Annotated in this window: 42 protein-coding genes and 1 other RNA gene; 14 read left to right on the top strand and 29 right to left on the bottom strand. The window is 67.4% G+C overall.

What is annotated here, in order from left to right:
* Nucleotides 1-338 precede the first annotated feature (338 nt).
* From dnaJ to hrcA, 4 genes are all read right to left on the bottom strand, one after another.
* The gene (gene dnaJ, locus RT456_RS06660; protein WP_313344161.1) at nt 339-1472 is read right to left on the bottom strand and encodes a molecular chaperone DnaJ; all 1134 of its coding nucleotides are present in this window, start codon (nt 1470-1472) and stop codon (nt 339-341) included.
* 119 nt (nt 1473-1591) lie between these two features.
* The gene (gene dnaK, locus RT456_RS06655) at nt 1592-3526 is read right to left on the bottom strand and encodes a molecular chaperone DnaK (RefSeq protein ID WP_313344159.1); all 1935 of its coding nucleotides are present in this window, start codon (nt 3524-3526) and stop codon (nt 1592-1594) included.
* Between the two features lie 128 nt (nt 3527-3654).
* A complete protein-coding gene (gene grpE, locus RT456_RS06650; RefSeq protein ID WP_313344157.1) occupies nt 3655-4170 on the bottom strand; it encodes a nucleotide exchange factor GrpE in 516 nt (171 codons plus the stop codon).
* A gap of 82 nt (nt 4171-4252) precedes the next feature.
* Nucleotides 4253-5320, bottom strand: a complete 1068-nt coding sequence (hrcA, locus tag RT456_RS06645) for a heat-inducible transcriptional repressor HrcA (protein ID WP_313344154.1) — start codon at nt 5318-5320, stop codon at nt 4253-4255.
* A 153-nt stretch (nt 5321-5473) separates the two neighbouring features.
* On the opposite strand from hrcA, the gene recN reads away from it, so the two are divergent.
* Nucleotides 5474-7138 carry a DNA repair protein RecN gene (recN, locus tag RT456_RS06640; RefSeq protein ID WP_313344151.1) on the top strand — a complete coding sequence of 555 codons (1665 nt, stop codon included), beginning with the start codon at nt 5474-5476 and terminating at the stop codon, nt 7136-7138.
* A 99-nt stretch (nt 7139-7237) separates the two neighbouring features.
* Here the strand turns inward: recN and RT456_RS06635 are convergent, their stop codons facing one another.
* Nucleotides 7238-8155, bottom strand: coding sequence for a LysR family transcriptional regulator (locus RT456_RS06635; RefSeq protein ID WP_313344148.1), 918 nt, complete (start codon nt 8153-8155; stop codon nt 7238-7240).
* A gap of 96 nt (nt 8156-8251) precedes the next feature.
* On the opposite strand from RT456_RS06635, the gene RT456_RS06630 reads away from it, so the two are divergent.
* Nucleotides 8252-9475, top strand: a complete 1224-nt coding sequence (locus tag RT456_RS06630) for an SGNH/GDSL hydrolase family protein (RefSeq protein WP_313344145.1) — start codon at nt 8252-8254, stop codon at nt 9473-9475.
* Between the two features lie 118 nt (nt 9476-9593).
* Here RT456_RS06630 and fur read toward each other — a convergent pair whose 3' ends face one another.
* Complete coding sequence (fur, locus tag RT456_RS06625; protein ID WP_313344142.1) at nt 9594-10010, bottom strand: ferric iron uptake transcriptional regulator; 417 nt, start codon at nt 10008-10010, stop codon at nt 9594-9596.
* 103 nt (nt 10011-10113) lie between these two features.
* Between fur and bamE the strand changes: the two genes are divergently transcribed.
* A complete protein-coding gene (bamE, locus tag RT456_RS06620) occupies nt 10114-10509 on the top strand; it encodes an outer membrane protein assembly factor BamE (protein ID WP_313344139.1) in 396 nt (131 codons plus the stop codon).
* A 66-nt stretch (nt 10510-10575) separates the two neighbouring features.
* Here bamE and RT456_RS06615 read toward each other — a convergent pair whose 3' ends face one another.
* Nucleotides 10576-10845, bottom strand: a complete 270-nt coding sequence (locus tag RT456_RS06615; protein WP_313344137.1) for an RnfH family protein — start codon at nt 10843-10845, stop codon at nt 10576-10578.
* A 3-nt stretch (nt 10846-10848) separates the two neighbouring features.
* Nucleotides 10849-11277: a type II toxin-antitoxin system RatA family toxin gene (locus tag RT456_RS06610; RefSeq protein ID WP_313344135.1), complete on the bottom strand. Its 429-nt coding sequence runs from the start codon at nt 11275-11277 to the stop codon at nt 10849-10851.
* 56 nt (nt 11278-11333) lie between these two features.
* On the opposite strand from RT456_RS06610, the gene smpB reads away from it, so the two are divergent.
* Nucleotides 11334-11837, top strand: coding sequence for an SsrA-binding protein SmpB (gene smpB, locus RT456_RS06605; RefSeq protein WP_313344133.1), 504 nt, complete (start codon nt 11334-11336; stop codon nt 11835-11837).
* Nucleotides 11838-11902: 65 nt separating this feature from the next.
* On the opposite strand, the gene RT456_RS06600 is transcribed toward smpB, so the two are convergent.
* Nucleotides 11903-13120: a hypothetical protein gene (locus RT456_RS06600; protein WP_313344131.1), complete on the bottom strand. Its 1218-nt coding sequence runs from the start codon at nt 13118-13120 to the stop codon at nt 11903-11905.
* Nucleotides 13121-13337: 217 nt separating this feature from the next.
* Between RT456_RS06600 and RT456_RS06595 the strand changes: the two genes are divergently transcribed.
* The 4 genes from RT456_RS06595 (at nt 13338) to RT456_RS06580 (ending at nt 15289) form a co-directional block, all read left to right on the top strand.
* Nucleotides 13338-13694, top strand: a complete 357-nt coding sequence (locus tag RT456_RS06595; protein ID WP_313344129.1) for a hypothetical protein — start codon at nt 13338-13340, stop codon at nt 13692-13694.
* A 113-nt stretch (nt 13695-13807) separates the two neighbouring features.
* Nucleotides 13808-14208: a transfer-messenger RNA gene (gene ssrA / locus RT456_RS06590) on the top strand.
* 176 nt (nt 14209-14384) lie between these two features.
* Nucleotides 14385-14729, top strand: coding sequence for a multidrug efflux SMR transporter (locus RT456_RS06585; protein WP_313344127.1), 345 nt, complete (start codon nt 14385-14387; stop codon nt 14727-14729).
* Nucleotides 14726-15289 carry a TetR/AcrR family transcriptional regulator gene (locus tag RT456_RS06580; protein ID WP_313344124.1) on the top strand — a complete coding sequence of 188 codons (564 nt, stop codon included), beginning with the start codon at nt 14726-14728 and terminating at the stop codon, nt 15287-15289. The genes RT456_RS06585 and RT456_RS06580 overlap by 4 nt, the downstream gene beginning before the upstream one ends.
* Before the next feature lie 50 nt (nt 15290-15339).
* Here the strand turns inward: RT456_RS06580 and RT456_RS06575 are convergent, their stop codons facing one another.
* Nucleotides 15340-15651, bottom strand: a complete 312-nt coding sequence (locus tag RT456_RS06575; protein ID WP_313344122.1) for a hypothetical protein — start codon at nt 15649-15651, stop codon at nt 15340-15342.
* Between the two features lie 495 nt (nt 15652-16146).
* On the opposite strand from RT456_RS06575, the gene RT456_RS06570 reads away from it, so the two are divergent.
* The 3 genes from RT456_RS06570 to RT456_RS06560 all read left to right on the top strand — a co-directional run bounded on the left by RT456_RS06570 (nt 16147) and on the right by RT456_RS06560 (nt 24979).
* Nucleotides 16147-23223, top strand: a complete 7077-nt coding sequence (locus RT456_RS06570; protein WP_313344119.1) for a deaminase domain-containing protein — start codon at nt 16147-16149, stop codon at nt 23221-23223.
* Nucleotides 23224-23350: 127 nt separating this feature from the next.
* The gene (locus RT456_RS06565) at nt 23351-24019 is read left to right on the top strand and encodes a hypothetical protein (protein ID WP_313344117.1); all 669 of its coding nucleotides are present in this window, start codon (nt 23351-23353) and stop codon (nt 24017-24019) included.
* A gap of 93 nt (nt 24020-24112) precedes the next feature.
* Nucleotides 24113-24979: an endonuclease/exonuclease/phosphatase family protein gene (locus RT456_RS06560; RefSeq protein WP_313344115.1), complete on the top strand. Its 867-nt coding sequence runs from the start codon at nt 24113-24115 to the stop codon at nt 24977-24979.
* Nucleotides 24980-25018: 39 nt separating this feature from the next.
* Here the strand turns inward: RT456_RS06560 and RT456_RS06555 are convergent, their stop codons facing one another.
* The 7 genes from RT456_RS06555 to RT456_RS06525 all read right to left on the bottom strand — a co-directional run bounded on the left by RT456_RS06555 (nt 25019) and on the right by RT456_RS06525 (nt 33347).
* Nucleotides 25019-25384 carry a hypothetical protein gene (locus RT456_RS06555; protein ID WP_313344112.1) on the bottom strand — a complete coding sequence of 122 codons (366 nt, stop codon included), beginning with the start codon at nt 25382-25384 and terminating at the stop codon, nt 25019-25021.
* Between the two features lie 151 nt (nt 25385-25535).
* Nucleotides 25536-26966, bottom strand: coding sequence for an efflux transporter outer membrane subunit (locus RT456_RS06550; RefSeq protein ID WP_313344109.1), 1431 nt, complete (start codon nt 26964-26966; stop codon nt 25536-25538).
* Entirely contained in the window at nt 26960-27697 is a 738-nt protein-coding gene (locus RT456_RS06545; RefSeq protein ID WP_313344107.1) for an SDR family oxidoreductase, read from the bottom strand. The genes RT456_RS06550 and RT456_RS06545 overlap by 7 nt, the downstream gene beginning before the upstream one ends.
* A 25-nt stretch (nt 27698-27722) precedes the next feature.
* A complete protein-coding gene (locus RT456_RS06540; RefSeq protein WP_313344104.1) occupies nt 27723-30893 on the bottom strand; it encodes a multidrug efflux RND transporter permease subunit in 3171 nt (1056 codons plus the stop codon).
* Nucleotides 30894-31046: 153 nt separating this feature from the next.
* On the bottom strand, nt 31047-32252 hold the full coding sequence (locus RT456_RS06535; protein WP_313344101.1) for an efflux RND transporter periplasmic adaptor subunit: 1206 nt from the start codon (nt 32250-32252) through the stop codon (nt 31047-31049).
* A gap of 97 nt (nt 32253-32349) precedes the next feature.
* Nucleotides 32350-33123: an SDR family NAD(P)-dependent oxidoreductase gene (locus tag RT456_RS06530; protein WP_313344099.1), complete on the bottom strand. Its 774-nt coding sequence runs from the start codon at nt 33121-33123 to the stop codon at nt 32350-32352.
* Complete coding sequence (locus RT456_RS06525; RefSeq protein ID WP_313344096.1) at nt 33120-33347, bottom strand: hypothetical protein; 228 nt, start codon at nt 33345-33347, stop codon at nt 33120-33122. Before RT456_RS06525 ends, RT456_RS06530 begins: the two co-directional genes overlap by 4 nt.
* A gap of 141 nt (nt 33348-33488) precedes the next feature.
* Between RT456_RS06525 and RT456_RS06520 the strand changes: the two genes are divergently transcribed.
* The gene (locus RT456_RS06520) at nt 33489-34511 is read left to right on the top strand and encodes a LysR family transcriptional regulator (RefSeq protein ID WP_313344093.1); all 1023 of its coding nucleotides are present in this window, start codon (nt 33489-33491) and stop codon (nt 34509-34511) included.
* Between the two features lie 179 nt (nt 34512-34690).
* On the opposite strand, the gene RT456_RS06515 is transcribed toward RT456_RS06520, so the two are convergent.
* Nucleotides 34691-35386: an OmpA family protein gene (locus tag RT456_RS06515; RefSeq protein ID WP_313344091.1), complete on the bottom strand. Its 696-nt coding sequence runs from the start codon at nt 35384-35386 to the stop codon at nt 34691-34693.
* Nucleotides 35387-35503: 117 nt separating this feature from the next.
* Nucleotides 35504-36913: a deoxyribodipyrimidine photo-lyase gene (locus tag RT456_RS06510; protein ID WP_313344089.1), complete on the bottom strand. Its 1410-nt coding sequence runs from the start codon at nt 36911-36913 to the stop codon at nt 35504-35506.
* A 207-nt stretch (nt 36914-37120) separates the two neighbouring features.
* Between RT456_RS06510 and RT456_RS06505 the strand changes: the two genes are divergently transcribed.
* On the top strand, nt 37121-38197 hold the full coding sequence (locus tag RT456_RS06505) for a catalase family protein (RefSeq protein WP_313344087.1): 1077 nt from the start codon (nt 37121-37123) through the stop codon (nt 38195-38197).
* A 322-nt stretch (nt 38198-38519) separates the two neighbouring features.
* Here RT456_RS06505 and RT456_RS06500 read toward each other — a convergent pair whose 3' ends face one another.
* Genes RT456_RS06500 through RT456_RS06485 form a run of 4 tightly spaced genes read right to left on the bottom strand, consistent with a single transcriptional unit; the run spans nt 38520 to nt 44183 of the window.
* Entirely contained in the window at nt 38520-39149 is a 630-nt protein-coding gene (locus RT456_RS06500; protein ID WP_313344085.1) for an inorganic diphosphatase, read from the bottom strand.
* Between the two features lie 20 nt (nt 39150-39169).
* Complete coding sequence (locus tag RT456_RS06495) at nt 39170-40540, bottom strand: metallophosphoesterase family protein (protein WP_313344189.1); 1371 nt, start codon at nt 40538-40540, stop codon at nt 39170-39172.
* Between the two features lie 5 nt (nt 40541-40545).
* Nucleotides 40546-41634 (bottom strand): phytase, encoded by a 1089-nt coding sequence (locus RT456_RS06490; RefSeq protein ID WP_313344082.1) that lies wholly within the window; start codon nt 41632-41634, stop codon nt 40546-40548.
* A complete protein-coding gene (locus RT456_RS06485) occupies nt 41634-44183 on the bottom strand; it encodes a TonB-dependent receptor (protein WP_313344079.1) in 2550 nt (849 codons plus the stop codon). Before RT456_RS06485 ends, RT456_RS06490 begins: the two co-directional genes overlap by 1 nt.
* Nucleotides 44184-44340: 157 nt before the next feature.
* Here RT456_RS06485 and upp point away from each other — a divergent pair, with 157 nt between their 5' ends.
* Nucleotides 44341-44976, top strand: coding sequence for a uracil phosphoribosyltransferase (gene upp / locus RT456_RS06480; RefSeq protein WP_313344076.1), 636 nt, complete (start codon nt 44341-44343; stop codon nt 44974-44976).
* A gap of 137 nt (nt 44977-45113) precedes the next feature.
* Here upp and RT456_RS06475 read toward each other — a convergent pair whose 3' ends face one another.
* From RT456_RS06475 to rsmD, 6 genes are all read right to left on the bottom strand, one after another.
* Nucleotides 45114-46001, bottom strand: a complete 888-nt coding sequence (locus RT456_RS06475; protein WP_313344073.1) for an MBL fold metallo-hydrolase — start codon at nt 45999-46001, stop codon at nt 45114-45116.
* A 114-nt stretch (nt 46002-46115) separates the two neighbouring features.
* Entirely contained in the window at nt 46116-47852 is a 1737-nt protein-coding gene (ggt, locus tag RT456_RS06470; RefSeq protein WP_313344071.1) for a gamma-glutamyltransferase, read from the bottom strand.
* The gene (locus RT456_RS06465) at nt 47849-48130 is read right to left on the bottom strand and encodes a YfhL family 4Fe-4S dicluster ferredoxin (protein ID WP_313344069.1); all 282 of its coding nucleotides are present in this window, start codon (nt 48128-48130) and stop codon (nt 47849-47851) included. The genes ggt and RT456_RS06465 overlap by 4 nt, the downstream gene beginning before the upstream one ends.
* A gap of 127 nt (nt 48131-48257) precedes the next feature.
* A complete protein-coding gene (locus RT456_RS06460; protein ID WP_313344067.1) occupies nt 48258-48749 on the bottom strand; it encodes a hypothetical protein in 492 nt (163 codons plus the stop codon).
* Between the two features lie 49 nt (nt 48750-48798).
* Nucleotides 48799-49308: a pantetheine-phosphate adenylyltransferase gene (gene coaD / locus RT456_RS06455; protein ID WP_313344065.1), complete on the bottom strand. Its 510-nt coding sequence runs from the start codon at nt 49306-49308 to the stop codon at nt 48799-48801.
* Between the two features lie 7 nt (nt 49309-49315).
* On the bottom strand, nt 49316-49921 hold the full coding sequence (gene rsmD, locus RT456_RS06450) for a 16S rRNA (guanine(966)-N(2))-methyltransferase RsmD (RefSeq protein WP_313344187.1): 606 nt from the start codon (nt 49919-49921) through the stop codon (nt 49316-49318).
* Nucleotides 49922-49936 lie beyond the last annotated feature (15 nt).

Below are 49936 nucleotides of genomic sequence, written 5' to 3'. Positions count from 1 at the left end.
CCGCGACGGGGCTCGGCTTGCGGTTCGCAGGGAAAAGCCGGAGCACGACGCAACGCCGGTGGGGCGAGTGCGGGGCCGCCATGCCCTTGCGGCGAAGTAAAGGAGGAGGGGGCGGCCGAAGGCCGACGCCGGGGGACATTCGCAGGCAAGGGTATGGCGGCCCCGCACTCGCTCCACCGGCAGCCGCTGTGGACGAAAATTCGCAGGCAGGGGAAAGGCGGCCCCGCGCTCGCCGCACCGGCAGCCGCGTCTGCTCAAGCGCTCCACCCGATCAGGCAAACAACCAAAAAAAACGCCGGGACGTGCCCGGCGTTTTCGTTATCGTTGGAACCAACCACTTACGACGTCATCCGGTCCCAGAAGCCCTTCACCCCGTCGATGAAGGTCGCCGACTTCGGCGAATGCTTGCGCGCTTCTTCGCCGGTGAAGGTGGTCTCGAACTGCTCCAGCAGCTTGCGCTGCTCGACCGTCAGGTTTACCGGGGTCTCCACCACGACGCGGCAGTACAGGTCGCCTTCGCTGCGGCTGCGCACCGAACGCACGCCCTTGCCGCGCATGCGGAACAGCTTGCCGGTCTGGGTCTCGGCCGGAATGCGGATCTCCGCATAACCGCCCAGCGTGGCCACGCGCACGGTGTCGCCCAGCGCGGCCTGCGAGATGCGGATCGGCACTTCGCAGTGCAGGTCGTCGCCATCGCGCTGGAAGATCGCATGCTCGCGCACGCGCACTTCCACGTACAGATCGCCCGGCGGCGTGCCGGCCGGACCGGCCTCACCCTCGCCCGCCAGGCGGATGCGGTCACCGGTATCGACACCCGCAGGCACCTTCACCGACAACACCTTGTCTTCCTCCACGCGACCGTTGCCGTGGCAGGTCTTGCAGGGGTTCTGGATGATCTGGCCGCGGCCGTTGCAGTTGTGGCAGGCCTGCTGCATCGCGAAAATGCCGCGCTGGATGCGCACCTGGCCCTGGCCACGGCACACGCTGCAGGTTTCGACCTTGCCGTCGTCCGAACCACTGCCATGGCAGTCATCGCACTCGGCCAGGGTCGGGATGTCGATCCGGCGCTCGATGCCACGCACCGCCTCTTCCAGGTCCAGCTCCATCACGTAGCCGATGTCGGCACCGCGACGCGCCTGGCGCGGACCGCCGCCACCACCACCACCGAAGATGTTGCCGAAGATGTCCCCGAAGATGTCGCCCATGTCCGGGCCACCGGGACCGCCACCGCCACCGCCCATGCCGTGCTCGAACGCAGCGTGGCCGTGGGCATCGTACATGCGGCGCTTGTTGGCGTCGGACAGGGTTTCGTAGGCCTCCTTGCACTCCTTGAAGGAGGCTTCGGCGGCACTGTCGCCCGGATTGCGGTCCGGGTGGTACTTCATCGCACAACGGCGATAGGACTTTTTCAGTTCTTCTTCGGTCGCAGTGCGGGAAACGCCCAGCACCTCGTAGTAGTCGCGCTTGCTCATGGCTTGAATCGGTATCCGGAAGTCGGGATTCACCCCCGACACACCGCGGTACGGTTGTCAGGAACTAGGGGAAACGACAACGGGACGTTGCCTGCGCAACGTCCCGCGTCTGGTCCGGATCAGGACTTCTTGTCGTCCTTGACTTCGGTGAACTCGGCATCGACCACGTCATCGTGGGCACCGTTGCCCGTGCCGGCACCGGCATCGGCGCCCGGAGCGGCACCGCCCTGCTCGGCCGCGGCCGAAGCGGCGAACAGCGACTGCCCGGCCTCTTCCAGCACCTTCGACTTGGCTTCAATCTGCGCCTTGTCGTCACCCTTCATCGCGGTTTCCAGATCGGCCAGGGCCGATTCGACCTTGCCGATCACATCGCCACCGACCTTGCTGCCGTGCTCGTTGATCGCGGTACGGGTACCGTGGATCAGCGCGTCAGCCTGGTTGCGGGCCTGGACCAGCTCCTGGAACTTCTTGTCTTCTTCGCGGTTGGCTTCCGCGTCGGCGACCATGCGCGCGATCTCGTCCTCGGACAGACCCGAACCGGCCTTGATCTCGACCTTCTGTTCCTTGTTGGTCTTCTTGTCCTTGGCCGACACGTGCAGGATGCCGTTGGCGTCGATGTCGAAGGACACTTCCACCTGCGGCAGGCCGCGCGGGGCCGGCTCGATGCCGGACAGGTCGAACTTGGCCAGCGACTTGTTGAAACGGGCCTGTTCGCGCTCACCCTGCAGCACGTGCACGGTCACGGCCGACTGGTTGTCCTCGGCGGTGGAGAACACCTGCGAGGCCTTCGTCGGGATGGTGGTGTTCTTCTCGATGATCTTGGTGAACACGCCGCCCATGGTTTCGATACCCAGCGACAGCGGGGTCACGTCCAGCAGCAGCACGTCCTTGACGTCGCCGCCCAGCACGCCGCCCTGGATCGCCGCACCCAGTGCCACGGCTTCGTCCGGGTTGACGTCCTTGCGCGGTTCCTTGCCGAAGAACTCGGTGACGGCCTGCTGCACCTTCGGCATGCGGGTCTGGCCACCGACCAGGATGACGTCGCTGATGTCGCTCGAACGCAGGCCCGCATCATTCAGTGCGGTGCGGCACGGGTCGATCGACCGCTTGATCAGGTCTTCGACCAGCGCTTCCAGCTTGGCGCGGGTCAGCTTGATGTTCAGGTGCTTCGGACCGGAGGCATCGGCGGTGACGTACGGCAGGTTCACTTCGGTCTGCTGGCTGGTGGACAGCTCGATCTTGGCGCGCTCGGCGGCGTCCTTCAGGCGCTGCAGGGCCAGCGGATCGTTGCGCAGGTCGATGCCCTGGTCCTTGTTGAACTCTTCCACCAGGTAGTTGATGACGCGTGCGTCGAAATCTTCGCCGCCCAGGAAGGTGTCACCGTTGGTGGCCAGCACTTCGAACTGCTTCTCGCCGTCGATGTTGGCGATTTCGATCACCGACACGTCGAACGTACCGCCGCCGAGGTCGTACACCACGATCTTGCGATCCTTGTTGTCCGCCTTGTCCAGGCCATAGGCCAACGCGGCCGCGGTCGGCTCGTTGATGATGCGCTTGACGTCCAGGCCGGCGATGCGGCCGGCGTCCTTGGTCGCCTGGCGCTGGCTGTCGTTGAAGTAGGCCGGCACGGTGATGACCGCTTCGGTGACCTTCTCACCGAGGAACGCCTCTGCGGTGCTCTTCATCTTCGTCAGCACGTGGGCGGAGATTTCCTGCGGCGACATCTTCTTGGCGTCGCTGCTCTGCACCCAGGCATCGCCGTTGTCGTGGGCCAGGATGCTGTAAGGCACATGCGAGATGTCCTTCTGGACTTCAGCGTCCTGGAACTTGCGGCCGATCAGGCGCTTGACGGCGTAGAAGGTGTTCTTCGGATTGGTGACCGCCTGGCGCTTGGCCGAGGCACCCACCAGCACTTCGCCGTCCTTGGTGAAGGCAACGATGGACGGCGTGGTGCGGTCGCCTTCCGCATTTTCGATGACGCGGGCCTTGCCGCCGTCCATGATCGCCACGCACGAGTTGGTGGTGCCGAGGTCGATACCAATGATCTTGCCCATGGGGGAGACTCCTGAAAGTTGGGAACATCCGGCAGCTGCCGGGTTATGAATGGGATGTGTGGGACGCTGCGAACACTTTCAAGCCATCCATCGAACGCTGTGTCCGATGGCGGCCGAACGCGTTCAGGTCAATCGCGGGCAACCACGACCAGCGCCGGGCGCAGCAGGCGACCGTTGAGCTCGTAACCCTTCTGGAACACCTGGACCACGCTGCCCGGCGCCGCGCCGGGCGCGTCGACCTGGCTGATGGCCTGGTGGTGTTCGGGATTGAAGGGCTGGCCGGTCGGGTCGAGGAGAAGCAGGCCGTTCTCGGCGGCGACCTTGAGCAGCTGCTTGTAGGTCAGCTCCAGGCCGTCGCGCAGCGGGCTGGCCTCGGCGCCAGCGGCAGTAAGGCCGGCGTCCAGGCTGTCGAACACCGGCAGCAGTTCGCCCAGCAGCTTCTCATTGGCGAAACGGCGCGCCTGCTCGACGTCGCGGGCCACGCGCTTGCGCTGGTTGTCCAGGTCGGCGCGCTCGCGCAGCGACTCGGACCGGAGCAGGGCCAGCTCGTTGTGCAGGGCGTCCAGCTGCTGCTGCAGGGAATCCCCCGGGGCGGCGTCGCCGGCCGGGCTCTGGGATGCGATATCAGGCTGATCTTGGTTCATTTCCGGATCCTTGGCGGTGACTCTCCGCCTCCACCCACCCCTATGTGGGCGGCCGGACCCGATTCAAGAGCTGGCGGCGCGTTTAGGCGCGATCCCGGGACAATCCGCCCCCGGTGGGGGCATCCAGCGCCGCCCCGAGCACCTGCGCGGTGGCCTCCACCAGCGGAATCATGCGGTCGTAGGCCATCCGCTTGGGCCCGATGACGCCCAGCACGCCCAGTACCTGGCCGCCGGCCGAATACGGGGCGGTGACCAGCGAGACGTTCTCCAGCGGCATCACGCCGGTCTCCTCGCCGATGAAGATGCGCACGCCGGGCGCCTGGATGGTGCGCTCAAGCAACTGCAGGATCTCGCGCTTGCTGGCGAACACGTCGAACAGCTCGCGCAGGCGGTCCAGGTCGGACAGGTCCTGCACCCCCATCAGCCGGGTCTGCCCGGCCAGCACCATGTCATCGGCGGGCGGGGCCATGGCCTGCTCGGCCAGTTCCACGCTGTGGGCCAGCAGCTGCTCCATTTCCGAACGGGCATCGCGCAGCTCCAGCAGCAGGCGGGCACGGATCTCGGCCAGCGGGCGGCCGGCGCAGTGGGCGTTGAGGTAGTTGGCGACCTGCTCCAGCTCGGCCGGTTCCCAGCTGCGGCGCGGCTCGATGACCCGGTTCTGCACCTCGTTGTCGGCAAACACCAGGATGGCCAGCACCCGGCGCGCGTCCAGCGCCACGAAATCGATGTGGCGGAAGGCGAACTGCTCGCGTCGTGGTGCGCCGACCACGCCGACGAAGTGACTCATCGCCGACAGCAGCTCCGACGCACTGCCCAGCAGCGCCTGGGTGCCGGCCCCGGTGGAGAGCTCGCTGCGCAGCCGGTTCAGCTCGCTTTCGCCGGGCGGCTGCATCTTGACCAGGCTGTCGACGAACACCCGGTAGCCGTGCGCGGTAGGCACGCGCCCGGCCGAGACATGCGCCGAACTGAGCAGCCCCAGGTCCTCCAGGTCGCCGAGGATGTTGCGGATGGTGGCCGGGCTGACATCCAACCCGGCCAGCCGCGCCAGGGTCTGCGACCCGACCGGTTCGCCGTCCTGGATGTGGCGCGCGATCAGCGTCCGCAGCAGGTGGCGGGCGCGAGGAGCGAGTTGGGTCGTGGAGGGATGCATGGAATCAGCCTGTGAGACGCCACATTAGATAATGGCTGGGCCAGGCGTTGGCAAGTGAGCCCTTCACGCCGATCCGCGGCGACGGAGCGGCACATCCCGATTGGAGCTGCCCCTCGCCCATGCTAGCGTTGCGCGGCTTGAGAACCGAAGACCATGCTTAGACATCTATCGATCAAAGATTTTGCCGTTGTCCGCGCCACCGAACTGGAGTTCGGGCCGGGTATGACCGTGGTTTCGGGCGAGACCGGCGCGGGTAAGTCGCTGATGGTCGACGCGCTGGGCTTCCTGTCCGGCCTGCGCGCCGACAGCGGCGTGGTCCGCCATGGCGCCGCGCGCGCCGAACTGTCGGCCGAATTCGCCCCCACCGCCGACGCCCCCGCCCGGCGCTGGCTGCGCGAAAATGAACTGGACGACGACGAACAGTGCCAGCTGCGCCGGATCATCCGCGCCGACGGCGGCTCGCGCGCCTTCATCAATGGCCGTCCGGTCACCCTCTCCCAGCTGACCGAGTTGGCGAGCATGCTGGTCGAGATTCACGGCCAGCACGAGCAGCAGGCGCTGCTCTCGCGTCCCTCCCAGCTTTCGCTGCTGGATGCATTCGCCCGCAATGACACCGAGCGCGCCCAGGTCCGCCAGACCGCGGCGCGCTGGCAGACACTGGTCGATGAGGCCGACGCCTTGTCCCGCCAGGGCGATGTCAGCGACCGGATCGGCTACCTGGAGCATCAGCTCGGTGAGCTCCGGCGCGAGGACCTGGACCCGGCCTCGATCGCCACCCTGGGCAACAGCCACCGCCGCCAGGCCCATGCCAGCGCGCTGATCAGCGCCTGCGACGTGGCCGTTGGCCGGCTCAACGGCGACGATGAGGTGTCGGTGCTGCAGCTGCTGCAGCAGACCCGCCATGACCTGGCCCGCGTGGCCGAGCACGACGGTCGCCTGGTGGAGGTCGATGCCCTGCTGGACAGCGCCGCCATCCAGCTGGACGAGGCACTGTCGCTGCTGGACCGGGTCCATGACGACCTGGATGCCGACCCGGAGCAGTTCGAGGACATCGAGCGCCGGCTGGGTCGCCTCCACGATCTCGCCCGCAAGCACCGGGTGCCGATGGAGGCCCTGGGCGAACACCGCGATGCGATGGACGCCGAAGTCGAGCAGCTGCGCGGCGCCGATGAGCGCCTGCAGGCCCTGGCGGGCGAGATCGACCGCGCCGCCGGCCAATGGAAGACCGTGGCCGAGGTACTCAGCGCCAGTCGCCGGAAGGCGGCCAAGGCGTTGTCGGACACCACCACCACCCTGATCGGTGAGCTGGGCATGGGCGGCGGTCAATTCCTGATCGATATCGAACCGCAGGCCGTGGTCAAGCCGGACCCGAATGGCGCCGAGCGGGTCGAGTTCCTGGTCGCCGCCAATGCCGGGCAGCCGCCACGCGCCTTGCGCAAGGTGGCCTCCGGTGGCGAACTGTCGCGTATTTCGCTGGCCATCGAGGTTGCCGCACTGGGCTTGGACGCCGTGCCGACCATGGTCTTCGACGAGGTCGATTCCGGCATCGGCGGCGCCGTCGCCGACATCGTCGGCCAGACGCTGCGTGCGCTTGGCGAGAAGCGCCAGGTGCTGTGCGTCACCCACCTTCCGCAGGTGGCGTCCAAGGGGCACGCGCACTACCGGGTCAGCAAGGCACCGGTGGACGGCATGACCCAGAGCGCGGTGGAGAAGTTGGACCCCCGTGCCCGCGAGGAAGAACTGGCGCGGATGCTGGGCGGCGTGGAAGTCAGCAAGGAAGCCCGCGCAGCGGCGCGCAAGCTGCTGCAGGAGTCATAGCGCCACGCCACGCGTGGCTGTACCTGGCGGCGTACCCACCCAGGGTGGGTACCTGCCTACGGCGGGTGCCTGCCAACCTTGCACACCCACCGATGGCGGTCACGCCAGCGGCCGGGCCAGATCCACGTGTTCCACCAGGAAATCCAACAGCGCGCGCACCCGCAACGGCAGGGGTCCGCCCTGCCCCACGAACACCGCGTGCACCTCCTCCAGATCGCCCGGATTGGCCTGCTCCAGCACGGGCAGCAATCGCCCCGCCGCCACATCGGCCTGGACCTGGAAGGCGGCCAGACGCGCCATGCCGACCCCGCCAAGCACCAACCGGCGCAGCCCTTCACCGTCGCTGGCGCGTGCATTGCCCTGAATCGGCGCCACCCGCCGCTCGCCGTTGACCTGCAGCGGCCAGCCGGTCTGCGTGCGCGCATGCCCGATATCCAGCCGGTTGTGCGCCAGCAGCGCATCGGCGTCCTGCGGCAGACCGTGCCGGGCGGCATACGCCGGCGCCGCCACGATCATCATCCGGGTGGCGCCCAGGCGGCGTGCCACCAGGCTGGAATTCTTCAACGGCCCGGCGCGCACGGCCACGTCGGTACGCTGTTCAAGAAGGTCGATCACCTCGTCGGTGAGCACCAGGTCGACCCCCACCTGCGGGTGCCGGGCCAGGAACTGCGGCAGCAACGGCAACAGGAAGTGGTGCCCGAACGGGACATTGGCATTCACCCGCAACCGACCGCGGGGTTCGTCGTGGGCGGCGGCGCAGCGTTCCGCCTCGTCCAGGTCGGCCAGCACGCGCAGGCCGCGCTCATAGAACGTGCAGCCTTCGGGGGTGAGCTGCAGCTGCCGGGTGGAACGTTGCAACAGCCGCGTTCCCAGCCGCTGCTCGAGCCTGGCCACCAGCTTGCTCACCGCCGAGGGGCTCATGTCCAGCGCGCGCGCCGCCGCCGAGAAGCTCCCGGCTTCAATGACGCGAACGAAGATTTCCAGCTGGCCGGAGCGGTTGATGTCGGGCGACGACATTGGATGAATCCAGTTCACAGATGATTGTCCTCAGGCAGTCTAGTTCACAGATCAAGCGCCGCGCACGATGGCGACCCCCTTCCCCCGGATCTCCCCATGAACCGACTCACCCGCCTTGCCACCGGCGCCCTGCTCACCCTGTCCGTCGTCGCGCCCACGACCGCCGCCGTGCCCCCGCACTGGGTGGCCAGCTGGCAGGCCAGCCCGCAGCCGGTCTGGGACGACGCCTTCCTGTTTCCGAGCGGCATCCCCCAGGCGCTGGACGACCAGACCTTTCGCCAGACCGCGCGGATCAGCCTGGGCGGCCCGCGCCTGCGGGTGCGCCTGAGCAATGCCTACGGCACCGCGCCACTGCGGATCGGTGCGGCCAGCGTGGCCGGCGATGGCGGTACGACGGCCCTGGCGCTGTCCTTCGACGGGGAGCCTGGCACGGTGATCGGACCGGGGCAGGAACGCCTGAGCGATCCACTCGCCCTGCCCACCCGCGACCTGCAGGCCGTGCAGGTCGACGTCCATGTGCCGGCGCGCACGCCGCTTCAGACCTTCCATTGGGACGGGCGCCAGACCAGCGCGATCGCGCCGGGCAACCAGACTGGAGCCGTCGCGCTGCGCGGCAGCACCTCCACCACCGCGCGGCTGTTCCTGTCCGGGATCGACGTCGAGGCCCCGGCAACCGCACGCAGCGTGGTGGTCATCGGCGATTCGATCACCGACGGCGCCACCGCCAGCCTCGATCGGGACCAGCGCTGGACCGACCACTTGGCCGCGCGGCTGGCCCCCCAAGGCGTGGCCGTGGTCAATGCCGGCATCTCCGGCGCTCGCCTGCTGCGCGATGGCATGGGCGCGTCGGCGCTCGCGCGCTTCCAGCGCGACGTGCTGGATCAACCCGGCGTGGCCAGCGTGGTGGTGCTGATCGGCATCAACGACATCAGCTGGCCGGGGACAGCCTTCGCCCGAGGGGAGGCGCGCCCGTCGCTGACCAAGCTGGAGGATGGCTATCGGCGACTGGTGGAGCGCGCCCACGCGCATGGGGTGCGGATCGTCGCTGCGACCCTGCCCCCCTTCGCCGGTGCCCTGCCGGGCACGCCGCTGGACGACTACTACCAGCCCGGGAAGGACGCCCTGCGCCGCCAGGTCAATGCATGGCTGCGCGAGGGCAGCCCGTTCGATGCGGTGATCGATCTGGATGCCGCACTGCGCGATCCGGCCGACCCGTCCCGCCTGGCGCCGGCGTTCGACTCCGGCGACCACCTGCACCCCGGCGATGCCGGCAACGCGGCGATGGCCGAGGCGGCGGAGCGTGCGGTGCTGGGGAAATGAAAAACCCCGGCGGGGCCGGGGTTTCCTGTATCAATGCCGTCCTCACCAACGGTCAGGTCCTGCATCGTATCAATCACGTCCTGACCAACGGTCAGGACCTACCGTAACGGCGATGCCGTTACTTGCGCTTCTTGCGCACGTAGAGCACCAGCGAGTGCTCTTCCAGCTCGTAGCCGTGATCGGCCGCGATCTTGCGCTGCAGCTCCTCGATCTCGTGGCTTTCGAACTCGATGATCTTGCCGGAATCGACATCGACCATGTGGTCGTGGTGACCGCCACGGTCGAGTTCGTAGACGGCCTGGCCGCCTTCGAAGTTGTGCTTGAGCACCAGGCCGGCCGCCTCGAACTGGGTCAGCACCCGGTACACGGTGGCCAGGCCGATCTCGTCACCATGCTCGAGGAGCTGGCGGTAGATGTCTTCGGCGGTCATGTGGTGCTGGTGGTGCTCGGCATTGCGCTGCTCGAGCAGGGCAAGGATCCGCATCCGCGGATGGGTCACCTTCAGGCCGACTTTACGCAGGTCGTGGGTTTCCATAGTTCTCCGTTCATTGGCGATTTAGCGCCAGCTGCCTCGGATTGGGTCGCGGCGACACGGCAGGAGTGTATCATCGACTCGATTTCCCCAAACGCCATTCCCGATGCGCAATCTCCTGCTGGTCGCCGCCGTTGCCCTGTCCACCACGGGCTGCGGCATCATCTATAAGCAACCCATCTACCAGGGCAACCTGGTCCGGGAGCAGGCCGTCGGTCAGCTGCAGGTGGGCCAAAGCAAGCAGCAGGTCAACGCCCTGCTCGGCACCCCCTCCATTGACGACCCGTTCCATGCCCAGCGCTGGGACTACACCGCCAGCGAGCGGGTGAACCGCCTCGGCACCACCGAGGTGAAGAACTTCACGGTCTTCTTCGACAACGACCTGGTCACGCGCTGGGAAGGCGAGTTCTTCCCGAACCGTGATGCGGCGCTGGCCAAGGACACGGTGCGCCAGTTCGGCCGCAACCTGCCCAAGGACAAGAAGAAGCAGCGCGGCCGGTAACGGGGAGCCCACCGCCTGGTCATTCATTGACCGGGCGCGTGGCGACGCGTTCATCGTTGCTGCGCTTCAGCGTGACTGGGGCGCGGCTCGAGCGCGTCGGCGGCGGTTGTCCTTCGGGTCGGCCAGCAGCGGACGCAGCAGCTCGATCCGGTCACCGTCCCTGAGCGGCTGGTCGGGCTTCGCCACTACACCGTGTACGGCGACGGCCGGGCAGTCCTGTGCCCCATCGATGGCGGCCATGGCAATGGCCTCGCCTACGGTCGCTCCATCGGCCAACGCCAGCCGCCGTGACAGCGCGCGGTCGGGCCAGGCCAGCACTACCTCGACCCGGATCACCGCTCAGTCCTGGGCGTCGGCGACGCGGACGAAGTCATTCACCATGCGATCGGCCAGGCCCTGGAAGCCCAGCGCCAGGGCCGGCCCCAGCAGGCGCGAGGTGGGCTCGAACTCCAGGGTGAGGGTCACCTTGCAGGCGTCCTCGGCCAGTGCGTGGAACTCCCAGCGGCCATGCAGCCGCTTGAAAGGCCCGTCGCGCAGCTGCATGTCGATGTGATTCGGGCGCTGCAGGGTGTTTTCGGTCATGAACCAGGTCGAAAACGAACCCAGCCCCAGGTCCAGCCGCGCAAGCAGGCGGTCCGGACCGGACTCGAGGATCTGCGCAGCCGAGCACCACCGGAAGCGGCGCGGGTAGGCATCAATATCATTGACCAGGTCGAACATGCGGGCAGCCGAATGTTCGACCAGGGCACTACGTCGGATAGTTGGCATGCGAAGGCTTGGCTGGCGAATCGACCACGGGGGCCCGAATCGGAGACAATAGGTAAATGAGCAAGAACAGCGGCAAGGATAAAGCAAAGAACGCGACGGCCAACAAGACCATCGCGCTCAACAAGCGTGCGCGGTACGAATACTCCCTCGAGGACCGGTTCGAAGCCGGCCTGGCCCTGCAGGGCTGGGAGGTCAAGTCGATCCGCGCCGGGCGCGGCAACATCATCGACGCCTACGCCTACGTCAAGGACGGCGAGATCTTCCTGATCGGCGCCCAGATCACCCCGCTGATCCAGGCCTCCACCCACGTCGTGGCCCACGACCGGCGTGATCGCAAGCTGCTCCTGCATCGCAGCGAGATCGACAAGCTGATCGGCAAGGTGCAGCGCGACGGTTACACGATCGTGCCCACGGCGATGTACTGGAGCAAGAACAAGATCAAGCTCGAAGTCGCCCTGGCCAAGGGCAAGCAGACCCACGACAAGCGCGATGCCGAGAAGGACCGCGACTGGGCACGCGAGAAGTCGCGCACCATGCGCCGCCACAACCGCGACGCCTGAGCGAAGGGCCGGCCCAATGCCGGCCCTTTCTCCCTCCAGCGCCGGGCCCTGCCCGGTCGCGGCCGCTAAAGACCCACGAACCGCTTCAGCCGGACCAGGTCCTTGTCATGCACGGTCAGTGCATCCAGGAAGAGATTGGCCATTGCCCTGGCCTGGCGACGCTCGCTGCTGGCCTCCATGAGCCGCCAGGCGGTCTTGACCACCCCGGCCGGGAAGCGCCCCTCCGGTGCCTCCACCACCCGGTGCACGCCCGACGTCAGCCAGCCGGACACCTTTTCTGCCCAGGTGCCGTTCAACCCCGCGAACACCTTCCGGTCGGCGGTTTCCTTGGTCTTGCTGGTACTGAACGGCGCCGTCGCGTCCGGCCCCTCCGGCAGCGGCACCCAGGAATCCGACCGCCCCAGGTGCATCGAACTGGGCGCATAGCCATTGGCATGCAGGAACGTGCTGCAGCCAAAGCACGATGACAGCTTGTGGGTCTTCGCCCCCAGCGCCAGCTCGAACGGCCGGCCCTTCGGGAAATCGCAGCGCACTTCGGCCACCGCCCAGACCATGCCGTGGCAGTAGCCGCACACCTCGCCCTGCCCGTCCCAACGGCTGATCAGCTCGGTCGGCTCGATCGATCCCGCCTGCTTCGGCGCCTGCCGGGCGGTGCCGGCGCGACGCGGATCGTCGTAGCCGATCAGCCCATGGCATGCCACCTGGCGATCCCAGCGCCCGCCCTCGCTGGCGTAGGGAATCAGCCGGCGCGTGGAGCTGATCACCTTCGGCACGACGTTGTCGGCGGCATCGACGATGCCGTAATAGGCCCCGAACTCTTCGTCGATGCCGGCGAATGCGCCAGGAACGGCGGGTGGCTCCGGGCGCATCAGCGCGTGGGTGTCAAGCAGGGTGCGGATATGGGCAGCGACGTTCGGCGACCACTCGATCGGCTGTCGCGCCTCGTCCGAGGCCTGCTGGCTGAGGGGGCGCGCGGTCGCCGCGATGGCCACCTGCGACACCCGCCCATCGTCGTACTGCGGACTGCGCCCGGCCTCGATACGCGGCGACTCCACGCCGGTGAGGTCCTGCAGCCTGCCCAGCACCTGTTGCAGCTCCTTGACGTGCGCCGCGGTGACCGCAGGGTCGCCCGACTCCAGGTCCCAGCGCAGTACCACGCCGTCCTGCAGCGCATCGCGCATCAATCCCAGGAACACGCAACCGAAGATCACGTCCGATTCCAGCTGCGCCTGCCGCGCGTCCACCTCACCCAGGCCCAGAGGCCGTCCATCGATGATGCCCATGCTCGTTCTCCGCCAGTGGAAGGAGCGGCGGCGGCGCCTGCTCAGGGGGGCAAACACCGCCGCCGCGTCGCGCCGCCGGTGGCAGCAACGACACGGCCAGCATCGATCCACGCGGCGGGCGCGGTTTGGCCGCAGGTTGCGCTGGCTTGTCGAAGTTTCCCGCCGCAGCCCCACAAGTGTCAGAATCCCCGCCTATTACCAAGTACTGGAGCGTTGCGTGACACAGGAAATCCCCCAGGAGACGGTCGTGACCGCGGACCCGATGGCCGAGCTCCAGGCCGATGTCGCCGCATACGAGTCGATTTTCGCCGAGCTGACCCGCGCGATGGACCCGGCCGCCCTGCTCAAGGTGCTGACCTATACGCAGCGCAACGCCAAGCGCGACGCGTCCGAGAACCAGACCTACGACACGCTGGAGCACCGCCGCCTGGTCGCCCTGGTGGACGCGCTGACGGCCCAGGTCCAGCCGGAAGCCCGCAAGCAGGCCATGACCCAGCGCAACGCGCAGAACCACGACCGCAAGGTGCGGGCCAAGCACCAGGCCGACAGCAAGCGCCAGCGCGAAGGCAGGTAGGTCCATTCAGGGTCGCTGCACGCTTCAGGTGACTGTTCAGCTGAACTGGAGTAGCATCGGCCCCGTCAAGTAGCGTCTGGTTCGCCAGGCGTCTTGCGGTTCTTGAAGAAACCGGGGGTGCATTGGTTTCGACGGGGGTTGTGAAGTTACTTGGTGCATGCCGAGGGGGCAGCTTTCCTCGTTAATCCAGCAGCAAACTTTTAGTTGCCAACGACGACAACTACGGTTCGGACTTCCGCCTCGCCGCCTAAACAGCAGCAAGTGCGTTAAGTTCTACAGCCGCCTAAGGCGAACCCCCGAACCTACTTGTGCCCGTGCTCGTAGATGTAGGGTCATTATCACGGAACCGGCTGTGATGGCTGCCTGTCAGTCACGGCTTAACTAAAGCAGGCTGGTCCTGGGGTGCGCTTTGCACACCGTGCTGCCACAGGGCGAGATTCAACGGTGAGCTAAGCATGTAGTACCGGGGATGGAGTGCCTTCGGACGGCGGTTCAATTCCGCCCACCTCCACCAATAACGGGCCCGCAAGGGTCCGAAAAAGCCCGGGAATCCTCACAGAGGGTTCCCGGGCTTTTTGCTTTCCGGCGCCCACGCCGCCACTGCGCCCCTGGTCCTCCAAAGTCTTCATGGCCGATCAGCGCTTGATGCCGTAACATACCGTCCGGTCGGTATCTAATGCGAGCGCAACCATGTCCCCCCTCTTCACTGCCTATCTCTTCCTCTCCGGTGCCATCGCGTCTGAAGTCACCGCAACGATGTTGCTGCAGAAGACGGAGCAGTTCACCCGGCTTGGGCCCACCGTCACGATGGCGCTGCTGTACGGACTCTCGTTCTACCTGCTCAGCCATGCGCTGAAGAGCCTGCCGCTGGGTGTTGCCTACGCGCTCTGGGGCGGTGTGGGGATCGTGCTCACCTTGATCATCAGCGTGACCGTGTTCAAGCAGTCGCTGGACTGGCAGGCCATCACCGGCGTCGGCCTGATTGTCGCGGGCGTTGTCATGATCAACGCGTTCTCGAAGGCGGCTGCCCATTGAACGCCGACCTCAAGCGACGCCGACAGCCGGCCCTCGTGCGCACCGCCCTGCTGGACGCCGTGATCCAGGAAGCGGTGCTGGGCGGCCTGGCCAGCGTGACCGTGCTCGGGGTCGCGGCACGCGCAGGGGTGAGCAAGGGCGCCTTGTTCCATCACTTCCCCAGCCGGCAAGTGCTTCTGGAGGCCGCGTATGCAGAATGCCTGCTGCGCTTCGGCAGTGAGCTCGATGCCTGCATGGCGCGCGATGCGGTGGAGGCGGGCCGATTCACCCGGGCTTACGTCACCGCCACCTTCGAGGCCATGACGTCGTCCGACCGCAGTTGGGCCCGATTCTCCTTGACCGCACTTGTCGAGCCCGCCTTCGCCGATCTCTGGCGCGAATGGCTCGCACAGCGGCTGGAAAACGCACCCTCAGAACGTCTGGATCCAAGACAACGGGCCGCGAGGCTGGCCGCCGATGGTTTCTGGCTTCAGATGCTGAGCGACCCTGCGGCGCAGATGCAGCCGGACCAGAGCGACGCCCTGCTCGCCTGCATCCTCACACTCACGTCGCCAGCGTAGAAGACGACGAAGATGGCGCAGCACCCTCGCCACGCCGACGGCCCGCTGGCTCAGGGCAACGTGAACTTGCGCGCCATGCGCGTCGGCCAGACCGAGGTGAACTGCGCGCCGCCGACCAGCCGGTAGGCGGCCGAAACGCTGTGCAGTACACCCAGCCGCTCCAGCACGTCCTTGGCACGACGGAATGCCGGGCGCGCGTCGGCGGTGAACATGAAGAGGTTGATCTCCTTCGCGCTGACGTCGTAGCCATCCAGCGTGGCGGCGCTGCCCAGTGCCGTCTTCAGCTCGGCCTCGAGCGTGGCCAGGAACGCTTCGTCGTCGAGCGACTTTCTCCAGAACTTGATGACGAGCTGGTATTCCATCGGACGGTGCGTCCTTCAGCAACAGGGGATGGACAAGAGTACGACATCCACTACAACAACTCCGATTCCGACAGCAGGGGGCTACGCGAATCCGCGCATCGTTGCGTCGGCAATGCATGCGCCACAAGGCGCACCGCCTACGCCACGCGAACCCATGGCACAACCGCCCCGCAGGAGCAGACGTATTGGGTAGCCTCGGCGCCCCCGCCCCGCCTGCTGATCGCCACGATGTCACCGCCCCCTTCCCCGACGACTGCTTTTTCTCCTGCACCCGCGCAGCACGCCCACCCTGCCGCAGTGCCCAGGCGTGCGGCCCCCACTTCAATGGAAGTGCCAAGGCAGACGCCCCTGCGCAGTGGGCCAGAATCGGTAGTCAATGCTCCCATCCGCCCGCACGCAACAGCATGCGCTTCGAGACCGCTCAACCCGAAGGAACAGCGTGTCCTGCGCGCCCTTCTGGCCATCAACGCGCCCGACGCCGCCAACCTGGCCGGCATGCTGCGCAGGAAACTGGACGCGACCGACGACGCGGACGCACGCAGCCAGATCGTGGAAAGGTTCCAGCAGGCACTCGATGACCGCGACGCCAACCTGGCAGCATTGCCCGACGCGTTGACCGCGCTGACGCTCAATGCGGCACGAACCACGGCGGGCCGTTTCTGCTGGTCGACGTTCTCCGCCGCGCAACCCGAGTTGGCCGCCCTCATTGCGCAAGCGCACGTTGCGCGGGAACTCGACAGTGGCAACTGGAGCAGCATGCTGATGGCGCTCCCTTCGTTGCTTCCGCTGCTGCCCTCGCTTCATGGCCACCCGCAGGTCGCCGCGCTCCTGCAGGCATTGCCGGAAACAGTACGCAGCGGCCTGGTGTCCGTGCAGGACTGGGTGGAGCAGACTGACCGCGCGTTGCTGCCGGACCTGGGTATCCGCGGGGTCGGACCCGCACTCGCGGTGGCCGTACCGCTCTGGCTGTTCTCTTGCTACCTGCCCGCGCCATCGGCGCGACTGCAGGGCGCAGGGAAACTGATGGCCAATCTGCCTGCCTGTTGGCAAGCGCTGACGGGACTGGGCGGGATGGGCAAGGCACTTTTCGGCGGCGCTGCGCACCCTACTGCAACCGATGTCGCATGGCCGCTGCTGCCCGATGCGACAGCGGCGCACTCTCGGCCGAATGGAACCGGTGCCGCAATGGTAGGAGACAGCACCCATGCCGTTGCGGACGGCGTCCGCACGCCGCAGGCGCTTGCAGGCGCACTGACCGACGTCGGTCGGTCCGATCCCTCTGCCGGGCAACAGGTACTGTTCCCGGGCGCGGCAATGGCCCAGGGCCTGCTGCCCATGCCGCCCATGCAGGGGCACCTGCCCTTGAACGTGCTGGCACCGTTGATCGACCGCATCCCTGCACGCTCCTGGTGGGAGGCATTCGACTGGCAGGTGGAGCACACGCCGGGCAGTCTGTTTGCTGCCATCGAGCACGCGTTCCGGAACGCGGGGATCGCGCTGGAGCAACGCCCACCAGCGCCCGATGCTCTGGTGGCATTCCTCTCATCCCCCGCCGCCGCCGCATTTGTCGATGCGATCCAGCGTTTTCCCGCGGTGCCCAGCGGCGCCAGACGCAGCATCGGCAGCGGCGGATTCGAAACGCGCGTATACGTGTTCGCCCGGATGCTTGAGCGCCTGACGCGGCGCATGCGCATACCCGCGTCAGGCGACGAACGCCACGCACTGCACGTGCTGGCCGCCGTGGGACGACAGACAGCCGCGTATCTGCAGCAGCTCCAGCCGATCCCGTTCGACGCCCTGCAAGCGCATTTCACGCGGCTGATGGAGCGCAGTGCAGCGATACCCGGCACGCCTGCAGCCTCGTACACCGAGGACACCCTGAAGGCCATCCAGCGGCGCGTTCGAGCCGCCTATGGCGTGCCGCTGCCCGGCAAGGTGGACAGCCGGACGCTGCGGGCCTGGCTGGTCGACAACCGTCATCCCCTGCTGGATGTGGCGACGTTCCAGAACCTCACCGCTGCCGATGCACTGTTGCTCAATGTTGCGGTAACCCTGCGCCGCCTGCTGGATGCAGAACGGTTTGGTGTGGACTGGGACTGGCGAACCCTGGCCCCGACCGCGCAGGACTGGCGCGCACGGTTCGACCCGCGTGCCAACGCCGACCACGCATCATGGGAAGGCGCACTCGGCGCCCTGTACCACCAGATCGCCGCCACACTGGCCCGGTACCTGGAACTGCACCCAGCCGCCGGGGCGCCGATCAACGCTGCCATCAACGACCTGCGGGTGATGGTCCGTCGGCTGGTCGAGCCGATCCTGCAGCTCTACAGCGACCTCGACCTGCCACTGGAGCGGGCGGATCCTCATTATGCGGATGCGTACGAGGCGTGGATGACGTTCTTCGATCTTGCCGGCGCCACCTGGTCATCGCCCCTGCTCGCCGTGATGGAATCCTTCGATCTTGCCGGCAATTCGCCACGGCTGCGGGCGCTGCTGCCGCAGGACACCGGCGCATTGCCGCTGCCCAGCGCGGTGCTGCACTACCTGCTCGGCGATCTGGCGCTGCCCGCCGATGCGGATATGCAGGACCGTGACCGGGTCAGTCTGTACCGCGGCCAGCCCGCCCGGCACCTGATCTCGCAGCTTCTCGATGCGGACGTGGAACAGATCGAACCGGAGGTGGCGCATGCGTTCTTCCGGCGCCTGGCGGGCATGCCCGAGGCCGCTGCGCTCGGCGCGTGGCGCGGGGTGTTGCTGGGCGGATCGCACTGGACGCTGTCGCCGGAAGAATGGCTGACCCTGCAACCCGAGCCCGCGCTGGCCGCGTTCTGGAACCCGCCTGGCGCGGGCGACAACCGCGAGGGACTGGTGACCGTCATCCACGCCGCACTGCAGGATGCCGTGAGCGCCAACCAGACCCTCGGAATACCGGCACTGTGGACGCATGTCATCAACGGCCCTGCCGTTCTGGGCGCGTGGCTCGACAGTCAAGCCGGGCGACAGGCATGCCGGCACCACCTTGCGCGGGTCAGTCCCGGTGGACTGCCCACGTCGCGGCTGGACCCGCATGCGCCGTTGACGCCGGCCACCTGCGCGGCGCTGCTGGCCGCCTCGACGGAGGCGCAGCTGTCGCTGACCACGGCAGAGACCCCTGCGACATATTCCATGGACACCGACGGGGCGCCGGTGCTCTCGCTGGCCATCGACCTCTCCCGGCAACATCCCGAGTTGAGCGCGGCCGAAGCACTGGCGTTTGCCCTCGGCCTGCTCGGTCCGACAGCCCTGCCTGCAGCCGCGTTGCCGGCCGCACCGCTGCCATTCCCGCTGCTCGCTTCGCCGGCAGTCCCGCCCGGGCCCGATCCCCTGCTGCTTCCGTCGCTGGACACGCTGCTCGACGGCGTCGGCCTGTCCCTGCTGCAGCCGGGCTACCCGACGACCGACACGCCCCCCCTCTCGCCGCCGGAGCGCTGGGACCTGATGTCGCGCACGCGTCAGTTCATCGGCGTCTGCCAGCCACTGCTTGCACAGGCCGGCTGGCTCGACGCCAGCGCGGACGTGGCGGTATCGCCGCGCGGTGCGCAGGAACTGCTGGCACGGCGGATGCTGGAGCGCTACATCGGCCTGGCACGCATTGATGCACTGCGCACTCAACTGCAGTCACCCGACATCGTCAACACCACCTACGTGGCGCTCGCCGCCGAACTGCGCGCGGTCATCGTGCAGCAGAATCCAGATGCCTCGACTGCCGCGGTGGACCTGCTGTACTGGCTGCTGGCGAGCGAGCTGGAACAGCCGGTACTGCTGGTGCGTGGCATTCCCGACTGGCTGTACGTGGGCCGTTCGCTGCAGAGCGTGGCCCTGCTCCACGGCGCAACGCTGCTGGAAGGCATGCAGCCGGGCGCGTGCAACCTGGCCACGTTCGAGCAGGTCAGCGCGCTGTCCGCGCAGTTGGCCATGCCGCCGCACACCGCAGGCGAGCACGATGCACTGCACGCGGCCTGGGCACAGGCGCTGGTGCCGGCGGCGCTGTACTACGCCCTCGCCCATGGCGCGGTCACCGGGGTGACGCGGATCGATTTCTTCAGCGCCGCGCAGGCGGCCACGGCGTTGGAGTTCCTGCAGCAGCAACAACGTGCGCATGCGCTGCACGTAGCGCAACTGGGCACGGCGCCGCCCACGCGGCTGGAGATTGGCTCGCGCATTCTCACCGACGCCGGCGTGGACCGGGCACTGTGGAACGAACGCCCGGCCGATATCGAACCGGGTTACCTGGACGCGCACGGCATGGTTCCGGCCCGCTGGCTTCGCGTGGAGCAGGCCCGGCTGGAACAGGGTGGCACCGGATTGATCGCGTTCGACCAGGAACGGCACGCGCTGCGTGCATCCACCAACGGCGACACGCTGCTGGACCTGGTCGTTGCCGATGCCTACGTGGCGGTGAACGGGCCCACCACCGCCGCCCGTTTCGACACGGCATTCGATACCTACCAGCGCACGGTGGAAACCGGGCTGGCCGGGATCATCGCCACGCTGCTGGGCGAGTTGCCGGACGCGGACCGCCAGCTGCTGGCCACCGCGGTCTGCACACCGCAACGCATCGCGCTGGGCGAGCGGAAGGGCGACCAAGGGCTGCTGCTGCGGTGCGTGCCCCTGGCACCCGGCGGTACGGCTGTGGACATCGAACTGTTTCCCATGGCCGGCGTCGCACGCCGCGTCTGGCTGCACCCCGTGTTCGGTGCCATGGTCGATGTGGAGGGATTCATGACCGGCAGGGTGAGCCGGACCCGCGGTATCGAGCAGCTCGGGGAGCTGGCACACCTTACCCTCAGTCCCTGTGCCGTCGCCGTCAGCGGCGACGCCCCGGACGCGCTGAAGCAGCTCGCCCAGGCCGCAGCCCGCCATCTTTGGCAGCCGCTGCTGGCACGGGCCAGGCAGGACGCGCTGGATCAGCACACGCCACTGGAACAGGTGTGGAGGGCTGAGCGGCACCTGCTCAATCAGATCGCCGAGTTCCTGGCTCCCGGTTACAAGTGCATCGAAAGCCTGCAGGCCGGCGACCATTCCACCCTGACCATCGCAGGCTGCACGCTGGACGCGTTGTCGCTATGGGTACCGGGGAGCGAGTTCTTCAGCAGCACGGTGCGGATACTGGGCACGGCCGGGGAACGCACCATCCAGTCCATCGCCAGCGAAGCCGGCGGCGCGTTGCTGCAGTTGGCGAAGGGGTATGCCGAACAAAGCAGTGTGTTTGTGCTGGGCAAGGGCGCGCGCTGGATCGCCGGACACGCACTGGACAGCGCACTGCACGGTGCCGGCTGGCTGCGCGGGGTGTTGCGTTCGGGCACGGTGCTGGACGGCGCGATGGACCTTGAACGCGCGGTGGCAGCGGGCCATAGCGACGCGGCGGCGTTCCAGGCCCACGCCGCGCATGAGCCCAGCCTCGCCGTTGTACAGCTGGCGGATGGAACCCCGCAGCTGGCCAGCGCCGTGGGTCCGGAATGGTACCGTTGGGACACGGTCGCCAAGCGCCCTTACGGCCCGCCCCTGACCCATCACGTGCTCACCGGAGACCACCTGCCCCGCATCATTCCGGTGGAAACGACCGAAGACGGGTTGCGCATCAACCTGGGCGACACGGCGAACGTCGAGATCCTGCAGCGCAGCCCAACACAGTGGGGCGTGTGGATCCACGGCAAGCCGTATCGGCTGGATGCCGCCGACCCCTGGCTGCGCGCGCAGCCCCACGAACCGCTGCCGGACGAACCCGGCATCCTGCAGGAAGTGGGTACCTGCAGGCCGAAGCGCGCACTGGAGCCGATCAGCTGCGCGCAGGGGGTGCGGCTGCAGTTTGTGCCTTACCAGCAGAACGCGTTGCCCGCTTCCCCCGACCTCACCGGACTGGGTGCCCAGGTACTTCCCCGCCGCGAGTACGCGCTGGCAACGCATACCGTGGAGGCTGCGGATGGTACCCGCACCGAGGTCCAGGCGATGGTCCACGAAGGCAAGGTCCAGAAGTGGGAGGTGCCCACCACCCGGCGCGGCACGGGCGTTGGCAGGCTGGTGCCGCTGACCGCTGAAGAACTGGCCGCGTTGAATCTGCCGCCCACGGTGGTGTATCCGCAGCAGCTGCGCGGCACCGTGTCCACCGACCATGCGCTTGGCCTTCCGCCTGCCGTGGATGCCGCCACCGGCGATGCCCTGCACAGCCAGATGCCTGTCATCGACATCGGCGAGCTGGTTCCCGGCCTGGGCGACGGCCGCCGCCTTCGTGGCGTGGTCATTTCACCCGCCGGCACCGTGCCCAGGTACGTGTATGTCGAGCCGGACCCGGGTGTGGTCTATCGCGCGGTGCTGCGCACCGAGCTGCAGGACGGCACCGAACTGACCTTCAACCGGTTGAGCGCCACCCCCGGCGCACCGCTGATGGGCGACGAGTACATGCAGGCGCTCGACCACCTCCCCGCCAGTGATGGCAACGCGGGCAGCCCTGAGCGCGGCGACGGGTTCATGGTCGCCATCGACGAAGGCGATCCACCGCTGCCCGACGTGAACGTGCAGGGCAGCGACCGCAGCGACATCAACGCCTACCTGCGCGAGGTCGAAAAATATCGCATGCTGCGCCTGCGCGGCAGCATGGAACAGGACCGGGAGAACATCGCCCGCATCGCATTCGGGCACCTGCAGTCGCAGTTCACCGGCGAGCAGTTGCAGCAGTATCCCAGCTACGACGCCTACCGCGATGCGTGCGTGGCGCAAGGCCGTCCGAACGTACTGATCGGCTATGCCGACAGCGTGCTGTACGGAGCGTCCTCCCAGCGCACCTTCGTCAGGCTGGCGCGCGAGCTCATTCCGGACTGGTCACCGTTGGCGTCAGGCAGCCGGGAAGAACGCCAGTCGTTGGCCAACATCCTCAACGCCCTGTTCCCCACCGTAGGCAAGGAGGCCACGTGGACAGCGCTGGATGCCGATACCGTCGCGACCGAACAGGGCAGCAGGCAGATCCTGGACCAGACCCATGGCGCCAACCTGGCCGTTGCCGAAGTGACGCTGGCGGATGGACAGCGCAGGGTCTACTACGCGCTGTCGGGCGGCAAGAAGGCAGCGAACGTGAAGCTGCAGGCAGTGTCGCAGCTGGGTGGCACGCCTCTCGTCGATGCCCGCGCAGCCGTTGCCGGCATGCCGGACGAAACCACCTACACCAGCCTGCCAGTGCTGCGGGCGGACGCTGCTGAGCGGGAAATCGTGTTCGACCGCGGAAAGGACTCAGAGGTCGCGATCGTGAGGACCATCGGCGGTGATCCAGACGTTGATGAGACGCAGGTCGTCTCGTTCAAGCTGCACTCCGTGCTGGACATGTGCCCCTCCTGCGCAGGCGTAACCTTGACGCAGGCCTTCGACCGCATGGGCAAGACGGCGACGCCCTTCTCGGTCCGCTACCTGCGTGAGTACCGCGTCTCGCCGGTGGTGGCCCGGGCGCCGTCCAGCGTGGCGCTCAACCCTCCCGTCCCCGAACCAGACCCCGCCCTGGTCAGCTTCTACCAGCGCTGGCAGAAGGACAGGCACGTGATCTGAGCGCCCGCCCGGCTGCCCGAATGCGGCAGCCGGGATGGCGGCCCTTGTAAGCGGCGTCGCCCGTGGGCCATGCTGGCCACATCGACGGGCCGTGCGCCGTCATCCCTGCCCCGCGCCCGAGGTGGCCATGGATTTCCTGAAGCTGCTGCGTTCGCTGGAAGAGTTCCTCTACGAGCTGTGCACCTGGTTCCTGTTTTTCCCGCGTACGTTGTACCGGGTGATCGTTTACCCGCGGCGCATGGCGGAGTACGTGAACACGGAACTGAAGGAGAAAGTGGAGCGCCAGTTCGACGATGCAATCAGCCCGCCGATGTTCCTCATGCTGGCGGTGCTGGTGGCGCACGGCGTGGAACTGCTGATGCACCAGACCGTGGCCGGCACCAGTGAGCTGTCGCGCACGGTGATGGGCAACGAGGAAAGCCTGCTGCTGTACCGCTCCATCACGTTTGCGATCTGGCCGCTGGTGGCCACCGTGCATCTGCTGCGCCGCAAGCACGTACCGATGACCCGCGAAACGCTGCGCCGGCCGTTCTTCATGCAGTGCTACCTGACCGCACCGTTCGCGGTGGCCCTGTCCACCAGCATGGTGTTCGTGCGTCTGCCCGGGCAGCTGTCCACCACGCTCGGCATCGCCACCGCGCTGCTGTCGGCGGCCTGGTTCCTGGTGGTGCAGGCCGGCTGGCTGAAGGTGGCGCTGCAGCGCTCGTGGCTCAACACCCTTCTGTCCACGCTGTGGGTATTCACGCTGGGCGCGGCGATCAACCTGACCGTCGGGATCGTGCTGCTGGGCAGCTGAGCGTCCAGGCCGTTGCCGCCAACCTCCGCATATCCGCGCCCGGCGAATCCATGCGACCCTCTGCAAACGATTTCACGGAATGGAGGGATTCCCATGTTGTCTCGTTTTCGTCGTCCGGCCCTGCTGGCCCTGATCGCACTGGCGTTGCCGATCGGCTCCGCGCTGGCCAAGGCGCCCGAGCCGTTGCGGGTCATGTCGTTCAACGTCCGCACGCCGGTGGATACCGAGCCGAACAAGCGCTGGGAGGACCGTCGCGATGCGATGGTGGCGCTGCTGCGTGAGCAGCATCCAGTGGTGTTCGGGACCCAGGAACTCAAATCCAACCAGGCCGATTACCTGGTGCAGCACCTGCCCGGCTACCGCTGGTTCGGTGAGCCGCGCGGTCCCGGGGACAACGAGGAACACATGGGCGTGTTCTACGACAGTGCGCAGTTGAAGGTCGTGGAGTCCGGCAATTTCTGGTTGTCGGACACGCCGGAGGTCGCTGGCAGCATCACCTGGGGCAACCTGATGCCGCGCATGGTCACCTGGGCGCTGTTCCAGCGCCAGGCCGACGGCAAACGCTTCTACCTGTACAACACCCACCTGCCCTACCGCGACGAAGACGAGCCGCGCCGCGTGCTCGGTGCCAAGCTGATCAGCCAACGGCTGGCCGCGCTGCCGGAGGACATCCCCGTGGTGGTGACCGGCGATTTCAACAGCGAGCCGGGCAGCCCCACCTATGCGGCGTTCACCGCCGCGCTGGGCGATGCACGCACGCTGGCACGCAAGGTCGAGGGCCCGCGGCTGACCTTCCAGAACTTCAGCGACACGCCCACCGCCGAGATCGACTGGATCCTGGTGCGTGGCTTCGGCGTGAACCGCTTCCGCACACTGGACCAGAAACCGGGCGGCGTGGTGCCGTCGGACCATTATCCGGTGGTGGCCGAGCTGGTGTTCCCGGCGTCGCCGACGCGGTGAATGCAGGGGCGGAGGGTTGATCCGCTGACAGGCGCGCCCCTACCCCGGGGGCGTCAGGTGGGTGGGGGTGTCGTCCTGCAGCGCGGCGGTGCAGCCGCCTTCGCCTGGATGCTGTGACGGCCACTGCGTCACGCGATGACGATACGTGGGGCGCAGGCCGTCCAGCGCCCGGCACAGGGCCAGGTGCTGCTCGCGCGCCTGGCAGATCCGTGCACTCACGGCCAGGAACAGGCCGACGCCGACCACGCCAATATCCAGCAGGCCATCCGGCAGCCGCGCAAAGCCCAGGCTCACCGTCGATGCGGCCACGATCAACAGCACGATCACGCCGGCCGACAGGCCCGAGCCGAGCGCGAGGCCTTCTTCCCATGCCGCGCGTTGCGACCTACCGCCGTTCCGTTGCATCAGTGCGTCTCCCGTACAGGCGGTGTTTTTAGCACTGCACCTGTCGGGCCCGGCAGAGGCAAAGCCGTCAGCGCGGGGTTCCCCGGTACGCCGTCGCGGCGAACCATTACAAACCAGGCAGAGGGCGACGCTTGCCGCCCCCCGCCGTCCTTCATCGCATCGTGCCGGCCACGGCCGGCGGTGCGGCATCCTTCTGCTGGCCCCACCCGCCCAGCGCCTTGTATACGCCGACCACGCTGACGTTGACGGTCGATTCCGCAGCGGCCAGTGCATCGTCCGCCGCCAGCTGGGTGCGCTGCGCGTCGAGCAGGGTCAGGAAGTCCTCCGATCCCTCCCGATAGCGGATCTGCGCCAGCTGCTCGGCGCGCCGTGCGGCCTGCGCCTGCTCGGCCACGATCGCCAACCGGGCCTGCTGCTTGGCGTAACGGGTCAGCGCGTTCTCGGTGTCTTCCAGTGCCAGCAGCACCGCCTTCTCGTACTCGGCGGCCGCACCATCGGCCTGTGCCTTGCTGGCGCGCAGGCGTGCCTTGACGGTGCCGAAGTCGAACGCGGCCCAGCTGATCGACGGCGTCACCGACCAGGCCTTGTTGCTGCCGTTGACCAGGCCGCTGGCATCGCCGGACAGGAAGCCGACGAAACCGCTCAGGCTGATCCGCGGGAACAGGTCCGCCGTGGCCACGCCCACCCGGGCGGTGGCGGCGGCCAGGCGACGCTCGGCCACCCGCACGTCGGCACGCTGGCGCAGCAGGTCGGTGGTGTCACCCAACGGCAGCGCCTTGGCATACGGGGCGGCATCACGCGGTTCCAGCAGCGCATCCAGCGCATCCGGTCGCTGACCCAGCAGCACCGCCAGGCGATGCCGCGACTGCACTTCGGCCACTTCCAGCAACGGAATGTCGGCTTCGATCGCCTTCAACCGCGCGCGGCTGCTCTGCACGTCCAGTTCGCTGCCCGCGCCCAGTTCCCAGCGGGTTTCGGTCAGCTTCTGGGTGTCGCGCAGGTTCACCAGCGTGCGCTTGGCCACCTCGAGGCGCTTCTGCGTGCCACGCAGTTCGAAGTAGTTGCGCGCCACTTCGGCGGCCACCGTGACCTGTGCATCGGCAAGGTTGTCCTGCTCGGCACCGAGGTCCGCACGTGCCGCTTCGGCGGCACGACGCTGGCGCCCGAACAGATCCAGCTCCCAGCCGGCATCGAAGCCGAGCTGGTAGGTCTCGCTGAAGACACGCTCGCCGCCGGCCGTGAGGTCCGGCTGCTTGCGGCGGTCGTAGCTGCCACCGCTGGTGACGTGCGGCAGCTGGTCCAGCCGCTGCTCGACGAACACCGCACGGGCCTCGCGCACCCGCGACATCGCGATGCGCAGGTCCAGGTTGTCGCCCAACGCGTCGTGCACCAGCTGTTCCAGCACCGGGTCATCGAACTGCGCCCACCAGCTGGCCACCGGCGAGGTGGTGCTGAACACCGGCGCTGCGGCGCCCTGCAGGACCACCGGCTGCGCCGGGGGTGCCTGGTAGTTGGGGCCGACGCTGACGCAGCCGGCCAGCAGCGCGCTGGCAACGGCGACGGTCAACACACGGATCACCATGGCAGCACCTCACCCAGGTAGGTGAAGCTGCCGTTGGGGCCGTCGGCACCGATCAGCGCCATGCCCACGCTGGAGCGCGCACCGTCGGCGATTTCCAGCTCGCCCTCGCCACTGTTCATGTCGGTCTTCACGTAGCCGGGGTGCACGGTATTGACCTTGGTGGTGCTCTCGCGCAGTTCGTAGGCCAGCTGCACCGTCCACGCGTTCACCGCGCTCTTGGAGGCGTTGTAGGCCGGCACCGCGAAGCCGTAGATCGGCGAGCCCGGCTGGCTGTGCAGGGTCAGCGAACCCAGGATGCTGGACACGTTGACGATGCGACCCGCGGGCGACTGGTTGAGCAGCGGCAGGAACGCCTGGGTCACGGCAATCACCGCGAACACGTTGGTGTCGAAGGTGCTGCGCCAGGTGTCCAGGGTCTGCGCCGACGGTGCCAGCGCCGGGTTGTCGACCAGAATGCCAGCGTTGTTGACCAGGATGTCCAGGCGGCCGTGGCGGTCGCTGATCTCCTGCACGGCGGCGGCGATGCTGGCCGCGTCGACCACGTCGAGCTGGATCGCTTCCACCGGCAGGCCTTCGGCCTGCAGCTTCAGCGCTTCGGCCACGGCGGTGTCGCGCTTGCGGCCGGCCAGCAGCGTGTGCACGCCGGCCTGGGCCAGCTGGCGCACGGTTTCCAGGCCGATGCCACGGGTGGCACCGGTGACCAAAGCGATCTTGGAAGTAGCGGTATTCATGCGTAAGTCCTCGTGGGGGTCGGGATCAATGATGGAGGGTGGATTCGCCGTGGGCGACCAGCTTGCCGCCGCCATTGCGGCTGACAAACGTGCGCAGTGCCACGTAGAACACCGGGGTCAGGAACAGGCCGAACAGGGTCACACCGAGCATGCCGGCAAACACGGTGATACCGGTGACCGAGCGCACTTCCGCACCCGCGCCGTGCGACAGCACCAGCGGGATGGTGCCGGCGATGAACGCGATGGAGGTCATCACGATCGGACGCAGACGCAGACGGCAGGCTTCCAGCGCGGCGTCCACGATCCCCTTGCCGCCCATTTCCAGTTCGCGGGCGAACTCGACGATCAGGATCGCGTTCTTGCACGCCAGGCCCATCAGCACCACCAGGCCGACCTGCACGAACACGTTGTTGTCACCGCCGGTCAACCATACGCCGAACAGCGCGGACAGCAGGGTCATCGGCACGATCAGGATCACCGCCAGCGGCAGGGACCAGCTTTCATACAGCGCAGCCAGCACCAGGAACGCCAGCAGGATGGCCACCGGGAACACGATGAAGGCAGCCTTGCCCTGGGTGGCCTGCTGGTAGCTCAGGTCGGTCCATTCGGTGGTCATGCCGACCGGCAATACCTTGGCGGCAATGGCGGTCAGGTTGTTCATCGCTTCGGCAGACGACAGCAGGCGCGGGTCGGCTTCGCCGGCCAGGTCGGCGGCCGGGTAGCCGTTGAAGCGCAGCACCGGATCCGGGCCGTAGGTTTCCTTGACGGTCACCATCGAGCCGATCGGCACCATCTCGCCACGGTCGTTGCGGGTACGCAGCTTGCCGATATCTTCAACGCTGTTGCGGAACTGGCCGTCGGCCTGGGCGATCACCTGCCAGGTACGACCGAACTCGTTGAAGTCGTTGACGTACGACGAACCCAGGTAGGTCTGCAGGGTGTCGAACAGTTCGGTCAACTGCACGCCCTGCGCCTTGGCCTTGACCCGGTCCACTTCGGCATCCAGCTGCGGCACGTTGGCCTGGTAGCTGGTGATCGGGAAGGCCATGCCCGGGGTCTGCGCCACCGCGCCCTGCATCTGGCTGACCGCCGTCTGCAACGCGCCGTACCCAAGGTTGCCGCGGTCTTCAATGAACATCTGGTAGCCGTTGCCGTTGCCCAGGCCCAGGATCGGCGGCGGCATCATCGCGAACGCGAAGCCTTCCTGCAGCCCGGCGATCTTCTGGTTGATCTCGGCATTGATCTGCGCGGCGGTACGACCGTGACGCTCGTTGAACGGCTTGAGCGGAATGAACGCCACGCCGGTGTTGGGCGTGTTGGTGAACTGCAGTGCGTTCAGGCCCGGGAACGAAATGGTGTGCGCCACGCCCTCGGTTTCCTGCGCGATCTTGGCCACCTTGCGCAGCATTTCATCGGTGCGTGCGATCGACGAGCCTTCCGGCAGCTTCACGCCGGCGATCAGGTACAGCTTGTCCTGGGTCGGAATGAAGCCCGGCGGCACGACCTTGAAGATGAAGCCGGTCCCCACCAGCAGCACCGCATACACCACGAACACCGCGCCGCGGCGACCGAGGATCTTCGACACGCCGCGCTCGTACTTCTCCGAGCTGGACTTGAAGAAGCGGTTGAACGGACGGAAGATCCAGCCGAACAGGCGGTCGATGATGCGGGTCGGCGCATCCTTGGCCGCATCGTGCGGCTTGAGCAGGCGTGCGGCCAGAGCCGGCGACAGGGTCAGCGAGTTGATCGCCGAGATCACCGTGGAGATGGCGATGGTGACGGCGAACTGCTTGTAGAACTGGCCGGTGACACCGGACAGGAAGGCCATTGGCACGAACACCGCGCACAGCACCAGCGCGATCGCGATGATCGGCCCGGACACTTCCTTCATGGCCTGGTGCGCGGCCGCAAGCGGCGTCAGCCCTTCCTCGATGTTGCGCTCGACATTTTCAACCACCACGATCGCGTCATCGACCACGATGCCGATCGCCAGCACCAGGCCGAACAGGCTCAGCGTATTGATCGAGAAACCCAGCAGGTACAGTGCGGCGAACGTACCCACGATCGACACCGGTACCGCGATCAGCGGAATGATCGAGGCGCGCCAGGTCTGCAGGAACAGGATCACCACCAGCACCACCAGCGCGATCGCCTCGAGCAGCGTGGACACCACCGCCTTGATCGAATCGCGCACGAAGATGGTGGTGTCGTACACCGCTTCGTACTTGACGTCGTCGGGGAAGGTCTTCTGCATTTCGTCCATCGTGCCGATCACCGCATCGCGGATCTCCAGCGCGTTGGCGCCCGGCGCCTGGAAGATGCCGATACCCACCGCGTTCTTGCCATCCAGCTGCGAGCGCAGGGTGTAATCGCCCGCACCCAGCTCGACCCGGGCGACATCGGACAGGCGCACCACTTCGCCGTCGGTGCCGGCCTTGAGCACGATGTCGCCGAATTCCTGCTCACTGCGCAGGCGGCCCTGCGCGTTGATCAGGGTCAGGAACTGGCTGTTGGGCATGGGCTCGGCACCGAGCTGGCCGGCCGAGACCTGCACGTTCTGCTCGCGCATGGCGCGCACCACGTCGCTGGCGGTCAGGCCGCGCGAGGCCACCTTGTCCGGGTCCAGCCAGGCACGCATGGCGTAATCGCCACCGCCGAAGATCTGCGCATCACCCACGCCCTGGATGCGGGCCAGCGCGTCCTTGACGTGCAAACGGGCGTAATTGCGCAGGTACAGGGTGTCGTACTTGCCCTTGGGCGAGGTCAGGTGCACCACCATCAGGAAGGTGGGCGACTGCTTCTGGGTGGTCACACCCTGCCGGCGCACATCTTCAGGCAGGCGCGCCTGCGCCTGGGCGACGCGGTTCTGCACCTTCACCGCCGCATCGTCCGGGTCGGTGCCCGGGCGGAAGGTGACGGTCATCTGCAGCACACCGTCGGAGCCGGCCACCGACTTGAGGTACATCATGCCCTCAACGCCGTTGATCGCCTCTTCCAGCGGGGTGGCCACGGTTTCGGCGATCACCTTCGGGTTCGCGCCCGGGTAAACGGTGCGCACGACGACCGACGGCGGCACCACTTCCGGATACTCGCCGATCGGCAGCATCGGGATGGAGATCAGGCCGGCGGCGAAGATCACGATCGACAACACCGCCGCGAAAATCGGCCTGTCGATGAAGAAACGGGAAAAGTCCATGGGTGGATTCCTGGGGTTTCACCAACGCCGGCGTGCAGCACCCCTGCCGCTGTCGCAGGCGACAGCGGGAGCAGTGCCCCACGGGGCGTTGAAAGACTCGGTTGACCCGACGGTACAGCCGACTGTCTGCCGGCTGCCGTCGGTCGGCTGCTTTTAATTCAATGCGACAGGCGCAGCAGCCGCGGCCGGCTGCATCGCAACCGCCTTGGCCTGCACCGGCATGCCGGGCATGAAGACCTTCTGCACGCCATCGATGATCACGCGGTCGCCGGCCTTCAGTCCCTGCTGGACGATGCGCAGGCCTTCGGCGGTACGGCCCAGCGTGATGTCACGGCGCTGCGCCTTGCCGTCCTTGTCGACCACGTACACGTACTTGCGGTCCTGGTCGGTCAACACGGCCTTGTCGTCGATCAGCACGGCCTGGAACTCGCCGCTGCCGAGCAGCTGCACGCGGGCGAACAGGCCCGGAGTGAATGCACGGTCGGCGTTGTCCAGCAGCGCACGCACGCGGATGGTGCCGGTGCTACGGGTGACCTGGTTATCCAGGAAGTCGACCTTGCCTTCGTGCGGGAAGCCGTCTTCGCCGGACAGACCCACCTTCACCGGCAGCTCGCTGTCACGCTCGCTCGGGCGCTCGCCCTTGCGTGCCATCTGTGCGTAGCGCAGGAAGGTGCCTTCGTCGGCATCGAAGTAGACGAACACTTTGTCCAGCGACACCAGCGTGGTCAGCACGCTGGCACTGTCGCCGGCGGTGACCAGGTTGCCCGCGGTGACCATCGCGCGGCCGGCGCGGCCGTTGATCGGGGCGCGCACCTTGGTGAATTCCAGGTTCAGTGCCGCCGCATCCAACGCGGCCTGCGCGGCCTGCACGCTGGCACCGGCCTGGTCGGCGGCGGCACGGCGCTGCTCCCAGGTCTCGGTGGAGATGGCCTGCTGGTCGGACAGCTTCTTGGCGCGGTCGGATTCGCTGCGGGCCAGCGTGGACTGGGTGCGGGCGCGGGCCAGTTCGGCGCGGGCGCGGTCGTACTCGGCCTGGTAGCTGCGGGCGTCGATGGTGAACAGCACATCGCCCTTCTTCACCTCCTCGCCTTCAACGTAGTTGACCTTGTCGATGTAGCCGGACACGCGCGGACGCAGCTCGACGCTCTGCACCGCTTCGACGCGGCCGCTGAAGTCGTCCCACTGGCTGACCGGCTTGATCAGCACCGGCGCGGCGCTGACCGACGGCGGCGGCGGCATGCCGGCCTCTTCGGCGTGGCCGCCACTGCAGGCGGCCAGCACGGCAGCGGCGAGGATCGACACGCCGGCCATGGCCAGCCGTCGGGTGAAACGAGAGGGAGTGGGAATGTGGGAGGTCATGACATGCATCCGTGTACGGAAAGGGGGGTGATACGAAATCTGACGTGCGTGCGGGGCGACGTGGGTGGGTAGCCTGAGACCTGAACCTTGGTAGAGGTCAAGCGGTGCCGGCGGTGTTGTGCGACAGCGGAGGAAGTGCGTCCAGGTGCAGCAGGCCGCGCGGCAGTTCGGCATCGCGCGCGTCGCACCGGACGATGGCGCGGTTGTCCGTACAGTTGTCCAGCAGCGACACCAGGCGGCGGCCGACCAGCAGCGCGCTCGGCCATTCGATGCAGGCGTTGGCCGCATTGGTCGGGGTGCATACCGGGTTGCACACTTCCAGCATCTGCGCGCGCACGCCCAGCGCCTGCGCTTCCTGGTGCAGCACCTGCGCGTACATGCGCGTGGTGGACATGGTGATGGACGACTCACCGTGCCCGGCCCACGGCTTGAAGCCCGCCGGCCCGCCGACCAGCACATAGCGGCGGGTGTGCGCGCCACCGCGCAGCAACGGCAGCAGGTGGCGGCCGGCATGCACGTGGGGCATCACATCGGCCTGCAGCGCCTGCAGCAGCGCATCGCCGCTGCGGTCGGTGACCCGACCACGGTTGTACGGGCCGCCCATCGCATCGACGACGGCCGCAAGCGGGCGCCGGCGGGCGCCCATCCGCTCGGCCACGGTGCGTGCCGACCCGTCATCGCCAAGCGAGCCCAACAGGGTCTCAAGCCCCGGCTCATCGGCGAACTGGTCCTGCAGGGCTGCCAGCCGACCGGGATCGCGGCCAACCACCAGGACCGGGCTGCCGGCCTCCAGCAGCGCAGCCACGATGCCCTGCCCGACGCTGCCGGTGCCGCCAAGCACCAGCACCTCGGGGGCCAGCGTCCCACTCATGGGACTTTAACTCCCGTCGTCGGGATAATCCCAATTCGACCCAGTTGACCGCCATGGCGGGCGCCGAAGCTCAGGCTGCCACCACGCTGCATGTTGGCGGGAGGGGTAAACTCGCGGAAAGCCTTGCGGGAGAAGGTGGACGGGCGCTTCTCAACGGTCAGGGCCAGCTCCAGCGAGGGCGTGCGGCCGCTGAGTACGCGGCCAAGAATGTTGCGCAACCACATGGTTGGCGTCCTTCAATTCGGGAATGGCGCCAGATTAGTCCTCAAACACCCCCTTGATTAGTCCGGATTAAGGGGAATAATCGTCCCGTACCCGGCACAATCTTTCGGGCACCCTACCCCCACCCCGAATCGGATCCCGTTATGGCCCACGATCTCAACGACACGCTGATCTTCGTCAAGGTGGTCGAGCAAGGCAGCTTCATTGCCGCCGCCAATGCGCTCGGCCTGCCCAAGACCACTGTCAGCCGCAAGGTGCAGGACCTGGAGACGCGCCTGGGCGCGCGCCTGCTGCACCGGACCACCCGGCGGTTGGGCCTGACCGAGGCCGGGTCGGTGTATCACGAGCATTGCCAGCGCATCGCGCGCGAGCTGGAAGAAGCCGAGGGTGCGGTCAACCAGCTGCAGTCCGGCCCGCGCGGCTGGCTGCGCTTCACCGTGCCCTACTCGATCGGCATCACCTGGATCGCACCGCTGCTGGGGCAGTTCCATGCCCAGTACCCGGAGATCCAGCTGGACATGCATCTGGGCAACGAGAAGCTGGACCTGATTGCAGGCGAGGCGGACCTGGCGCTGCGCGTGGGCACCCTGCCCGACTCCAACCTGGTGGCGCGCAAGCTGGGCAGCCTGCGCACGCAGGTGTTCGCCAGCCCGGCCTACATCGAACGCTACGGCGAGCCGCTGCATCCGGACGAGCTGCAGTTCCACCGCATCCTGGCAATGCGCAAGGCGCGCAACCTCAACAACAACCGGTTCTTCTGGCAGCTGGGCGAAAACGGCGGCGACCTGCGCGATTTCCCGGTCAACCCGCTGCTGGTGGCCAACGATCCGTCCGCGCTGAATGGCGCGCTGGTCTGCGGTGAAGGGCTGTTGCTCACCGGCGACGTGATGGCCAAGCCATTCGTCGAATCGGGCATGGTGCGCCGCGTGCTGGCCGGCTGGACCGGGCCGGAAGTGGATTTCAACGCGGTGTTTGCCGGTGGCCGGCTGGTATCGCCGAAGGTGCGCGCGTTCGTCGACTTCCTGGTGGAGAAGCTGAACTTCGACGCCAACTACATGCTGGCGCAGTGCCCGGCCGCGAAGCTGGCCAAGCAGCAGCAGACGCAGGTGGAAGCGGAGCTGCAGGAGACCGGGAAGCGGATTCTGGAGACGGTGACGGCGGCATGACCCGAGGGTAGCCGGCTGGGTAGAGCCGACTGTTGGTCGGCTGCTCTCCGGACGGGAAGGCAGCTGACTAACAGTCAGCTCTACCCAGTCGGCATTACAGAAAATGCCGCCCAGTGGGGCGGCATTTTCGCATTGCGCCGGCATTGCCGACCCAATGCAATAAAACGCGCGGGCGCGTTTTATTGTTGCAACGGAATCACGCGGATCTCCACGCGGCGGTTCTTCGCACGGCCCGCATCGGTGCTGTTGTCGGCAATCGGGTACGCCTTGCCAGCGCCCAGCGTTTCTATACGCACGCTCTGCACGCCCTGCGCGGTCAGGTACGACGCCACCGAATCGGCGCGCTCCTTCGACAGCTTGTTGTTGACCGCATCGCTGCCGATGCTGTCGGTGTGGCCGACCACTTCGATCATGGTCTGGTTGTACTCATTGAGCGTGCTCGCCACGCCGTTGAGCGCGCCATAGAACTGCGGCTTCAGCGCGGACTTGCCGAAGTCGAAGGTCACACCGTCCGGCAGGTTGAGCACGATGTTGTCGCCCTGGCGCTGCACGTCGATGCCGGTGTTGGCGGTGCGCTCGCGCAGCTCCCGCTCCTGCTTGTTCTGGTACGCACCCACACCGGCACCGGCCAGTGCGCCGATACCTGCACCCACCATGGCGTGCTGGCGGCGCTCGGTGGCGCTGTCGCCGGTGAGCAGGCCTGCGGCCACACCAATCGCGGTACCGATCAGCGCATTGCGGCCGGTGCGGCTCTGCTGCTCGGTCGGGTTGCCGTACGGGTCGCTCTGCACATAGGAACCGCCGGTGGCGCAGGCCGACAGGGCGGCTGCGGTCATCAGGGCCAGGGCCACGTTGCGGGGTGCGGGTCGGATCATGTGTTTTCTCCTAGTTGCCGGCGGTCGGCGTGCGAACGGCCAGAAGCATAAACACGCAGACGCGATGCCGACATGATGAACACGCACATATTCGGCAGTTCATTCAGGTTGCTGTCTCTACCCCGTGTGCCGATAGGCGGCCAGCGCCGCGTCACGACCGGTCGCCAGATCGACCAGCGGTACCGCCGGATAACCCGGTGCCGACTCGGCCAGCAACGCCGGCGATTGCCAGGGCGCGAACCGCGCCTTCACCGGCAACGCCGCCAGCTCGGGCACCCACCGCGTGATGTAACGCGCCTGCGGATCGAACTTCTGCGACTGGGTGACAGGGTTGAAGATGCGGAAGTACGGCGCCGCGTCCGCGCCGGTGCCGGCTACCCACTGCCATCCCATCGTATTGTTGGCCAGGTCTGCATCCACCAGCGTGTCCCAGAACCAGCGCGCGCCATGCAGCCAGTGCTGGCGCATGTGCTTGCACAGGTAACTGGCCACGATCATCCGCACGCGGTTGTGCATGTAGCCCGTGGCCCACAGCTCGCGCAGGCCCGCATCGACGATGGGCACGCCAGTGCGACCCTGTTGCCAGGCCTGCAGCTGCGCCTCATTGGGCGCGGCCCAGCGGAACGTCGCAAAGCGTGGATTGAGGTTGTCCTCCGGCGTCTGCGGGAAGTGATGCAGCAGGTGGTACGAAAACTCCCGCCAGCCCAGCTCGCGGATGTAGCCGTCGATGTCGGCATCGCGGCTCGCACTGCGCTCCTGCTCCAACCGCCGCACGATCTGCCACGGCGAGATCTCACCGAAATGCAGGTGCGGCGACAACAGCGACGTGCCCACCCGATCCGGCAGGTCGCGCTGCTGCCGGTAGCCATTCAATGCGCCGTCGATGAACACCCCGAGCGCCTCCTGCGCGCCTGTTTCGCCCGGCTGCCAGTGGTCCCAGAACTGCCGATCCCAACCAAGGGTGGGTGCCAGCTGCAACGCGTCCAGGGGACCGCCCTGGACCGTGTGTACCGGCAGCGCGTCCGGCAGCGCGACGGGCGCCGGCAGGTGCATGCGGGTCAGCGCGTTGCGCCAGAACGGAGTGAACACCTTGTATGGCCCGCCCTGCAGCGTGGCCACGTCCCACGGCTCGAACATCAGGCTGCCGTTGTGGCTCCCGGCATCGATGCCCTGCTCGCGCAGCTCGCGCTTGATGCGTGCGTCACGCGGTTGCGTGGCCGGTTCGTACTTGCGGTTCCAGTACACCGCCACCGCGCCGGTGGCGTCGATCAGCGCCTGCAGCTCCGCCTGGCTGTCACCCTGGCGCAGCACCAGGGCCGAGCCGCGGGCACGCAGATCGGCATCGAGTGCCGCGAGCGAGCGGTGCAGCCATGCATTCGAGGCGCCGCCCGGTGCCCACTGCCCTTCCTCATGCGGTGCATGGATGTAGACCGGCACGGGGGTATGCCCCGCGTCGAGTGCGGCCTGCAGCGCCGGGTTGTCCTGAAGGCGAAGATCGCGGCGAAACCAGACCAGAGCTACCGACACGGACACCGCCCACGCTTGAAATGAGCCCACATGATAACGACCGGCAGTGAAGGGGACACACGCGCCCTTCGCGCCACCGCCATGCCGCCTGCACCCGCCCTGCACGCCACCCGCGACAAGGTGTGACCTGCCCCAGCCGCACGTTGCCAAGGCCACCGGTCATGGGCGTGATTGCTCCCCTCTCCCCATGTCCTGGATGCCATCGTCATGCCCCCTATCCTGCCCGCCGTGGGTTATTCCACCGACGTCGAACACCGCGACGCCGACGAGGACGCGACCATCGCCGAACTGGCGAAGGTATTCACCGACATGGCCGGCGTCGTCGCCGAGCATGAAGGCCACGCCCACCGTGCGGTGCATGCCAAGGGCCACGCGTTGCTGCGGGGGCGCTTCCGCGTGCTGGACGGGCTGGCGTCGGAGCTGCGCCACGGCCTGTTTGCGGCACCGGCTGAGTACAACGCACTTGTTCGCCTCTCGTCACCGCCGGCCGAGCAGCTGCCCGACACCGTATCGACCCCGCGCGCGATGGCGGTGAAGATCCTGGACGTGCCGGGCGAACGCGTGGAAGGCGGCGACGAGCTGCACAGCCAGGACTTCCTGATGGTCAACGGCCCGGCATTCAACACGCCCGGCATCCGTGGCTTCCTGCGCTCGGCCAAGCTGCTGGCCGCCACCACCGAACGCATGCCGCGCACCAAGCAGGTGCTGTCCGCCACCCTGCGCGGTACCGAGGCGGCGCTGGAAGCCGTCGGCGGTCAAAGCGCCACGTTGAAGGCACTGGGCGGCGAGCCGCAGCACCATCCCCTGGGCGAGACGTTCTTCACCCAGGTGCCGTTCCGCTATGGTCCCTTCATCGCCAAGTTCTCGTGGCGGCCGATTTCACCCGCGCTGCTCGCACTGAGCGGGCAAACGCTGACCTCGGCACCGGATACGCAGCGCGATGCGATCGCGGCATTCTTCGCGCAGCCCGACGCGCTGGCCGAGTGGGAACTGCGCGTGCAGCTGTGCCGCGACCTGGAACGCATGCCGATTGAAGATGCCTCGGTGGTCTGGCCGGAAGATCTCAGCCCGTACCTGCCTGTCGGACGATTGACGGTGGGCGCTCAGTCGTCGTGGAGTCCGGAGGCTGAAGCGAACGAAGACAGCCTGGCGTTCGCTCCGTGGCATGCGCTGGCCGCACACCGCCCTCTGGGCAGCCTCAACCGCGCGCGCCGCGTGGTGATGGCCGCCTCACGCCAGTTCCGCGCGCAGTTCAACCGCTGTCCCATCCACGAACCGACGTGACACCATGCCCGCCGTAGAGCCACGCCCTGCGTGGCTGCGGGGTGGCAACACGCCAAGCTCCTCGCTGAGCGCATTGCGTCATCGCTTCTACGTGGCCCGCCACAGCGTTGAAGGAGGCGAAAGGCGGCACGCCTGACCGCCGTTTCGACACGCCACACGCTGCCGCGTGCGGGAGCCCGTCATGGGCCGTCGCAGCCACGCAGGGCGTGGCTCTACGGCGCGGTGGCCGTATCATGCCTGCACCGGCCATCAGGCGGTACTCCAGCCGGGTGTCGTACACCTCCGTGTAGCCGGCGTCGGTGCCTCGCCGCGGGTCAGCCCTTCAATCGCCCTTGGCGCGCCGTTGCTGTTCGTCGAACCGTTGCATGGACGCGCGGATCAGCAGATTCGCCTCGGCCGCAGTACCCCAGCCGTTGAGCTGCACCGGGTTGCGGCCTTCGGGCAGGTCCTTGTAGACGCGGAAGAAGGCCTCGATGCGCTGACGCTCGATCAACGGCAGGTCCTGCAGGTCGCGGATGTCGGCGTAGGTCGGGTCGATCTTGTCGGTGGGCACGCCGATCACCTTTTCGTCGTGCTCGCCGTTGTCGATCATCCTGAGGTAGCCGATCGGGCGGAAGCGCACGATCACGCCCGGATGCAGCGGCTCACGGGTCAGCACCAGCGCGTCGAGCGGATCGTTGTCGCCGGCCAGCGTGCGCGGCATCGAGCCGTAGTTGGCCGGGTACGCGACCGGCATGGACTGGAAGCGGTCCACGTGGACCAGCCCGTCGTCCTTGATCTCGTACTTGGTGAAACTGCCGGCGGGAATCTCCACCGCGAGGTTGGCTTCCTCGGGCGCTTCCCTGGGCTGCGCGGCCAGGAACGGGTGCAGGATGGCGTTGCTGGCCAGGCTGGCGCCGGTGAGCAGGAGCAGTGCGCTGGCCAGGGCGATGAGCGGAAGCGTGCGATTCATGGGAGCTCCGTTACGACACGTCATTCCCAGCAACGGTCCGCGCGACCCTTCAGGGTCTGGGTGCGCGTGCAGTCGCGGGGGGCGATGCGGCCCTCGGTCAGTTCGGTCCTGCGCTTGCTGCCGTCCGCCGACCGGTTCAGTTCAAACGCGTCGTACAGCCTGCCGGTCACCGTCCGTGCTTCGTAGCGCAGGTGGCGTGGATCGATTGTGAGCACCTGGTACAGCTGGGTGTCTTCGCCCACCGGTGCCATGGTCGCGCGCGCCTCGTCGGACAGGCGGTACTGCTTCGGACCGGCCACGGTGACCACGTACTGCGGGGTGGCGTCCTGGCCCTCGCCCCGCCGGCCGTAGGTGTGGTCGTGGCCCTGCAGGACCAGGTCCACCTTGTGGCGGCGCACCACCGGCAGCAGCACATCGCGCAGTTCGGCATTCTCGCGCCCCTCGCGCGGGGAATAGAACGGCTGGTGCAGCAGCACGATGCTCCACGGGTGCGGGTTGTCGCGCAACACCTTGTCCAGCCACGCCGCCTGCGCCTGCGCCGTGCCCAGGTCGAGTGCCGAGGTGCCGTCGAGCACTGCGATGCGCACGCCCTGGTAGTCGAACCAGTAAGTGCTGGTGTCGGCCGCCGTCACGCCGTTGCGCGGCAGGGCGAACGTCACCGGCCAGTGCCGGCCCAGCACACGGCGTTCCTGCGGGGTGTCCTCGAACTCCTCGACGTACTCGTGGTTGCCGATGGCCGGGGCCACCGCGGTTTCCTGCGGCAGCCAGCCGGCGGCGGCGAACCACTCGCCCCACTCGCTGTCGTCCTGGCCATCGCCGCCGCTGACCAGGTCGCCGGCAAACAGGCTCAGGCGTGCCTCGGGGGCGGCCTTGAGGCCCGCACGGAGCACGCGCGACACATGGCTGAGGTTCTTGTTCTGGGTGTCACCGAAGTACAACAGGGTCAGCGGCTGCTCTGCGCGACCGGCGGTGCGCAGCTGGTTCCAGGCACCCGACGTGCCATTGCCCTGCACCCGCCACAGGTACAGCGTGTCGGGTGCCAGGCCGACCACGTCGGCGCGGTGATGGTGCGAACGGCCCAGCTCGGTGTCCAGCGGCGTGGTCACGGCCGTCACGCGGGTCGGCGTGCCGACATCGGGCGAATCGCCAGCGACCACCCACTCCAGCACGGGCGCAGTCACGGTGGTGTCGGTACGCCAGGCAACGGCGAAGCCGCGCGCGGCATCCTGCGCGGGCGAGGCGACGATGCGGTCCGGGAAACCGGTGGCGGCGTAGTGGCGGTTGCCCGCCGGCACCTGGGTGTTGGGCTCGGCCGTGCCCTCTGGCGCAGCCGACACGGATGCGCTGGCGAGCAGCAGCGCCACGGCCAGTGCGCGGGCGCAGGCGTGCACGCCGATCAAGGCGCACACTCCAGCGGCAGCGACAGCTGTCTGGCCACGCTGGCCCAGTCGAACGCGACCACGCCCTGGTCGTCGTGCACGGCGTACAGCGCGCCGTGCGGGAAGCGCGGCGACGCCGCCTGGCTCAGCCAGATGCCATCGGTGTTGGCGACCGTGTTGCCCTGGAACGCGCCCACATGCTTGAACGTGTGGCGGTCGAACAGGTGGAACACGCTGCGCTGCTTGCCCTGCTCGGTGGTGATCCACCAGCCGTCCTTGCCGCAGGTGCGCAGCATCACGCCTTCGGCCTGCGCCTTGAACGCATCGCGACCGAACGTGGTACCGCTGAACGTGCCCTCCAGCGAGTACACCTTGATTTCGCTGGCGTAGGTTTCGTCTTCTTCGGCGATCAGCAGGCGGTCGTTGGCCGGGTCGCCCCAGATCGATTCGACCACGCGCAGCGCACCGGCTTCACCGGTGTCGCCGATGCTCGCGGCGAGCGAGGCCTGGAGCGTGCCGTCCTTCACCTGCAGCGCATAGCGACGCACGCGCTTGTCCAGCTCGGCCAGCGGCGGCAGCACGTCGTTGCCCTGCGCGTCTTCGCCCGCGTCGTACGAGTCGGTCACGTACACGTCGTAGCCGGTGGCCTGCTTGTTGACCCACAGCCCGTACGGCTTGCGCAGGTCGTCGGTGGCGAAGCTGCCCAGCGGCGTGAAATCCGGCAGCTGCAGCACCTGCACGCGGTGGTTGTCGCGCTCCACGATCAGGACCAGGTCGTCGACCACGGCGATGCCGTTGGGTCGCCCGAACTGGCCGGGCGCCGTGCCGGTGCTGCCCACATCGCGCAGGTGCGCACCGGTCTGGCCGTCATACACCACCAGCTTGTCGGTGGCCTTGGCGGTGGCAATCAGCCATACCTGCCCCTCCGGCGTGGTCCAGCTGGCCGGCGAGTCGATGTTGTCGGCGGGTGTCATCGGGGTCACGAATGCCTCGGCCACGGTGGCCACGACGCGGCCGGTGGTGGCCGCCGCCGGGTCCACGGGTGCCGGCGTGCAGCCGGCCAGCACCGCGAGCGTGAGCAGACCGATCACGGGGCGTGCGCGCATCACAGCGCCACCTTCAGGCCCAGCGCATAGGTGCGGCCGTACTCTTCATTCTGCAGGGTCCGCGAACGAACGCCCTGGTAGAGCTCCAGCGGCTTGTCGAGCAGGTTCTGCGCTTCGAAGTACACGCTCACGTTGGACGTGATCTTGTAGTCCAGGCTGAAATCGAGCTGGGTGTTGGGTGCCACGTAGATGTCGTACGCGCGGCTGTCGCCCAGCGTGTCGAGGTATTCACTGCGGTACACGGCCGCGATACGGGTGCTGAAGCCAGCCTTCTCATAGCCCAGGTGGGCGCTGTAGACGTGCTTGGAGGCGCGCGGCAGGGTGAAGTCGTCGTCGGCACGGCCGTCCAGGCCCGGGTTGAAGTCGGTCTCCAGCCAGGTGCCGCTGGCGCCGACCAGCAGGCCGTCCCAACCCGCCGGCAGAAAGCTCAGCTGCTGCTGCCAGTTGAACTCGGCGCCGTACACCTTGGCCTTGTCGCCGTTGATCACGCGGGTGACCTCGAAGCCCGGGTAGTCCGGATCGCTGTCGCTGACCGTGTTGACGATGTAGCCGTCGATGGACTTGTGGAACAGGCCCAGCGAGAGAATGCCGGTGCTGCCGATGTAGCGTTCCATGGAGAGGTCAAGGTTTTTGGACGCGTACGGATCCAGTTCCGGGTTGCCCAGCCGCACTTCCTCGTCGCCACGGTTGTAGCCGATGCGCGGGGCGATGTCGCCGAACGACGGGCGCGATACGGTCTTGTTGGCGGCCGCGCGCAGTACCCAGTCGCTGCCGGCGTCGTAGCGCAGGTGCAGGCCGGGCAATACGTTGGTGTAGCTGCGGTCGGCGCTGAGCGGGGTGACGGTGTAGCTGCGGCCGTTGGCGGCCACATCCACGCGGTTGCCGGTGGCCTGGAACCGGGTGTTCTCCACCCGCACGCCGCCGATGACGCGCAGGTTGCCCACGTCCCACGTACCCATGGCGTAGGTGGCGAAGATGTCTTCGCTGGCGGTGTAGTCCTCTTCCAGCGAGGTGATCGCATTGCCGCCGACATCCTGCGGACGGGCACTGTACTGGCTGCCGAACTGCGCCCAGTAGCGGCGCATGGCGTCCGAGCTCATGCCCTGCCCCAGGCTGCCGCCACGGTGATCGGGCGTCGAGGTGGTCCAGTCGGACAGGGCCACGTCCGGGCCAACCCGCAGTTCGCGCTCGTCGGTATCCACGTCACGGTCGCGCCAGCGGCCGAGCAGGCCGAACTTGTAGCTGCTGTTGTCGCCGTCGAAGCGGATGTTGACCTGCGCGCTGTGTTCCTTGTCGTCCACGCGCTTGGGCGAGACCACGAAGCGGTCGAAATCGTAGTTGCCGTTGTCCATCCAGCTGGCATCGCTGAGGGTGTAGCGCGGAATGCCGCTGTTCTGGTCCACGGTGGCGGCCAGGTCGTCGCCGTTGTATTCGAAGCGCGCTTCCATTTCGTCGTTGACGCGTTCTTCGGTGCGGGTATAGCCGATCTTGTAATCGAGCACCGCATTGGTCAGGCGGTTCTCGCCGCCGAGGCTGGCCGCGAAGGTGTTTTCCTTCTTGGTGCGGTAGCGCATGCGCTTCTGGATCGCATCGGCCGGCAGGTCGTCGACGCGGTACTGGTTGCTGCCCAGTGCGGTGACCTCGCCATCGCCGAAGTTGAAGATCGTGCGCTGGCGGGTTTCGGCATCGTCGAACTGGCTGTACAGGGTGCGCAGGTAGTACTGGCTGTCCTCGTTCGGGCGCCAGTCGAGATTGAGATTGGCGCCGATGCGCTTGCGCTCGATCTCGTACTTGCGGTGCTGCAGACTGGTGGCGAACAGATCGTCTTCGTCGCCGCCATCGAACTCGGCGTACTCCACTTCGCTGTTGTCGGACTCGAACGTGCGGTTCTGGTAGTTCACACCCAACGCGACGCCGAAGGTATCGGCGAAGACTTCGCTGTAGTTGAAGGCGGCCTTGGGGCTGGTGTGGCCCGAGAGGTCCTGGTGGCTGGCCTCGATCTTGCCGCGCAGGCTGCGCCCGTCCCGGTCGAAGGCCGATGCCGATTCCACCAGGATCGCGCCGCCGATGGCGTCGCCCGGCATGTCCGGGGTGGGCGACTTGACCACGCGCAGGCGCTCGGTGGAGTCCGACGGAATGACGTCCAGCGGCGCGGCGCGGCTGGAATCTTCCGGGGTGCCGATGGCGATGCCGTCCACGCTGACGCTGTTGAGGTTGGCATCCAGGCCGCGGACGACCACGAAGCGGCCTTCGCCCTGGTCGCGGGTGACGCTGACGCCCGGCAGGCGCTGCAGCGATTCGGCCACGTTCTTGTCCGGGTACACGCCCATGGCGTCGGACGATACCGCGTCCTGGATCGCATCGCTGCTGCGCTTGAGGTCGACCGCACGGGTCTGCGACTCCAGCTGCGGGCGCACTTCAACGCGGTCCAGCTCGGTGGCCGCCGCAGCGCCGGCGAGGTCCCCACTCGCGGCGGCCACGGCAGGCGCGGTGGACAGGACCAGCAATGACAGGCTGATGGCGAGCCCCAACGGCGATTTCTTCTGCACAGCATCCCCAACGGTGTAAAGGTTGGGTCAGCACGGTATGTCCGCGAGGTTGCACGGGCATGACACCGGTGGCGACGGCGAGGGCCAGGCGATGCCGCTGGCCCGGTACAGCGCGGGTGCGGCAAAATGGTGCCCTCCCCGTTTTGTTGGCATTCCCATGAAAATCGTCGAAGTCCGCCACCCGCTGGTGCAGCACAAGATCGGCCTGATGCGCGACGCGTCCCTGAGCACCAAGGACTTCCGCGAGCTGGCCAACGAACTCGGCGGCCTGCTGGCCTATGAAGCCACCGCCGACCTCGACACCGAGGCCCACACCATGGCCGGTTGGGCCGGTCCGGTCACGGTCCAGCGCATTGCCGGGGCGAAGATCACCGTGGTGCCGATCCTGCGTGCGGGGCTGGGCATGCTCAGCGGCGTGCTGTCGCTGATTCCGGCGGCGCGGGTGAGCGTGGTTGGCCTGCAGCGCGACGAGGAAACGCTGCAGCCGGTGCCCTACTTCGAGCGCCTGACCGGCCGCCTGGAAGAGCGCGACGCGCTGATCCTGGACCCGATGCTGGCCACCGGCGGCACCCTGATCGCTACCATCGACATGCTCAAGCGTGCGGGCGCGCGCCGGATCAAGGGCATCTTCCTGGTCGCCGCGCCGGAAGGCATCGCCGCCGTGCAGGCCGTGCACCCGGATGTGGAGATATTTACCGCGGCCATCGACGCCCGGCTCAACGAGAAGGGCTACATCCTGCCGGGCCTGGGCGATGCCGGCGACCGGATTTTCGGAACGCGCGTGGCGGGCTAGAACGAAACGGGGACGTACCCCGTTAATTCGGGGGTTGCGGCCAAGTCGATTAACGGGGTACGTCCCCGTTTTATCCGGTGGGCCGTGGAGGTCTGCCGGTGTGATTGCGGTGGGTCGCAGCCACGCATGGCGTGGCGCTACGCCAGGGCCCTTGCTTTCAACTCGCCCTGCTCGTGGGCGGTGCCGAAACGGCCCTTCTCGTCGCGGGTGACCTGGGCCATTGCGACCTGCGGGTCGTGGGTAAAGAACAGGTGCACGTTGCGCGCGAGTTTGTCCTCGAGGAAGCTGCGCTTCTCGTCGATCAGCAGTTCGGCGTTGCGGTCATAACCCATGGTGATCGGTACGTGCACCCACGAGCGGCCCGGGATCAGGTCGGCACAGAACACCACGCCTCCGCGCGACTGACCGTCGCTCTGCTCGGGGCCGACGATCTCGGCCAGCATCAGGCCCGGGGTGTGGCCATCGCTGAAGCTGAAACGCACGCTCTCGCCGAGCGTGCGCGAATACGGTCCCTGCACGATTTCCAGCCGGCCGCTGTCGCGCAGCAGCTGCGGCAGCTCGGGAATGAAACTGGCGCGGTCGCGCGGGTGCGGATGCAGCGCGCGTTCCCAGTGTTCGGCACCGACCAGGAAGGTCGCGTTGGGGAACAGCAGCTCCGCATCGCGGCCTTCGCTCCACGGCGCCAGCAGGCCGCCGGCATGGTCGAAGTGCAGATGGCTGAGCACCACCACGTCGATGTCCTCATGCTCGAAGCCGGCTTCGCGCAACGACTCGATCAGCACGTGGCTCGGCTCCTGCACGCCGTAACGGTCACGCAGCTTCGGTTCGAAGAAGGCGCCGATCCCGGTTTCGAACAGCACCGTCTTGCCCGCCAGCGGACTGGCCAGCAGTGCACGGCAGGCCAGCTCGATCCGATTGAGATCGTCCGGTGCCGCCCATTTTTCCCAGACCGCACGGGGAGCGTTGCCGAACATCGCACCGCCGTCGAGCTTTTGTGAGTTACCGCGGATGGACCATAGTTTCATCGGTAAATTATCCGGCGACGGGCGTTAATAATTCGCTATGTGCAAAACGCAGAAACCCCGCCGTGGCGGGGTCTTCGTGTTTTCCAGGCCGGCGTGATTGCCGGCCAACGGGCGTTACCGTGCGGGCGCGATGGCGCCGGAGCCGACCGGGTTGCGCTTGTCGCTGCCCACGCTGAGCGCGTTGCTGCGGCGGTTCCATTCCACGGTCTGCAGGTTGCCCCACACATGGCTGGAGCCACGGCCGCCTTCGGCGCTGTCGCCAGGCAGGTCGATCTTGTGACCCATGGCCTGCAGCTGCTTGATGGTGGCCGCGTCGAAGGCACCGCTTTCGGCGTCGATCACATCCGGCAGCCACTGGTGGTGGAAGCGCGGCAGCGCGGCAACCTGCTGTGCGGTCAGGCCGTCGTCGTAACCCAGCACACCCAGCAGCACCATGGTGATGATGCGGCTGCCGCCCGGGGTGCCCAGCACCACCACCTTGTCGCTGGACTCCATGAAGGTGGGCGTCATCGAACTGAGCATGCGCTTGCCCGGCTTTGGTGCGTTGGCCGCGTAACCCATCACGCCAAAGGCGTTCGGCGTGCCCGGCTTCAGCGCGAAATCGTCCATTTCGTTGTTGAGCAGCACGCCGGTGCCCGACGGAATCAGGCCCGAGCCGTACAGCAGGTTCACGGTCTGGGTCGCGCCGACGCGGTTGCCCTGCGGGTCGATGATCGAGAAGTGCGTGGTCTCGTCGTCTTCCAGCGGGGTCGGATTGCCCGACAGCAGGTCGCTGGGCGTGGCCTTCTCCGGGTGGATGGTGGCACGCAGGCCCTGCGCGTAGTCGCGGCTGGTCAGCACCTTCTGCGGGATCTGCACGAAGTCCGGGTCGCCCAGGAAGAAGGTGCGGTCACGGAACGCGCGACGCATCGCCTCCACCACCAGGTGCGTGCGGTGCGCCGGGTCCATCGACTTCAGGTCCCAGCCTTCCAGGATCTGCAGCATGGAGGCCAGCGCGATGCCGCCCGACGACGGCGGCGAGGCCGTGGTGATCTTCCAGTCGCGGTAATGGAACACGATCGGCTCGCGCTGCTTGACCCGGTAACCGGCCAGCTCTTCGGCGGTCCAGCGGCCACCGGCCTGCTTCACCCCGGCCAGCAGCAGTTTGCCGGTCTGGCCACGGTAGAAACCGTCGAAGCCCTGGGCGCCCAGCCGCTCCAGTGTTGCCGCCAGTTCGGGCTGGCGGAACATGTCGCCCTCGGCGATCGGCGTGCCGTTGCGCAGGTACACCTCGCGCGTTCCGGGATAGCGCTCCATGACCTCGCGGCGCGAGGCATAGCCCTTGGCCATGCGCGCGTACACCGGGAAGCCCTCGCGCGCGATGCGGATCGCCGGGGCCAGCGAGGCCTGCAGCGGGAGCTTGCCGTGCTTGGCCGACAGCTCCACCAGCGCTGCCGGCAGACCCGGAATGCCGGCCGACCATGGGCCGTTCACCGAACGGTCGCGGTCCAGCTCACCCTTCCTGTCCAGGAATGCCTCGGGCGTAGCCGATTCCGGCGCGGTCTCGCGCGCATCCAGCATTATGTCCTTGCCGGTGGTCGCATCGTGCAGCAGGAAGAACCCACCGCCACCCAGCCCCGAACTGATCGGCTCGACCACGGCCAGCGTGGACGACACCGCCACCGCCGCATCGAAGGCATTGCCGCCCTGGGCCAGGATCTCCATGCCGGCCTCGGTGGCCAGATGGTGGCCACTGGCGATGGCCGCACCTTCGGGATGGGGAGCCAGCGCGGCCTGGGAGGGCTCGGCGGCCCACAGCGCCGGCGTCCACAACAGGACGAGCAGCAACCAGCGACGGGAGGGGGTGTTCATTCGGGCGCAGACTCCGCATAGAGTTCGGGATGATCGCGCTGGAGCCCAAACAGCTTGGCCAGCAGCGCTTCCTGGGTTTCCGGGATGTCCGGATCGGGATCGATGCACTCCACCGGGCAGACCACCACGCACTGGGGTTCGTCGAAATGCCCCACGCATTCGGTGCAGCGTGCAGGGTCGATCACGTAGATGGTGTCACCCATCGAAATGGCCTGGTTGGGACAGGCGGGCTCGCATACGTCGCAGTTGACGCAGAGCTCATTGATTTTCAGCGACATGGCGTTACTCCACGCCAGTGCCGGCAGAGGAAAACCGGCCTGCGCATGCGCGCGGGCCGGTCAACGGCGGCGTCCTTGGCGGACACCGCCCGGGCCGCACCCGAAGGCACGGCCGCCAGGGCACGGCTTACTTGGCTTCGACGAAGATGTACTCGGCGCCGGTCGGCTGGATGATCGACTGCACGCGGGCATTGTCAGCGGCCAGGCCGATGAACACCACGCGCACACCCTTCATCGAGTCCGGCGACACGTCCTTGAACACGGCCTGGATCATGTCGGCCATCTTGCCCGAGGCAGACGAACCGAAGGCCAGCATGTTGCCCGGCTGCACGCCACGCGCGACGGCGTTGGTGGCGCTTTCAACCTGACGCTCGTACTTGGCCTGGAACTCCGGATCCGATTCCGGCGAGAGGTAGTACAGGAACGGGCTGTTGGTGATGTTGCCCATGTTCTGCACGGCCACGGACTGCAGGTACTTCTTCCAGCCCGCATCGTCGTCCTTGGCCGGGGCGACCAGCGCCTGCTGGGCTTCGGCGACCGGAGCGGCCTCTTCCTTCTTGCAGGCGGTGAAGGCCAGCGCGAACGACGCGATCAACATGGCACGCATGGTGTTGTTCATGGAATTCCTCCCTCTTGGTGATTCTTGGTATGTGTGGATCTGACGGGTTTTACGACTGGCCCGACTTCGCTTCGCGGACCCTGCGCAGCGCCTCGAGCACGGACGCCGGCACGAAGCCGGACACGTCGCCGCCCAGGCGGGCGATCTCGCGGACCAGCGAAGACGAAATGAAGCTGTGCTGCTCGGCCGGGGTCAGGAACAGCGTCTCGACCTCCGGAATCAGGTGGCGGTTCATGCTCGCCATCTGGAATTCATATTCGAAATCGGACACCGCGCGCAGGCCGCGCAGCAGGACCCCGCCCTGCACCGAACGTACGAAATGCGCCAGCAGGGTATCGAAACCAATGACGTCCACATTGCGGTTGTGGCCCAGTGCATCGCGCGCCAGCTGTACGCGCAGCTCCAGCGGCAGCGTCGGCCCCTTGGAGGGACTCTGCGCTACCCCCACCACCACCTTCTCGAACAACGGCGCGGCCCGGTTCACCAGGTCGATGTGACCGTTGGTGATCGGATCGAAGGTGCCCGGGTATACGGCGATGCGGCGGTTGGCTACGGTCATGCGGAAGCTACGCGTTCTGATCTGGTGAAAGTGTAGCAGCGGCGCGCCTGTACAGGGCAAAGCGGACCTCACGGGTGGCCCCCTCGCGGTGCAGCAGCCAGCCGGCGGGCACCCGCAGGGTCTGCCCGGCGGGCGATTCCAGGTACAGCCAGGCGTCCGCGGCCAGGTGTGGCCCCAGCCCCGCCAGCACGGCCTCCCACAGGCCATCGGCAAAGGGCGGGTCGATGAAGACGAGGTCGGCCTGCCCGGCCGCACGCTGGCCCAGCCACTGCAGCGCATCGGCCTGGACCACCTCGACCTGCGCCTGCGCTCCCAGCCGGCCCACCGAGTCGCGCAGCTGACGGGCCAACGCCGCGTCCTTCTCCACCAGGGTGGCGTGCGCGGCGCCGCGCGAGACCGCCTCCAGGCCCAGCGCCCCGCTGCCGGCGAACAGGTCCAGCACCCGGGCCCCGCCCAGGCGCGGCATCAGCCAGTTGAACAGCGTCTCGCGGACCCGGTCGCTGCTCGGTCGCAGCCCGGGGGCCAGCGGTACCGGCAGCTTGGTGTTGCGCCACTTGCCGCCGATGATGCGGACCTGGCCGGTGGCCGCCGCAGGAGAGGGTCGAGATTTCATCGGTGCATTGTAGAG

This window comes from Stenotrophomonas sp. (assembly GCF_032099025.1).
GTDB lineage: Bacteria > Pseudomonadota > Gammaproteobacteria > Xanthomonadales > Xanthomonadaceae > Stenotrophomonas.
Note: the sequence above shows the minus strand (reverse complement) of the source record. Positions and strands in the feature narration are given on the sequence as shown.

What these genes read in the sequence shown, in the direction of transcription:
- RT456_RS06570 (WP_313344119.1), top strand. Translation starts at nt 16,147, where the DNA reads ATGCTGCGCAGGAAACTGGACGCGACCGACGACGCGGACGCACGCAGC.
- RT456_RS06520 (WP_313344093.1), top strand. Translation starts at nt 33,489, where the DNA reads ATGGCCCACGATCTCAACGACACGCTGATCTTCGTCAAGGTGGTCGAG.
- dnaJ (WP_313344161.1), bottom strand. Translation starts at nt 1,472, where the DNA reads ATGAGCAAGCGCGACTACTACGAGGTGCTGGGCGTTTCCCGCACTGCG.
- RT456_RS06610 (WP_313344135.1), bottom strand. Translation starts at nt 11,277, where the DNA reads ATGCCAACTATCCGACGTAGTGCCCTGGTCGAACATTCGGCTGCCCGC.
- RT456_RS06545 (WP_313344107.1), bottom strand. Translation starts at nt 27,697, where the DNA reads ATGAATACCGCTACTTCCAAGATCGCTTTGGTCACCGGTGCCACCCGT.
- RT456_RS06530 (WP_313344099.1), bottom strand. Translation starts at nt 33,123, where the DNA reads ATGAGTGGGACGCTGGCCCCCGAGGTGCTGGTGCTTGGCGGCACCGGC.
- ggt (WP_313344071.1), bottom strand. Translation starts at nt 47,852, where the DNA reads ATGAACACCCCCTCCCGTCGCTGGTTGCTGCTCGTCCTGTTGTGGACG.
- grpE (WP_313344157.1), bottom strand. Translation starts at nt 4,170, where the DNA reads ATGAACCAAGATCAGCCTGATATCGCATCCCAGAGCCCGGCCGGCGAC.
- recN (WP_313344151.1), top strand. Translation starts at nt 5,474, where the DNA reads ATGCTTAGACATCTATCGATCAAAGATTTTGCCGTTGTCCGCGCCACC.
- RT456_RS06535 (WP_313344101.1), bottom strand. Translation starts at nt 32,252, where the DNA reads ATGACCTCCCACATTCCCACTCCCTCTCGTTTCACCCGACGGCTGGCC.
- RT456_RS06465 (WP_313344069.1), bottom strand. Translation starts at nt 48,130, where the DNA reads ATGTCGCTGAAAATCAATGAGCTCTGCGTCAACTGCGACGTATGCGAG.
- RT456_RS06565 (WP_313344117.1), top strand. Translation starts at nt 23,351, where the DNA reads ATGGATTTCCTGAAGCTGCTGCGTTCGCTGGAAGAGTTCCTCTACGAG.
- RT456_RS06635 (WP_313344148.1), bottom strand. Translation starts at nt 8,155, where the DNA reads ATGTCGTCGCCCGACATCAACCGCTCCGGCCAGCTGGAAATCTTCGTT.
- rsmD (WP_313344187.1), bottom strand. Translation starts at nt 49,921, where the DNA reads ATGAAATCTCGACCCTCTCCTGCGGCGGCCACCGGCCAGGTCCGCATC.
- RT456_RS06490 (WP_313344082.1), bottom strand. Translation starts at nt 41,634, where the DNA reads ATGCGCGCACGCCCCGTGATCGGTCTGCTCACGCTCGCGGTGCTGGCC.
- RT456_RS06585 (WP_313344127.1), top strand. Translation starts at nt 14,385, where the DNA reads ATGTCCCCCCTCTTCACTGCCTATCTCTTCCTCTCCGGTGCCATCGCG.
- coaD (WP_313344065.1), bottom strand. Translation starts at nt 49,308, where the DNA reads ATGACCGTAGCCAACCGCCGCATCGCCGTATACCCGGGCACCTTCGAT.
- RT456_RS06515 (WP_313344091.1), bottom strand. Translation starts at nt 35,386, where the DNA reads ATGATCCGACCCGCACCCCGCAACGTGGCCCTGGCCCTGATGACCGCA.
- RT456_RS06505 (WP_313344087.1), top strand. Translation starts at nt 37,121, where the DNA reads ATGCCCCCTATCCTGCCCGCCGTGGGTTATTCCACCGACGTCGAACAC.
- bamE (WP_313344139.1), top strand. Translation starts at nt 10,114, where the DNA reads ATGCGCAATCTCCTGCTGGTCGCCGCCGTTGCCCTGTCCACCACGGGC.
- RT456_RS06575 (WP_313344122.1), bottom strand. Translation starts at nt 15,651, where the DNA reads ATGGAATACCAGCTCGTCATCAAGTTCTGGAGAAAGTCGCTCGACGAC.
- RT456_RS06460 (WP_313344067.1), bottom strand. Translation starts at nt 48,749, where the DNA reads ATGAACAACACCATGCGTGCCATGTTGATCGCGTCGTTCGCGCTGGCC.
- RT456_RS06550 (WP_313344109.1), bottom strand. Translation starts at nt 26,966, where the DNA reads ATGGTGATCCGTGTGTTGACCGTCGCCGTTGCCAGCGCGCTGCTGGCC.
- RT456_RS06600 (WP_313344131.1), bottom strand. Translation starts at nt 13,120, where the DNA reads ATGGGCATCATCGATGGACGGCCTCTGGGCCTGGGTGAGGTGGACGCG.
- RT456_RS06475 (WP_313344073.1), bottom strand. Translation starts at nt 46,001, where the DNA reads ATGAAACTATGGTCCATCCGCGGTAACTCACAAAAGCTCGACGGCGGT.
- upp (WP_313344076.1), top strand. Translation starts at nt 44,341, where the DNA reads ATGAAAATCGTCGAAGTCCGCCACCCGCTGGTGCAGCACAAGATCGGC.
- fur (WP_313344142.1), bottom strand. Translation starts at nt 10,010, where the DNA reads ATGGAAACCCACGACCTGCGTAAAGTCGGCCTGAAGGTGACCCATCCG.
- RT456_RS06555 (WP_313344112.1), bottom strand. Translation starts at nt 25,384, where the DNA reads ATGCAACGGAACGGCGGTAGGTCGCAACGCGCGGCATGGGAAGAAGGC.
- RT456_RS06540 (WP_313344104.1), bottom strand. Translation starts at nt 30,893, where the DNA reads ATGGACTTTTCCCGTTTCTTCATCGACAGGCCGATTTTCGCGGCGGTG.
- RT456_RS06525 (WP_313344096.1), bottom strand. Translation starts at nt 33,347, where the DNA reads ATGTGGTTGCGCAACATTCTTGGCCGCGTACTCAGCGGCCGCACGCCC.
- RT456_RS06560 (WP_313344115.1), top strand. Translation starts at nt 24,113, where the DNA reads ATGTTGTCTCGTTTTCGTCGTCCGGCCCTGCTGGCCCTGATCGCACTG.
- RT456_RS06500 (WP_313344085.1), bottom strand. Translation starts at nt 39,149, where the DNA reads ATGAATCGCACGCTTCCGCTCATCGCCCTGGCCAGCGCACTGCTCCTG.
- RT456_RS06630 (WP_313344145.1), top strand. Translation starts at nt 8,252, where the DNA reads ATGAACCGACTCACCCGCCTTGCCACCGGCGCCCTGCTCACCCTGTCC.
- hrcA (WP_313344154.1), bottom strand. Translation starts at nt 5,320, where the DNA reads ATGCATCCCTCCACGACCCAACTCGCTCCTCGCGCCCGCCACCTGCTG.
- dnaK (WP_313344159.1), bottom strand. Translation starts at nt 3,526, where the DNA reads ATGGGCAAGATCATTGGTATCGACCTCGGCACCACCAACTCGTGCGTG.
- smpB (WP_313344133.1), top strand. Translation starts at nt 11,334, where the DNA reads ATGAGCAAGAACAGCGGCAAGGATAAAGCAAAGAACGCGACGGCCAAC.